This is a genomic window from Virgibacillus sp. W0181, assembly GCF_051846915.1.
Lineage (GTDB): Bacteria > Bacillota > Bacilli > Bacillales > Amphibacillaceae > JBPYCR01.
In genome coordinates this window covers 57672-114833 of sequence record NZ_JBPYCR010000008.1, presented here as the reverse complement: position 1 = coordinate 114833, position 57162 = coordinate 57672, and the positions used below count along the sequence as shown (strand labels likewise).

The following is a 57162-nucleotide window of genomic DNA, read 5'->3' as shown; positions in this document are numbered from 1 at the left end:
CAAAAAATGAAAAAAATTTTAAAGAAGGTGAAAAAACAGAAATAGTACTCACTTTTGAACACTAAAAAAACCACAGAAATGCTTGTCATAAAAGCATTCCTGTGGTTTTTACTGTCAAAGATGAGATTATACATGACTTGATAGACGTTTAACATTATTGTGTTTAGTTATTTTCTTATGTATAGCAGCGAATTATTATTATCTTCCTTGAGGCCCAAACTTCCGAACGTTCATATAAAAACCCCAGGCTTATGCTGGGGCTGATTCTTTCAATTATATGAACTTTATACTGCCGAATAGTAATAGCTACATTTTCGTCATCTTTTGGAAGTGGTTTTTATTTTGGTGGGCTTATGACACCACATGCCACTCGCTCACCTGCATCGCCAGCTGGTTGAGATACGTAATCATCTGCTTTAGAATGAATCACCAATGCGGTGCCTTCATCACTAAATAAAGAGTTTTCCGCTCCCTTTTCCAATGTAACGCGTTCATTGACAACATCCTCAGCGACTGCCCCGCCTTCTTTAACGGTTATATTTGGCATATCACCGGCATGTGGCCCATTTTCATGATCAAACCCATGCTTCTTGTCTGTTGGGTTAAAGTGTCCTCCAGCTGATTTAAAATCCGGCGCCTCGCAGACACCTTTTTCATGAATGTGAAATCCATGCATACCAGGGGTTAAATGATCTGCACGTAATGAAATCTTCACACCTTCACTCTCCTGCTCCAATACTGCCGTCCCGACTGTAGCACCTTCTGTATTCTTCAATTCAACCGTTACTTCTTGTTCACCTTCCCCTTCACTTTCTACATTATTATCTACCTCGACTGCTTCTTCGTCTTCCATTTCTTTTTCGGGGGAAGTGTTATCGTCATTGGCACATGCACTTAAAATGATTATAAAAAATAGAGATAAAAAGAGTATACTAATTTTTTTCAATATATTTCTCTCCTTTCATTGTGTATATTTCCTACCTTCACCATTTACACTTTTCGCCAATTCTAAACATTATTGTCGAATATTTGCAGGTCTTTTTCATTTATTGGTGTACTTGCACTAGCAGTACAAGCATGAGGAAACCGACTACCTTTTTAACACATAAAAAATTTAGGCTGAGATCTCTATTGACAATTTTATATTCAGTCACATATACTGTGTATACAAACATACACACCATATCACCGAAAGGAGATTACTTCTATGAAACAGTGGAAAGAAGCGATTTGGTTGGCGACATTGGAATTAAAAACTTCTCCCTTAAATTATTTGTTTGCTTTATGTATAACCGGGTTACTTGGCCTGTTTTTTATTACAAGTTTTTCATCTTATATTGAGAATAATTACGTAGGTTTTGATTTATTTTTTATGTTATTATTTAGCATCCTTTCTTCCTGGTTTCGGGGTAAAGATTATCAATATCAAAAAGTAAGTGGCTCTATTTGGGCATCCCCAACGTATATTATGCAAACAACGTTGCCGATCCCGCTAGATACGCTCGCGAAAAGCCGATTAATATTTCATTTTTTGCTATCATTCCCTTTACAAGTGCTGATATTGAGCTCGGCATACATGCTGACACCTGCGTTACAATCATTTTTATCAGCATTTGAGTACATTGCTTTTGCAATCATTTGGCTTTCTTTCGGTGTTTATGCCGGGTATATAATGCCGGCTGGAGATGCAGGAGATAAATTGAAGAATCGGGACATCGTTATTGGCTTTGTCGGTATCTTAGTCGGATTAACCGTTCTTTTTACCTTTTTCCATCTTTTACTCGGGTATGGGGTTGTCTATTGGACAATGAAAATGGCACAGAATTCGCCTTTCCTTTCTATTATTATTTCGACTTTAATAGCTGGCATTGGATTTAATTATTGGACAAAAACGCTAAAAAAACGGACGAAAAGAATGGATTATTTATAACAAGATACATTTTTTATTCTTTCGAAAAGGAAGTGGAAGCTAATGGATAATTGGAAGCAGGCTTTTTGGCTGGCGAAATATGAATTCAGACATTCACCGTTAACGCTATTCGTCTTAATCGGCATACTGTTAACCGCACTCCTTTTAGTGGTGCCGACCATACCGGATTATATCCGAAATGCGGAGATGGGTATAGATTTGTTTTTCATTTTGTTTTTTATGGTCGCTTCGCAGTGGGCAAGACCGAAAATATTTAGAGAACAGAAACTTGGCAATGGGCGGTATGCATCTTATTTTCTTATCGCGTTAAATCAGTTGCCAGTTCCAAAAGAAGTTGTTGTAAAGTATCGATATTTAACATACATCATTATTTCCGTTCCGATTCAAATCTTGTTTCTTACCATCTTATATATTTTGACACCTGCATTACAAACAGAGCTGAGCATTGGAACATATGCCGTTTTTTCTATCATATGGATATGTTTCGGTGTTTATTTAGGCTGTCAGCAATTGGTTGCTGAAGCAGGGGCAAACCTTTTTTTCAACATTATTATAACTTTATTTTTGCTTGGGCCTATTATAATTACTTTATTTATTATCCTGTTTTACAAATGGTATTCAAACGGGTTCGTCAATTGGACAATGTTTATTGCTGAAGATTACCCGCTTCTATCTATAATTGTCTCTTTGCTGCTCACCGCTTTTGGAGCTATGTTTTGGATGAAGCGAATGAAAAGGAAGATGGGAAAAACCGATTATTTATAAGGCCCCCCTTCATCTTAGTAAACCCTTGATTGATTAAAAATTCGATAGACGTCATTATTGATAAATCGTTTATGAAGGAGGCGAACGAAGCGTGCAATTGCCCATTCAGCTATCCAAAGATTCACGGGAGCCGATCTACCATCAAATTGAACAGCAAATAAAAACATTGATTGCCAGCGGTCAACTGCAGGCAGGAACGCCTTTACCATCCATTCGCGTTCTCTCCAAAGACTTAGAAATCAGTGTGATTACGACCCGACGAGTCTATCAAAATCTTGAAAACAATGGATTTATTAAAACGGTTCAAGGCAAGGGAACATTTGTCTCGAAAGTGGAAGATGCATTAAAAAAGGAAGTTAAAATAACATCTGTTCAACAAGCATTTGAACAAGCTATTGATATCGCGCTGCATTACAACTATACCGACAAACAAATGAAAGCAATTTTCCACGACGTGTTAAGTCACAAAAGGAGTAAGTAACTTAACAGACATCTGGCAAATCAAAACTGGAAATCACCAAAACGCGGATACGCTCGCTTTATTCTTATTTTGCCAGCTTAAAGAAAGGGGAAGACAACAATGCAAACCTTGGTAGAGTTACGAAATATACAGAAAAAAATGGATGATTTTGAACTTGGACCGATCGACTTCACCATCGAACCCGGCACGATTACTGCGCTCGTGGGAAACAACGGGTCAGGAAAAAGCACATTGCTAAAATTAATGATGCACCTCGTAAAGCCTGATAAAGGAACTATTGAATTGTTCCATAAGCGAGTTGGCGGAGAGGATGAAAGTTGGAAAAAGCATGTCGCTTACCAAGCCCAGACTCCTATTGGATATAACGCTTTTAACGGGGAGGCATTGCGAGATCTCGTTTCCCGATGGTACCCAAATTGGGACGATGCTTTATTCATGTCGATCACGAACCAACTGGATGTGTCTCTAAAAAAACGATTCGGTAAAATGTCTCAAGGTGCTCAGCAAAAACTTACACTCGCTTTAACGATCGCCAGTAATACGAACTTGTTAATTTTAGATGAGCCAACCTCTTTCCTTGATATCCCGTCGAAGAGATTGTTGTTTAATCTCCTTGTCAGCTGGATGGAACAAGATACTGAGCGATCGATTATCTTGGCAAGCCATCAGTCTGAAGACATAAAGAAGCTTGCTGACTATATTACGGTTGTTAATAAAGGAAAGATGCACGATACATTTGAAAAAGAAACATTAACCGAAAATTACCAGCGTTATTGGTTCAAGGAGGAACTGCCATTTGCCACCGTCCCCGGAGAGATCAATCGAGAGGATAACACGATCGTTACGAATAGGCCAAGCGAGGCAGAGGTGTTTTTTAATAAAAATAATTTTTCGTGGATGAACAGAGCAGCTGTTGATCTAGATGACGTGATTACGATGATTTTGACGCATGAGGCTAAACGTTGAAAGATGTTTAAGAATCTGTTTTTTTCTGCCACTTTTGTTTCATATACGAAAGACGGTGCTGTTTATTCAATATTCGATAGTAAAGAAGGAGCATAACCAATGGAAACAATGTTAACTGTAAAAGGTTTAGTGAAATATTTTCAAAGTAAAAAAGTGCTTGACGATATATCATTTAATGTAAAAAGAGGAGAAATCATGGCTATTTTAGGACCAAATGGTGCGGGTAAGTCGACAACAATCCGTAACATTATGGGCATCATGCACCCTGACGAAGGTACGGTTACTTTTCAACATAGCAATAAAATTCCAAGGGAAAAGATTGGCTATTTACCGGAGGAACGTGGTCTTTATAAAAACGTTAAAGTAATGGATATATTATTATACTTAGCAGATTTAAAAAATTATCCGGTCAAAAAAGCAAAAGAACGCGCACTAAGTTATTTGGAGAAGTTTGATCTAGCTGGCAAGGAAAATGTAGCTGTTGAAGAGCTTTCAAAAGGAATGGGACAAAAAGTACAGTTTATTGCTTCCATCATCCATGAGCCAGATTTACTCATTTTAGATGAACCTTTTTCAGGCCTTGATCCTGTTAGTCAAGAGATTTTTAAAAAAGAGATACGAAGTCTTGCCGACAATGGGACTGCCATACTATTATCCTCCCACCAAATGAATCTAGTTGAAGAAATGTGTGACCGATTATTTATGATCAATCGTGGCGAAAGGGTTATTTACGGGGCGATGGATGAAGTAAAAAAAGCTTATGCGAATTTCAAATGCACGATATACGGAGAAAATAGCCATACATTGCTTGAACAACTACCTGAAGTCGAAAAAGTGAAACAATCCGAAGATACATCTGTACTATACTTAACAAAAGGCGTTTCCATTGCTCGCTGGTTAAAGCATATACCCGAAGAGCTTAACATTCATGAGCTATCCATTGACCGGGTATCTCTTCATGAAATTTTTATAGATATTGCTACAGATCAAGTCAAAGTAGGTGAACAATGATGCGTAATACCCTTAAAGTTGCTAAATGGGAAGTCAAGCGTAACATGAAAAATAAATCATTTATTATCGGTCTCTTTATTACACCTATTATTTTCCTGCTTTTTTTCTTTGTCCCTAGTTTCTTTAGTGATGACGCTGAATCTGAACCGGTTGACGTTTTTGTCAATGATGAAATTCATGTCTTCGAAGACCTGTCCTCCATTGTGCTTGAAAACGACTTTATAAACTGGACGCTTCATGAAGCTGATATGGATGAAGATGCAATGATTGAACAATTGCGTACAACTGAAAACACTGCTTTTATTTCTTTAACTGACTCTGCTTTAAACAGTGGAAGTATCCCAGTATATACAAGTGAAGAAATCGGTGAAAACTTTATGAATCAAGTCACACTTCTCGAAGAACCACTTCGGCAATTGCAGTTAAAACAACAAGGTTTTACCGATACAGAGCTCGAAAAAATTATGAAAAAAGTTACATTTGAGTCAATCACCCTAGAAGATACGAGTGGTCCACAGAACCCTCCTTCTTCAGAGTTAGCGGGAGACGATGATCCAATGGAACGCCTTATTCCAGGTGCATTTGCCGGTATTATTCTATTTTCCATCGTCATTTCAGGAATGATGATTTTTCAAAGTGCGTCACAGGAAAAGAAAGATAAGCTTGCTGAAATCATTTTATCATCGCTAACACCTAATGAATTAATGCAAGGAAAAATCATCGGTTATTTTGTGTTGGGAATTGTACAGGTTTTCGTATGGCTAGGGATTGCTGTCCCTGTCGCTGCCTGGAAATTTGAGATTCCGATTCTTGATTATTTATTTGTACCTGAATTAATCATTTTATTAGTAATCTCTATGCTTGGCTATTTACTTTTTGCATCCCTTTTCGTAGGGATCGGAGCAACAATAGAAGATGTTTCCACATCAGGAAATTTCCAAGGTATAGTATTGATGCTACCGTTTTTACCATTCTTGTTTGTCGGCCCGATTTTAAGTGATCCGAATGGACTGATCGCCAAAATAACCTCTTATATTCCGATTACATCACCGGCTGTACTCATCGTGCGTCTCTCTATTCTAGATGAATGGCCATGGCTAGAAATAGCAATAGCAGGATCAGTTTTAATTATCAGTGTCTGGTTGTTTATGAAACTTGCAGGAAAGATATTTAAGACAGGTATTTTGTTGTATGGAAAGAACGCAACACCAAGAGAAATATGGAAATGGTTGTGGACGTAAGTATTTACGAGTTCCTAAACTAGGAGCTCTTTTTTTATTTAATTATCGATTCTCCAATGCATCTATAAAAAATAAAAATAAAACTTAGAGGTATTTATCTATTCATTTTCACTTAACTAAGCCTTAAGACGTATAAAAAATAACTCTTTAGCTCATTACCTTACTATGTGATTAAGGGTAAAGTTTAAATAGATACATAAAAATACTATTGACAAAATGGCGCAATACATCTATGGTTAATTACATTAGTAACTAACCAAACAACATTTTGTGCTTTAAAAAGGAGTGTTTGAATTCATGCTAGATTTTTTATTAAGAAGAAAGTTGATTGTAGGACTATTTGTTGCTTTTATATTTATTTTTGGGTTTTATGGCTTTACAAAGCTTGATAAGGAGCTTTTTCCGCCTATTTCCTTTGACCAAGCGATTGTGATGATTGAAACAGAGGAAATGCCTGCTGCGGATGTGGAACAATTAATTACTAAACCGATTGAGCAATCAATGGATGGAGTGAAAGGCGTCGAAAGCTATCATTCTTCTTCAACGATCGGCAACAGTACGTTTTACATCGACATGGAAAAAGGCAAGGGCGCTAACATAACGAAAGAGGTAGAAACGGCAATCCAAGACTTGCGAAATGATCTTCATGGAATAGAGGACATTTTTGTTTCCCAAGTGTCCACTGATCAGCCGTATGAATTTGTTATGGATATTTCTGGTGACAGCATGGAAGAAGTGACAGCGCTGGCGACACAGGTCATTCAACCCCGATTAGAAGCATTGCCTGAAGTAAGAGAAGCTTTTTTAGCCGGTTTAGAAGAAAAGGAAATTATCATTGAATTAAACGCTGATAAATTGGAAGACTTCGGTATTCAACAAGAAGAAGTTATGCACGCCATCGGCCAGGAGAATACGAATGAAACAATTGGTGAGTTAACGGATAAAAAGAATCAAACTACTATTCGTTGGGATACAACGTTTGCGGATGTAGAAGATATAAAAAACATTACCATTCTAAGCAGTGATGGAATAAATAAATTATCAGATCTAGCAACAGTAAAAGAAAAAATTAGCGAACAAAATCAAATTGCATGGAAAAATGGAGAATCCGATTTTATCCTTTTACAAATTGGGCGGGTGAATGATGTAACCCAAATCGAAATGGCCGATGCGGTCCGAGATGAAGTAAAAGAAATAAAAGAAGAAGGCTTGCCCGGTAACATAAAAATAGAAGAGATTGCGGCACAGGCCGATTATGTTGACAATGCGATTGACGGTGTAGCAGATAATATCATTATTGGAGCTATAATTGCTATCGTTGTATTAATGTTATTTTTACGAAATATAAGAGCCATATTTATCGTCAGCCTTTCGATTCCTGCTTCAATCTTGCTTACCGTACTCGTCATGAGCCTATTGGATTATAGTTTAAATTTGGCCAGTTTAATTGGGCTTGGACTAGGTATTGGAATGATGGTTGATGCTTCCATTGTTGTGCTTGAATCGATTTATAAGAAAAAGGAGCAAGGGCTAAATAACAAAGAGGCAGTCATTACCGGGACAAAGGAAGTAGCAACGGCCGTTATTGCTTCCATGCTAACAACGATTGTCGTCTTTTTACCTATTGGCATCCTTGATGACGACATCGGAAAAATGGTATTTATTTTAGCAATCGTCATTACCATTACGCTTCTCAGTTCAGTGCTTGTTTCATTCACTTGGATTCCAGTGTTGTCTGAAAACTTTTTGAAAGTAAAGAAACACAAAGGAAAAAAGAAAAAAGGAATCATCCATCGCTATGGCAGCACACTTACATGGTTAGCAAAGAAAAAGCGACGTCGATTTGGTATTATCGGCCTGTTTATCGTCCTGTTTATAAGTTCTTTCCTCCTCCTAGCTAAGGTGCCAATGACGATTATGCCTGATATTCTCAATCGTTACGCGGAAGTTATCGTGGAATTTGAGCCGGGGACAACTCCATCAGAACGTGCAGCAGTCGCTGAAAAAGTAAATGAACAATTGGAAACGATTCAAGATGTTGATCGTAACGTCATTATTGATAATGTGGAATTACTCGTATCGCTAATTAACATGACACCGGAAGAGGAAAAAACGAGAGAACAAAAGGACATTAACGATGAAGTTATGCGTAAGATCCGTGATTTACAAGACGATTATCCGATAGCCAATGTCATGTCTTCCGTCGATGGCTCAACGGACTTCCCGGTTCAAGTGACGATTAGCGGCGAAAGTTTTCAACAACTAGATAACATTGCAAATAATTTTTCAAAGCAAATAGAACAAGTGGATGGCATTGTCTCCACAAAAGTGGAAGGTAATAAAGTCATTGATGAATTTGTTTTTGAAATCAACGAACAGAAATTAAAAGAAGATGAATTATCACTGAGCTATATTCATCAGCAAATCAAACCTTTATTTACAAACATGCCAGTAGGTGAGCTTATAACGGATGGGAACACAACTCCTATTTTCATAAAAAATGATATTGCGATTAAGAAGAAAAAGGACTTACTGAAACAAAAAATATCAACACCGACCGGAAAAGAAACATTAGATACTTATGTTGATCTCGTTAAAAAAGCGGCACCAACACAGATTGACCGCCAAGACGGCGAACGTTATATGCAGATTACAGCCGATTTTGAAGGAAGAGACATGGGAGCAATCAACCGCGATATACAAAAAGTCATACAGGATTTTGATGTGGAAAGCGGATATCAACTTGCTGTAAGTGGTGATTTGGAACAGCAGCAAGAAGTAGCACAAGACATGATCGTCATCTTTCTAGTCTCCCTATTTCTCGTATTCGTCGTCATGGCGATCCAGTTTAATAGTTTAAAACACCCATTGATTATTTTATCCATTATCCCGTTAACGGTTACCGGCGTCATCATCGGCCTATTTATAACACAAAAAGAACTAAACGTTATGTCAGGAATTGGTATCGTGATGCTCGTAGGAATTGTCTTAAATAACGGTATTTTGCTTATTGATCGAATCAAGCAATTCAGAAATCAAGGAGTCGCACTGAATGACTCTGTTATAGAAGCTGGAAAAGACCGTATCCGTCCAATATTTATGACAACTTTAACAACTGTTGGCGGAATGATCCCATTAACTTTTGCAACAGGCGCTTCAAGCGGATATCAGTCTCCACTTGCAGTTGTCATTATATCTGGTTTGTTATTTGCAACGTTGATAACATTATTCTTAATTCCTGCAGTTTATTTGTTATTTGAAGATATTGGCAGAGGGTTTAAGCGGATGTTTCGGAGGAAGAAACGAGTGGCTGTTGGGAAGCAGGAGAAAATTTCTTAATGAGGAGTGCGTGGAGGAACTTGCGTGACCTTCGCATGTCATTTTGTCGGTCTTCAGGCACGCGGGGCGCTCTTGCGTAACCGTAAACATGTATTTCTCGACTTTTCGGGCACGCTGGATACTCTTGTGTTACCGTAAACATGCTTTTCTTGACTTTTCGGACACGCTGGACGATCTTGCGTTGCCGCACACATGCTTTTCTTGACTTTTCGGACACGTTGGACGATCTTGCGTTGCCGCACACATGCATTATTCACGATTTGGGGAACGCGGGATATGTTATAAATGCTACATGCGAACTGCTTTCTGTCAATTTGACTTTAGGCAGTTCACATGTATACCAACTTTTTATAACAATTAATTTATTAATTTCATCATCTGTTCATTCCGCTTGGTCTTTTCCGCTTCAGATGCCAGATCATACTTTTTAAGCAAGTGGAACAGTTCATTCAAGCTTTGTTGATCCTGCTCACCATTTAAAAATTTTTTGCATTCTTGATAGATATCATCCGGAAGGTGGTCTTGTTGATCTGCAAGCTTTTGCTTAACATCCTCAACAGAATGATCAATATTACAAGAACTCACTTTCATCCCCCCAATCATTTATTTTTAGTTTAACATACAAATATGAATGTGATTGTACCAAACTTGGATACTGACCGTTACAAAGCCCAGCACCTTTATTTCTAATGGTACCGGGCTTTTTAAATCCCCAACTTACAAATCATCAAATCCGTTCAAGTCACTCGTTTTCGTATATTGTCTTGATTTTTGTTCAAAGAAATCGGTTTTTGTTCCATCAAAATTATCAACGTAGGCGCGGATCCATTTCATTGGATTTTCCACATGCTCTGGGTAAATTTCATTTAAGCCCATCATACGAAGCATTTTATTCGCCCGGTATTTGACGTAGCCAGCCATTTCTTCTAGATCAATTCCTTCTACTTCTGCCAACACATAGGATGACCACTCAATTTCGAGATCAACCGATGTCTGAAAGCTGTCATATACCCAATCAATTAGTTCAGAAGAGTTGTATTCTGGATTTTCCGCCAATGTGGCACGAAATAACTCAGAAATAAAGCGTCCATGTTCAAGCTCATCCCGGTTAATATAGCTAACCATTGTTGAGGTACCGACCATTTTATTATGGCGAGCAAGATTATAGAAAAATGCAAATCCAGAATAGAAGAACATTCCTTCCAACAGGGCAGTATATACCATTGTTTTTAAAATGTTTTCAATCGTCGGTTCTTCAACAAATGCATTGTATTGCTCGGTGATATATTGATTTCGTTTCAATAAAATCGGATCGGTTCTACCAAGATTAAATGATTCATTTTGTTCACCTAACGAAACAACGGAGGACAACACATAGGAATAACTTTCATTGTGCACTGCTTCCTGCTGCGCGATGACTGCCATAATCGACTGAACGGAAGCATCTGTTGCATATAAGGATAGCAATAACGCCGTTCGGGTCTGCGGTGCATCAAGTGTTGATAGCAAGCCAATAATTTTCAGATATGCATCCTGCTCTTCTTGTGTCAGGTTCGGAAATTGCTTCACATCGCTTGCCATACTCACTTCATCAGCTTGCCAGTAATTTCCAATTAACCGTTTATACATTTTGTACCAATGCGGATATGCAATATCGTTCCAATTTAAAATACCGCTCGACTTCCCTCCGAATAAGGCCGTCGATTTATTTGGATTACGTGGTTCTAGTGTTTTCGCTCTCTCAAGCAAGACTTTTGACATCGTGCAAAACTCCTTCCAGCCAATGATCAATCTTTTGTTCCTGATAACCTCGTGGCGATTGTTCAACTTTAAGCGGTTCCCACTTGCTATGGTAAAAAGCCGCTAATTTTTCCGCTGCTTTACAAAACAAGGTATCACCACCAAATTGGGTATCACCTGTTCCAAAAACAGCAACATTTTCCGGTTTGTAGCCGACTTCCCGAACGAAGTCTTTTACTTCATCCGGGGTGGCTCCTTCCTCCCACGTAAACGTGCCAAGGAAAAGATAATCATATCGGGAAACTTCCACATGCGGATCCATTCCAATCTCGTGCTTGTCAACATGAAGTCCGTCATTCATTAATTTGTCCCCAATAAACTCCGCTACTTCTTCTGTGTTTCCACTATAAGACAAATACGCGATTAAAACATTCAACTTTCACACCACTCACATTCTTCGATATCACTTGATGTCGAACGTACATAATACGTTGTTTTCAGACCTTCACGCCATGCTTGCAAATGCAAATCAAGAAGGACAGATGCCCGGATCGTATTTGGAACATAAAAATTAAACGAAATACTTTGATCAACATGCTTTTGTCTAGCTGCATTCTGTCTTACCGACCATCTTTGGTCGACGATATACGCCGAACGACGATAGATGTTATACGTACGATGATCGAGATCTGGTGCTGTCGTCGGGATTTTGAAGTCTTTCTTTTCTTCATTGTAAAACGCTTGGAATATCGGATCGATACTCGCTGTCGAGCCGGCAATCATGGACGTTGATGAATTTGGAGCAACAGCCATTAAATAGCCGTTACGCATTCCATTTTCCGCGACCTCTTCTTTCAACGCCGTCCACGTTTCATCTGTATAGCCTTTATTTTCAAAGTAGGTGCCTGTTTGCCATTTACTTCCTTCGAATGCCGGGTAACTTCCCTTTTCCTTACTTAGTTCCATACTGTTTTTAATCGTTAAATATGCAATTTTTTCGTACAACTCATCCGCATAGTTTACTGCTTCATCCGATTCCCATTCAATGTTCTTACGTGCCAACAAATGATGCCAACCGAACGTACCCAAACCAACGGCTCTATATTTCTGATTCGTTAATTGTGTTTGCTTTATTGGCAGCGTGTTAATTTCAATCACATTATCCAACATGCGCACTTGAATTTTTATTAGCCGCTCCAAAACATTATCAGGCACTGCCTTCCCAAGATTTATCGAACTTAAGTTGCAGACAACAAAGTCACCGGTTTTATATTTTTTGACGATCGTATTATCGTTTTCGACATATTCTTCAATAAATTGTGTCGGTGATTGGTTCTGCGTAATTTCCGTACATAAATTGGAGCAATAAATCATACCTGTATGTTCGTTATTATTTGTTCGGTTTACTTCATCCCGGTAAAACATAAACGGTGTTCCTGATTCAAGCTGTGACTTCAAGATACGCTTCATAATAGCAATGGCAGAGACTTTCTTTTTGGAAAGCAACTCTGACTGAACACATTCTTCATACTTGTTGCGCCATGTTCCTGAACCTTTTTTCTCATCATAGAAGTCTTCCAGTGAATATCCCATTACTTCACGAACTTCATGCGGATCAAATAAATACCAATCACCACGCTTATCAACTTGTTCCATGAAGTAATCCGGCAAACTCACACCAAGGAACACATCGTGTGCGCGCATCCGCTCATCCCCGTTGTTCAGCTTAAGATCAAGGAAGGATTCAATATCCATATGCCAAATGTCAAGGTAGACAGCGATTGCCCCTTTTCGTGTGCCGAGTTGGTCCACATTAACCGCTGTATTGTTTAACTGCCTGATCCAAGGTACAACGCCGCTTGACATGCCTTTGTAGCCTTTAATCGCACTTCCTCTTGCTCTAATCTTCCCCATATATACGCCAATGCCGCCACCATTTTTTGATAGTTTTGCGATGTCAGTATTGCTGTCGTAAATAGACTGTAAGCTATCATCAACAGTATCAATAAAACAACTGGACAATTGTCCATGGGTTTTACCGGCATTTGTCATCGTTGGAGTAGCAACGGTCATATATAAATTGCTTAGTGCCCAATATGCTTCCGTCACGAGCTCGGTCCGTTTTTCTTTTGACTCATCTTGCATTAAGTACATTGCAATCATCATCCAACGTTCCTGCGGCAATTCAAACGTATTTTTATCATGATCAGTTGCTAGATAGCGTGTTGCAAACGTATATAACCCGAGGTAATCAAATAAATAGTCACGTTCCGCCTTAATTTCATGAGCAAATAAATCGATTTCTTCTTTTGTATATTTCTTTAAAATACGATTGGAATAAACGCCTTTATTAGTCAATGTCTCGATTAGTTTGTAAAAATCGCCATATTTCTCTGAAGGTTCATAGCCTCTGTTTTTCGCCGCGTCTTCATAGAGCCCGTGCAAATAGATGCGACTAGCAACATATGTCCAGGCAGGATTGGATTCATCGATATTTTCCAGTGCATTTTTCACAAGAGTTTCTACTACTTTTTCGTTAGATGCATTTTCCGGTATGGTACGATGAGCCTTGTCAATATATTGATCTGTATCAAGTCCCAATCCTTTTACCGCTTTTTCAATTAGTGCATCAATTTCGGTCGCCTGATTTTCTTCTACTTTTATAACCATGATAAAACCTCCTGGATTAAACTATTTTGATGTATCTCCATTTTTATTAAAATGCTTTAAAAAACGATAGAATAGGTGTCTATCAACCTTCCATCGATTTCCTTTCTCTTTTTCCCTCTATAAATATATGTATAACCAATGGCGAAGTTTGACGACGTTTGCTATAATATAAGCTGTTATTTATTGATTATTTCGATGTCCGCCTGGTAGGAAAATCGGAGTAAAATTCCGAAATGCATATTTTGACTTATTATGTAGAAAACACCCTCCATTACCACATGTAGTGTTTTCGCCCTATCAATCTATCAAGATATTGTATATACAGCCTAGCATAGTTAGTAAACATTGGCAACAAAATTCATATTGAAAATGAATGAAAAAAACACCTGACTCTTCCAAAAGCTTTTACCCCAACGTTAAAGCTTATCAGAAAATCAGATGCTCCTATTTGTATCGAATCTTGTCATCGATTAATATTGAAATTCTTCTAACCGCAAAAAGAAATCCTTTAAAAATTCATAAAATAACTTTTCGGTCGGCAACAACTGCCGCTCGGAAGGGATAATGACTCCGACCGTTCTGCTAATGCTTGGTTCAACGACAGCTTTTTTCACTGTTGCCCGCGGCAGACAATCGACCAATGTAATTTCCGGCACAAGTGAAATACCTAACCCCGCCGAAACCAATCCTTTAATAGCATCAATATCTTCTCCTTCAAAAGAAACAGTCGGCTGAAACCCGAGCTGCTGGCAACCATTTATAATAATGTCTCGTAATACAAAACCTTCTGGAAAGAGCACAAAAGAATCATGCCGCAAGTCATTTAAATAAAGTGCTGGAGCCGTAGCCTTTGGATGGTTCATCGGTAGCAAAGCAACAATATCTTCCGTAAACAAAATGGTTCCTTGCAATTTCTTCTCGTTTGCAGGTACGGGCCCAAGCAGTGCCATATTAACGCTTCCCTTTACCACGGCTTCCTTTAATTCGCTGTAAGACCCCTGATGCAGTTCGAACTTCACGTCTGGGTATTGTTCACGAAATGCTGAAATTGCTGTCGGCAATATGTATGTAGCCATACTCGTCGGAAAACCAATATGAATTGTCCCTCTTTCAGGATCGGTATATTCTTCCACTACTTGTGTCGCATCATCAATAACATGAATTGCTTGCTCCATATGATCGAGAAAAATCCGTCCAATCGGCGTCAGTTTGACCGTCCTTCCTTCCCGAATGAACAAATCGACGCCAAGCTCTGCTTCCAAATTAAATATTTGCCTGCTGACCGCTGACTGTGCAACATGTAAGGCATGTGCAGCATCTGTCACGTGTTCTCTTTTCGCCACTTCAATAAAATATTTGATCTGCCTTAACTCCACTTTCATCACCTCATTCCTCTCATTATCTCATATCGGCATCAATAATATCTATTATTTGTATTGCATAGATTGTTTTTCTTATGTAAAATTTACATTACACTGGTCGTTCACTTGAATGAATAAACATTCTATTTAACAGCCATTCTATGTGAATAAGCGAACGTACATAATTTGAAAGGAGGCTGCAGCCATTGCCGACAAAGACGAAGAAAAATCATACTGAACAAGAAAAGGTAGAAAAATATTTAGATTATATCCTCACCATCGTAAAGCGGCGTAACCCTCATGAAAAGGAATTTCTTCAGGCAGTTAAGATGTTTTTACACTCTCTCACTTCTGTATTTATAAAGAACCCAAAATATATGGAACACAACATATTGGAACGAATGGTCGAACCAGAGAGAGTGATCACGTTTCAAGTGCCTTGGGTTGATGACCACGGTAAGATGCAAGTTAACCGAGGATACCGTGTCCAATTCAACAGCGCCATCGGACCTTACAAAGGCGGATTGCGTTTCCACCCGTCCGTCAGTACGAGCATTGTTAAATTTCTCGGATTTGAACAGATTTTCAAAAACTCCCTAACCGGGCAGCCGATCGGCGGAGGTAAAGGCGGCGCTGACTTTAACCCTAAAGGAAAATCAAACAATGAAATCATGCGGTTTTGTCAAAGTTTTATGACCGAACTAGCAAAATATATTGGCCCAGATATTGATATTCCTGCCGGTGATATTGGTGTGGGAAAACGAGAATTAGGCTATTTGTTTGGACAATACAAACGAATCAGCGGTCAATACCATGCTGGTGTGTTAACCGGAAAAGGACTGTCCTACGGTGGAAGCTTGGGAAGAACGGAAGCAACCGGGTACGGAACAATCTATTTTGTGGACGAAATGCTCAAAGATGCCGACCTTTCATTGGAGGACAGCACTGTTGTTGTATCCGGATCGGGGAACGTATCCATTTATGCAATGGAAAAAGCAATCAGCTTAGGGGCGAACGTCGTTGCGTGCAGTGATTCCGATGGGTATATTTATGATGAAAATGGCATAAATGTTGAAACCGTAAAAAAAGTAAAGGAACAAAACAGTGATCGAATCCATGCTTACTTAAAAGAACATCAGGACGCAAAGTACTTTTCAGACTGCTCCGGCATTTGGTCAATTCCATGTGATGTGGCACTTCCATGTGCAACTCAAAACGAAATTGATCGTGTGGAGGCGAACCAACTTCTTGTCAATGGTGTAAAGGCTGTTGCAGAAGGAGCAAATATGCCATGTACGTCCGAGGCGATTCGTGTTTTTCAAACCCATGATATTTTATTTGCCCCGGCAAAAGCGGTAAATGCCGGCGGAGTAGCCGCATCAGCGCTGGAAATGGCACAAAACAGTTCACGCATATCTTGGTCCTTTGAAGAAGTTGATACAATGCTTCAAGAAATAATGAAGAACATTTACACAAACTGTGTTCAAGCAGCTGAAAACTACAACCATTCCGGAAATTTAGTCATTGGCGCAGACATCGCCGGCTTTACAAAAGTAGCAGACACAATGATCGAGCACGGGGCTTAATTAAGAAAAGCGCAAGCGCCCTGGTCAGCCCCGACAAGCTTAAGCAAGAAATCGTAGTGGCGATTTTTGCCACGAAGAGTTATTGCTTAAGACCTCGAGGGGATGGGCGCTTAAGCTAGACAGCTATGCGCCACATTTTATCCTTTTCTATCTTGAAAATAAAAACCCCGTACTCCAGTCACAATCACCTTCATTACAATGACCTTAAATCTTTCTTTTACAAAACTTGCAAGTGACGATTTGCAAGTTTTTTTGGATTACTTGTTGTCACTCCACAAACTGAATTTTTAAAAACCTTTATGCATTAAACCACTTTCAAATTCTGTTAAAAACTCTATCTTTTGTAAGCCTTTCGCTAATCTTGAAAAATCCATATTCCAGCAATGAAATGATATACTAAATAAAAAGGAGCGTGTAAATATCGTGCAGACATTGTTGAATTTACTTACTTCATCTTCTCACACCGTCGTTTATACAGGGGCAGGGATGTCCACGGAAAGCGGGTTACCTGATTTTCGTTCCAAAGACCGTGGACTATGGAAAAAATTCAATCCGAACGAACTCGCTAACGTTCAGGCATTGCTCCACAATAAACAAGAATTTGCGGATTTCTACCGTTACCGTCTATCCGAAATTAATAAATATAAGCCACATGAAGGCCATATGATATTAGGTAGCTGGGAAAAAAATGGCCTTGTTAAAGGAATTATTACACAAAACGTCGATGGCTTTCACCATGATGCAGGAAATGAAAATGTCATGGAACTTCATGGATCGTTTCGTTCGCTTCATTGCCACGATTGTGGGAATCAAACTGGTCGTGAATCTTTTTTAGATGGCAATTATACATGTGCATGTGGCGGAACTATTCGACCAGGCATTGTCCTATTCGGAGAATCCTTACCACAGGATGTATTTAGTAAAGCAGAGGAACAAACGTTAAAGGCTGATTTGTTTATCGTACTTGGATCTTCACTTTCCGTCTCTCCAGCAAACATGTTCCCACTGCTAGCAAAAGAAAACGGAGCAAAACTCGTCATTGTTAACCGTGAGCCAACAGAACTCGATGCGTATGCAGACCACTTAATTGGTGATCAAAATATAAGAGAACTTTTACAAACCATTAATGGACATCTTTAATTTGACCCGAATTGAAAAATACAAAAATTTCAAAACGTTTATTGGAGATACAGTTCAATTCCTGATATGATTTACTTAAGAATAATAGCGTTTTAAGAAACGTGCAAGCGCTCTCGCAGGCTAAAAGCGCAACATCCTGGGACTGCGCGCGAATGCTCATCCCACCGAAGACATTTGCACTAGCACCTGTTGAACGTAGAAGTTAGCCAGCTATGCACACAATTTTATACTTTATAACCTATTCAAAAAAACAGTTGTTCATTCTAAAATAAATGCAATTGATGATTTTTTCTATAAACACCTTGAAAAAGAACGGATTGGAGGAAGATTAACTTTGGGGAAGACAAAACATACCGGCCCAATTAAATTAGCTAAAAGGCCGGATCCTAGTCTTTGGGCAAGTAAAATCCCATTTGGACTTGGGAAAATTAAGCCGCATCATATTCGCGATACGATGAAAGTCGCTTGGGAAAATCGCGATAATTTACCATACGCCACCCGCATCATTACAAAAGGCGTATGCGACGGATGTGCACTCGGTGTGCAAGGGTTAAAAGACCAGACATTAACTGGCCCTCATATATGTACAACCAGATTGAATGTGCTGCGTTTAAACACGATGCCGGCAATGAGTGAAGATTTCATCCACGCCGATATTGATGAATTACGAAAAATGAGCAGTGCAGAACTGCGCACACTGGGACGTATTCCGTATCCTCTCATCCGCAAGCCCGGTGAAAATAGATTCAGCCGGATTTCCTGGGACGATGCTCTGGATAAAATAGCCGCTAAAATGAAGGCGCTTGATCCGAAGCAATACGCTTTTTACTTGACCGCCCGGGGAATAACGAATGAGTCTTATTATGTTGCCGGCAAAGTTGCGCGTTTTCTAGGTACGAACAATATTGACAATGCATCACGCATTTGCCATTCCCCGTCCAAAACAGCGCTTTCCCGTTCCGTTGGAATTGGAGCATCCAGTTGTAATTACAAAGACTGGATTGGTACAGATGTGCTTGTATTTTGGGGATCAGTTGCCGCGAACAACCAGCCGGTTTCTACAAAATATATGTATGCCGCTAAACGAAAAGGAACAAAAATTATTATTATTAACCCATATCATGAGCCTGCGATGGATAACTATTGGATCCCTTCCGTTGCCGAATCGGCTTTGTTTGGAACGAAAATTGCCGATGATGTATACCAAGTAAATATTGGCGGGGACATCGCCTTCATGCATGGAATTATGAAGCATTGGTTTGTTATGGAAGAAGCACAATATGGATCAGCCATTGATCATGCATTTGTTCAAGAACATGTGAATGGATATGAAGATTTAAAAGCCCAAGTTGCTAAATACAATTGGGAACAGCTCGAAAAGTCTTCTGGATTGAATAGAGAACGCATGATAGAATTAGCGGAACTGCTCGCCAAATCGAAGTCTGCCGTTTTTGTCTGGTCGATGGGACTTACGATGCACCGCTTTGCAACAGATAATATCTCACAAGTTGCTAATCTCGCTTTGCTTCGTGGGTTTTTAGGCAGGGAACACTGTGGCCTTATGCCGATTCGTGGCCATTCAGGTGTCCAAGGGTCCGGCGAAATGGGAGCTGATCCATTTTCACTTCCAGGTGGTGCAATGAACGAAAAGAACCGTAAGCGTGTTGAAGAAACGTGGGGATTTGATATACCCGAATGGCAAGGCGACATTGTCGGTGTCACGCTGGAAAACAGTTTACTGCCGGATAACCATGAACGAAAATTGGAGCTTTATTATATGTCAGGAGGCAATTTCCTAGAAACGATGCCCGATCCTGACTTTGTTAAAAAATGCCTTGAAAACGTCGATATCCGGGTCCATCAGGATATTATATTCAATACATCCACTTTTGCAGATGCAAAAGAAGCAGTCATTGTTTTACCGGCAATGACGAGATATGAACAACCTGGAGGAGGTACATCGACTTCGACGGAACGGATGGTTTATTTTTCACCGGAAATAAAAGGGCCGCGGATTGAGGAAGCCCGTTCCGAATGGGAAATTTATCTTGATCTAGCTAAACGGATTAAGCCGGAGGAGAGCCATCTCATCGACTTCAAAGATGCTTATGCTATACGGGACGAAATCGCTGCCGCTGCCCCCAATTATGATGGCATCCAGCATTTAAAACAGAGCGGGGACGTCTTTCAATGGGGCGGTGCCTGGCTCTGTGAAGGGGGAAAATGTCCGACCCCGGACGGTAAAGGAAACTTAATTCCCGCCGAACTACCTGAGCTTCGCAAGCCAGAAGGACACTTTTATGTAACGACGAGACGAGGTAAACAATTCAACTCGATGATCTATGATAAAAAAGATCCATTCAATAACGCCGATCGTTATGACGTATTAATGAACAAGGACGATGGTGCAGCGCATAATATACAAGAAGGAGATGCCATTGTCGTCTACAATCAATACGGAACATTTAACGGCCGAGCGAAATTTGTACCGGTGAAATCAGGCAATATTGAACTCCATTTCCCGGAAGGCAATGCCATTATCCCTATGGGTGTTTATGAACAATTTGCCGGTATCCCGGAATATCAAGCAGCAGTTATCGTCGAGAAAGCCGAAACCTATTATGCGCAAAAAGATAAAAAGTATGTCGAAAAACGTATTGAAGAGCTGGAAATGGAAACGAGCTAAAAGGATGGTTAATCATGACAGAGCACGTGCATGTTGACTGGAAAACCATTCAAATAAATGATGGAAAACTCACTTCTTTCAACGATCAAGTTGCAACCGAGTATCCACTCACTATATTTCTAAATGGGAATGAGTTTGCCACGATCGTTTGTACACCGATTCATTTACGAGATCTTATTGTCGGATTTCTTGCGTCTGAGGGGATGATCCGCCAAGCTGACGAAATAAAGGATCTTACCATCGATCATGATCGCGGTTTTGCGTATGTAATGCTTAATAAATCACTTGACGATTACGAGCATGATCACTCGAAACGATTTATTGGTTCCTGCTGCGGAAAAAGCCGGCAGTTTTATTTCAAAAGTGATGTAAAGACAGCGAAAACCATCACAACGAAAACGAGCATAACTGCCGGCCAATGCCTAGCTTTAATACAGTCAATGCAGGATAATTCCGGGCATTTCCAAGAAACGGGCGGGGTGCACAATGCCGCCTTATGTACCCGTGATCGTTTAATCACGATTCGCACCGATATCGGCAGGCATAATGCGCTAGATAAAGTGTATGGACACATTTTGGAAAATCGGGTTCCACTGCGCGATAAAGTTATCGTTTTCAGCGGGCGGATTTCATCAGAAGCATTATTAAAAGTAGCGAAAATCGGCGTTGGAATTGTCATTTCAAAATCAGCACCAACAGACCTTGCTTTAAAATTAGCGGATGATCTTGGCATTACCGCTGTTGGTTTTGTACGAAATGATAAAATGAACATTTATACACACCCGCACCGTATAGAGGAGACAAATTAATACAACGTTTTACGTATACCCCTTCTTTCCCGCTTTTAGGACTGACGAAGGGGTATTTTCATCTTTATAAAAGCTCGTCATAAAGATATATCCGAATATAATTTGAAATATATACATTGCTGACGACACGCCGATCATTGCCTGATTAAAATACGGACTGGGAATCGTTAAAAACGATAACGGTCCGAAATAGACAATAAATGGGTAATATGCCAAAAGGAACGCTGGCAGCGCCAACACTAATAACTTGCCAATGTTCATCCGCCACTTCCCCGTTTTTCTTCGTTCATAAAATAGATGAATGATACCGAGCATACACCCAACAAGTGGGTAAATTATTATTATGAAAGTCATTTTTAGCGAATAACGAAATGTTTCACTTGCATATTGATCCAATCTGTAGTCTGCAAGAATGATAATAATTAGGATTGTGAATAAGAGAATGGCGTACAATCCATAACCTTTTATGTTTTTAAATGTGATATTACCACCCCATCCGTTATTTTTAAATTGACAAGAAAAGCGGAAGCGTCCTGGTAATCCCCGACAAGCTTAAGCAAGAACTCGTAGTGGCGGTTTTTGCCACGGAGAGTTATCGCTTAAGACCTCGAGGGGATGGGCGCTTAAGCTAGACAGATATGCGCAAAAATTTATGCTTTCTTACCTTTTAAAAAAAGTATAGGTATTCGAAAAACAAATTGAAAGAATGATAGGAATGAAGCGACTGCAACAGTGAATGGGCAATCCCCTTATCCAATCAATTCCTCCTTCCATTAATTTTAGCATAGGCGCTTATATATTTAAACCGAATCTTCCGAACATTTTACACGATCTTTTCCATCACTGTATGAAAATCATGACTATTTTCCACAAATTGTTCATGCCATAGCATAAATATGAGAACCGTCCATATCTTCCTTGAGTAATCGCCTTTACTTACTGCATGCAGTTCCAACAATTGCAGAACATAACCTTTGTCAATGATATCATCGGTATTGCTGTCGTCTATTAATTGTTTCGCCCATGGGTACAATTCTTCTTTTAACCAGTGTTTAATCGGTACTGGAAAGCCTAGTTTTTCTCGGTATAATACCGTATCCGGCACTATTCCTTGAAAAGCTTCTCTTAAAATTGCTTTTGTCGATTTGGCGGTTATTTTTTCAGATACGGGGATCTTGCTTGCCACATCAAACACGTCTTTATCCATGAAAGGCAGGCGTAGTTCAATTGCATTGGCTTTTGACATTTTCTCTGCCTTCAGTAAAATATCTCCCGGCAACCATGTATTAAGATCAATTGATTGCATCTGCGTAACCAAATCTTTATTTTGGACACGTTTGTAAATCTCTCTAGTCATTGTTTGATACGGATACTTTTCACAATATCCAAGCAACACTTTCTTTTTTTCTTCCTCTTCAAAAATTTTCGCATTGCCGATATATCGTTCTTTTAACGGTGTCGTTCCCCGTTCCAAAAAACTTTTCCCTTTCACTCCTTCCGGTAATACAATTGCCAATTGAGCTAGTGCTCTATGCATCGGATCGGGAACATAATTAAATAACTTCAAGGATCTAGGTTCTCTATAAATCTGATATCCACCAAATAATTCATCTGCCCCTTCGCCGGAGAAAACGGTATTCACATATTTTTTCGCCTCACGCGCTGCTATAAACAACGGAATTGCAGCAGGATCTGCTAAAGGATCTCCCAATGCCGACACCACTTGCGGCAATACGTGGACAAATTCATCCGGCGTGATAATACGAGATATATTTTCCAACCCAAGCTGCTCTGCTGTTTCTCTTGCTTTCTCTACTTCCGAATAACTTTCTTCGGCAAACCCGACGGAAAAGGTCTTTATGTGTGGACATATCTCTTTTGCCACTGTGGCAATAATAGCCGAATCAATTCCTCCGGATAAGAACGTCCCCACTGTTCCTCCAGCCGGCATTTGCCGACGAATCGATTCAACGATAACTTCTCTCGTACGCTGGGCCATCTGCTTTTTATGTGCCGTAACCGGACGGAACCGCGGTTCAAAATATTGGTGAGTGCATACAGGCTCCCACATACTCTTGACAAAGTAATGACCAGGCCTTAATTTGTATACACCTTCTGTTAATGTAAATGGTTCTGGTACATATTGATAAGAAAAATAATGCTGTAAGGCCTCTTTATCTATATCGTTATCATAACTGTTGAATAATACGCTCTTTTTATCGGTGGCAACAATCATTTCCGCTTCACTGTCCAAATAGTATAACGGCTTAATGCCGAATGGGTCTCTTGCCCCGTACAGCTTGTTTTCTATGCAGTCCCATATAACAATGGAAAAAAATCCATTCAATTCGGAAAATGTGGCTGTCCCTTTTGCAAGGAATAGAGCAGCAACAATTGCTAACGTATCATTTCTCTTTATTGTAGAGTCTTTATTTTCAATTTGCCTTTGTAAGGTATCCGCATTAAATATTTTTCCTGCAAACATCATACAATAACGTCCTTGCCCGAATATATATGGTTGAGCACTGTATTCATGAACGATACCTTTATACCCAAACGCTGCATTTTTATGATAAAAAAACATTTCTTCATCATGGAAATTACTTGTCGTTAGAGCCTTTGTCCTCTTTACTATTTCATCCTGATGCTCCGTACCGAAACATAAATTGTCATGTAGTAGAACAGTTAAAAAGTCACTCATCCTTTCACACCTTTCGCATTTTCATAAATTGTGAACCCACCCAACTTAAATGGGTTGAGCCCGCACATCATTCAATGACCTCAAAGCTTCCCAACATGGAATCAAACCGTACACCATGACCCTCTTGCGCTACAACAAAGATTTTTTGTGTAATGACAAAAACTTTGCCGTTTTGATTTGCCACGTAGTAACGATGGACTGGCGTATCCCAATGTCTAGCTGTGATGCCATTTTCGTCTGTATAAGGTTCGCCTAGCGATGTCAGCATTGTTCCTTCTATTGGTGTCGTTACTTCTTCTTCTTTATATAGCTCCATTTTTTCGTCTGCTATTTCTTTTTTTATCGCTGCTACTGTTTCTTCCACTGTACGTTCTTCCTGTCTAATTTCCATGGAGACTTCGGGAGCTTCATCACCAAGAGGGGCTTTAGGTACAATGGCGTCACTCTTTTCGCCTTTCTCGAATTTATACCTGGATGTATCAACGTAAATGATGTAACGCAAATCATCGTTAGTTTTCAACTCTGTATGAATAACTTCTTTCATCCCTTCAAGTTCTATTTCCATCTCTTTTTCCTTCACGAAATTTTCCTTTTCTATTTGAAAGTCTTCTTCATTATCTGTTTCCGGCTCCATATCTTTTTCATCTTCTATTTCCGGTTTCATGTCTTTATCTTCTACAAATATATCTCTAACTGTGTGCATAATCGACTGACCCGGTGAAGTTACTGATCCAAACCATACTACTGCTATAACAACCGCCATAAATGTTGCAGCGGCAATCCTCCATGTCTTTCGTTTTACTTGAATGTTTTGTTCCGAAAACAATTTATTTTCAATTCGGTTCCATGTAACATCTTTTCGTTCGGTAGCGGGGTCCGTTTCCTTTTTAAAAATTTTCTTCATTTCCCGATCCAACTTATTCTTTTGCATTGTTCCCACCTCCAATGACTGCCTTAAACTTGAGTCGGGCCTTATAAAGTCGTGATTTTACCGTATTAACATTCAACTCCAACAATGTCGCTATATCCTGTTCGGTAAATCCATTCATATATTTAAGTACTAAAACCGTTCGGTGTGTTTCGCTAAGTTTGCTTAATACACCTTGAACATCTTCATGAAGTTTCTCCTTATTGTTCGTTGCTTTTTCATTGAAGTAATCCAGTAATTCCTCACTTTCCATTGCCATCGCCTGCTTATTTTGTTTTTTCATATAACGCCGGCTTTCATTAAGTAAAATTTTATAAAACCAAGGCTTGAAAGGCTGATCTATTTTAAAGGTACCGATATTACGGTAAACTTTTATGAATGTCTCCTGGACGATATCGGCTGCGTGGTTCTGATTTCGTGTTATCGCATATGCCGTTCTAAGCGCATAGTCGGCATAGGCGTTGTAAAGCTTGCGGAATGCTTGTTGATCTCCCTTTTTTATTTTCTTTAGCCATTTTCTTTCCGAGTCGAACAACATGCCCAGCCTCCTTTGAACAACGATCTATATAATATACCTTATAAAACGTTAAAAAGTTTTCATAATCAATAAAAAAGTGAAAGCCATGTGATTTCACCAGCTTTCACTTCATTACAGTTATTATTTAGTTTTTATTGTTACAATTCGGGGGTTCCTTAATGTCTTCTGTTACACGATCTTCTTCTACATTTACTTCGTATGTTTTACCGCCATAGGCAAATTTAAAAATACCGTTGTTAAAATCGGTGCCAATTTCTTTATAAAATACGCCTTCATAATAAGCCGTTTTCGACTTTGTAAACTGGAGTAAGTACCCTTTATCATCCTTTTGCAGGAAACCGCGCACCCCTTTTTCATAGGTTGTTTCGCTTTCGCTCTTTAGTGTTCGGTCAACAGCGACAATATGAATATCAATAAACAGTAACTCCCGCAACAACACATTAACAAATGAACCTTTTGTAATCTCCTCCCAACGATTTTGTGGAGCTTCACCAATAATCACTTGTGTAACATTGTATTTATGAGCCACTGCTTTAATCGTTTTAACGGAAGAACGGGCTTCATTATCTTTAAGGATAAATTTGTCAACTCCAAGTTCTTCGGAAAGCTCTTTCCACTGCTCAATGTATGACAGCTTTTCCGCATCGAATTCATCGTACGGGCGCTTATCGACAGTCAAGACATATAATGGACAATTGAGCATATTCGCCAGTTTATGCCCGCGCCGGATGAGTCGTTCTCCGTTTGGCCCGTAATAAACACAAACAAGTATGCTTTCATCCATACGAACTTTTTTCTTTTCCACTGCCTGTCACCTCGTTATTATTTATGAACACCGTTCTAATTATTTAAAGTGCATGAACACCTTATTTACTATATACTTAATGATGTGTTACATTTTCTAAACATGATATCAATCGATGCTTCCCATCATTATACTTACTATTCGCGTATGAAACAACTGTCTCTTTTGCAGATTTATTTATAACGAATTGTACAGTAAATCTTTTCAGCTACTAAAAACCAAAAATCTGTTGAATACTATAGGAGGTTTCCCATTGCTGACGGTAATTCTGGCAATCCTTTTTCCATTTTTAGCAGCCTTGCTTATTTTACTATTACATAAAAAAACTTCAACTATTCATCTCGGATGGTTTGTAATGACTGTTCCGTTTGCCTTATTTGTCTTGCTTGCCTTCTACATTCCGGCCATCGCTAACGGGAAAACGTATAGCCACACAGTTCAGTGGATTCCCGCTTATCACATTAATTTCATTACAAACCTTGACGGGTTAAGCATGATTTTCGGACTTTTAATTACAGCTATCGGTACGCTTGTTATTTTATATTCCATTTACTATTTGTCCACGGATGAAGCGTTAAAGCCTTTTTATATTTATTTGCTTCTATTTATGGGCAGTATGCTCGGTGTCGTTTTTTCAGATCATATAATGATTCTGTACGTCTTCTGGGAATTGACGAGCATCTCTTCATTTTTACTCATCGCCTATTGGTATCATCGAAAAGGCTCTCGTTACGGGGCAAGGAAATCACTCTTAATTACTGTTTTTGGCGGATTCGCTATGCTTGCCGGATTTATTATGTTGTACCATATTACAGGTACTTTTAGTATTCGCGAAATGATATCCATGTACAGTCAATCGAAAACACATGACTTGTTTTTGCCCGCGTCTATACTAGTTTTGCTCGGAGCTTTTACGAAATCGGCGCAGTTTCCTTTTCATATATGGCTCCCAGATGCGATGGAGGCACCTACGCCTGTAAGTGCATATTTGCATTCTGCCACGATGGTGAAAGCAGGTATTTACCTTGTTGCCCGATTTACACCGATATTCGGGGGGGAGACCTTTTGGTTTTGGGCTGTTGTCACCGTTGGTTTCATCACGTTATTATGGGGTGCTTTTTGTGCGGTCAGGCAAACAGACTTGAAAGCTTTACTCGCTTATTCAACCGTTAGTCAGCTCGGGTTGGTTATGACTTTACTTGGAATAAGTTCACTTGCTTTCCTTACTGATACATCTGTTGAAACAACTTTATATACGCAGGCTGCGTTTGCCGCGCTATTCCATTTAGTGAATCATGCTACTTTTAAAGGCGCACTGTTCATGGTTATCGGGATACTCGATTTCCGCGTTGGCACTAGGGATATTCGTAGGTTGGGCGGATTAATGGCTGTGATGCCTGCCTCTTTTACAATCGCCTTAATCGGTAGTTTTTCTATGGCTGGTCTTCCACCATTTAACGGCTTTTTAAGCAAGGAGATGTTTTTTACCTCTCTTCTCCATGTACAGCAGCTATCCATCTTTTCACTGGATACATTTGGTTTTCTTTTTCCGGTGATTGGATGGGTCGCAAGTGTATTTACATTTGTTTATTGTCTTATAATTGTTTTTAAAACCTTTTTCGGAACATATCGGAAGGACGCCCGAATTGATGTGAAGGAAGCCTCGCCAGGGATGCTCATTGCACCAGCTGTTTTAAGTCTCTTCATTATTTTAATATTCTTTTTTCCAAATGTGCTTGGAAAGTATTTGCTACGTCCGGGGTTGTTCAGTATATTTCCGGCCGATATGGCGTACTCCATTGAGCCGATTAGTGCTTGGCATGGGGTTAATGGCCCCTTATTTATGACGATAGGTATATTGATCGTCGGGTCTGGTTTATATGTCTTTTATCGGTACTGGCGGATAATTTATACACTATTTCCACAGAAATGGTCACTTGATTCGTTGTATCATCATTCTTTAACGTGGATGGAGAATATCTCGAATTCATTGACTGCTGTTTATATGACCGGTTATTTGCGTCATTATTTGTTGTATATTTTCATCTTTTTCAGCCTTTCTATCAGTACAGCCCTAATCTTTTTGGGTGCATGGCCCGATCAATCTGCGCCGAATGCTCCAATTGGATCCTTACACTGGATGTTAAGTATGATGATGATAGTCGCGGCTGTGGCCATCCTATTTGCAAAAACACGGCTGACTGCTGTTTTATTAAATGGGTTTATCGGCTTTTCGATTGCGATGTTTTTTGTTTTGTTTCGGGCGCCGGATCTTGCGCTCACTCAGATTGTCGTTGAAACCGTAACAACAGCACTTTTCTTACTCTGTTTTTCCTTTTTGCCTGCTTGGAAAAAAGAAGCAATCAAACGGGGAAAAAGCGTCACACACTTACTTGTGGCCATTTCTGTCGGAGTAGTTTTTACCGTTACCGCACTTGCCGTTCATCACGGTCAGCTATTCACTTCTATCTCCGATTATTTTGAACATGCGGATAAACTGGCTGGCGGGAAAAATATTGTTAATACCATTTTAGGTGACTTTCGTGCATTCGATACAATGCTGGAAGTGATTGTAATTTTCGTAGCAGGCCTTGGTGTATATACGTTGATTAAACTTACATCCAAAGGAGGTCCAAGCAATGAAGACCAATGATGTTATTTTGCAGTCCGTTACAAAAGTCGTTGTCTTTATTATTTTAACGCTTGCCCTCTATTTGTTTTTCTCTGGCCACCACGCTCCGGGCGGCGGATTTATTGGTGGGCTTGTTCTCGCGTCTGCTTTTGTTCTGTTATATTTGGCTTTTGATATTGAAACGATTGAAAAAAGTATTCCACTCGATTTTAAGCTTGTTGCCGCCTTTGGAGCAATGATTGCTGTAGCAACCGGGTTCGGGGCGCTCTTATTTGGGGATACCTTTTTAAGTCAAACATTTGGTCATTTTGACTTCCCTTTTTTCGGTACGGTAGAATTAACGACCATTACCCTTTTTGAAGCAGGTGTTGCACTCACTGTTGTCGGGGTTGTTGTAACTATTATAATAAGTATCAGTAAGGACGTGTAAGAAATGGAAACATTAATGATCGTTGTTGCAGGGGTATTCGTAACGGCAGCCACCTATTTAATGCTATCCGGAAATGTTATTCGAATTATTCTTGGTACGGCCATGTTCACACATGCTGCTCACTTACTATTAATAACAATGGGAGGATTGGGCGCAAGTCAAGTGCCAATTATCGATAAAAGCGGCGTCGACTATGCTGACGCCCTTCCACAGGCACTCATTTTAACATCCATTGTCATTACTTTCGGCGTGACCGCTTTTTTCCTCGTTTTAGCTTATCGGACGTTTAAGGAAACGGGGACAGACCATATTGACAGGATGCGGGGAATTTACGATGAATAATTTAATTGCAATCCCTATGGTGCTTCCTCTTTTCATCGGCATTATTCTCGTCTTTTTACGCCCCTATGTACGTATACAGCGGGTTTTGAGCATTTTTGTCCTGATCGCCACTAGCATTGTAAGTATCATAATATTAATAACCATTCGGATGGAAGGGATCATCAGACTCGATTTTGGTGATTGGAGTGCCCCATTTGGAATTCTGTTCGTTGCTGACGCTTTCGCCATGCTTCTTGTATTAACTACATCCATCATTAGTGTGATTTGTTTATTGTATGCCGTTTACTCTATTGGAGAAGCACGGGAAAAAATGTACTTTTACCCTTTTGTTTTATTTCTAATTGCCGGGGTGAACGGAGCGTTTTTAACAGGAGATTTATTTAATTTGTTCGTCTGCTTTGAAGTGATGCTGCTGTCATCTTATGTGCTAATCACACTTGGGGCGACGAAACAGCAATTAAAAGTTTCGGTAAAATATATCGCGATTAATATTTTATCATCTTGGATATTTTTAGTTGCCATCGCTTACACGTACGGAACACTAGGTACACTGAATCTTGCCCATTTATCAGAAAGAATCGCCGAATCTGGACAAACTCCGTTACTAACGGTCATCAGTATCTTGTTTCTCATTGTGTTCAGCATTAAATCGGGATTATTGCTTTATCAATGGCTCCCAGGAGCTTACAGTGCGCCGCCCACAGCGATTGCTGCATTATTTGGTGCGCTTCTAACGAAAGTAGGGATCTACGCACTTATTCGTATGTTTACCTTATTGTTTTACCATGAGCCGCAAATTACACATACGTTGATCGGCATTATGGCCGCAATCACATTAATCGGTGGCAGTATTGGTGCCATCGCGTATACAGATATTCGCCACATCGTTGCCTATAACGTAGTCGTTGCTGTCGGGTTTATACTTGTCGGACTTGCGATCGGGACGCCAACAGCAATGGAGGGATCAATTTTTTACGTTGTGCATGATATTATTGTTAAAGGTTTGCTCTTTTTGTTGGCCGGTACGATGATCGCACTGACCGGCTCAGCAAAAATTGAAGATATGAGTGGGTTGATCCGAAACTATCCGATGCTCGGTTGGCTTTTTTTCCTCACCGTTCTTTCTTTAGCTGGCATTCCTCCATTAAGCGGGTTTTTGGGGAAGCTACTAATTGGACTCAGTGCGATCGAATCGGGGCAATATCTTTTGTTAGCTATTAGTTTTTTATCAGGGATGGCCGTATTGTACTCTCTGCTTCGTATATTTATGAGTTCTTTTTGGGGAGAGACTATTATAAGTACCGAAGAGGAAAAGCCTTTATCACGTGGGCTGCTTGTTCCTTGCAGTTTACTTGCAGCACTTACCATCATGCTTGGCCTTGGGTCAGAGGGGATCGCTGTGTATGTCATGGACGCAGCAAATACTTTAACAGATCCCCAAATTTATATTGACGCTGTTTTGTATAAGTAAAAGTAAGAAAAGCGCAAGCGCCCTGGTCAATCCCGACAAGCTTAAGCAAGAAATCGTAGTGGCGGTTTTTGCCACGAAGAGTTATTGCTTAAGACCTCGAGGGGCTGGGCGCTGGCAGGCTTAGAACGCCACGTCCTGTGGCGCCGCCTGGGACTGCGCATAAATGCTCGTCCCACCGAAAAAATTTGCACTAGAACATCCTGGGACTGTAGCTCCGCTTTCGTCCCACCGAAAACATTTGTACGTCGAAGCTAGACAGCTATGCACAAAATTTTATACTTTCTAACCTTTTAAAAATAACAGTTTTTGATTACTAGAATCGTTTTGAAAATAATTAACGCTTATGAAATAAAACGATGATTCGTATGCTACTGTAAAAGCAAGAAGAGGTGATGAAATGCCGGCACAATTTATACTAAACTTATTTATCGCTTTACTATGGGTCTTATTTCAGGACGAAGACGTATTTCGCTTCGAAACGTTTCTAATCGGCTTTATCGTTGGGATTGGGATAGTCTTTCTAATGCGCCGTTTTTTTGGTGGGCGCTTTTATTTGCACCGATTATATTCGATTGTAAAACTGTTCTTTATTTTCAATTGGGAGTTAATTTTATCGAGTGTTGTCGTGATTAGACAGATTTTAAGCCCAAGAATCGATCTCGAACCAGGAATTTTCAAATATAAAACCGTTTTAAGAGGAGAATGGGAAGTGCCAACACTCGCCCTTCTGCTTACACTAACTCCTGGTTCGGTTGTTATGGAAGTAACACCCGAAGGAAATGTTTTTTATATTCATGCAATGGATATTAAGCGATATCGAGGCGACTTGGAGCGCTCACTTGAAAAATTTGAAAAAGCCATAATGGAGGTGACGAGACAATGATTGAAACGATGCTACTACTTTCACTTATTTTATTCGGTATTGCCATCCTGATAACGTTCACTCGTATGATAATCGGTCCGACGCTTCCTGATCGGGTAATTGCCATGGATGTTATTGGCGTAAATTTAATTTCAGCCATCGCCATTGTTTCGATTTTATTTCAAACGAAAGCATTTTTAGAAGTGATTCTTATACTTGGTATTTTAGCGTTTATAAGTACGATTTCTTTTTCCAAATTTATCGAAAGAGGTGTTATTATTGAACGGCGACGTTAGCTTAGAATTCGTTGGGGTATTGCTTATCTTAATTGGTAGTATCATTAGTGTTATTAGTGCTATCGGGATTATTCGCTTTCCCGATATTTATACACGGGCGCATGCTGCGACAAAAACGACGACATTGGCTGTTTTGATTACGCTCGTTGGTGCCTTTCTCTACTTTTGGTTTGCCGAATCCTATATGAGCGTTCGATTATTGCTTGGGATTATTTTTGTTTTTATTACTGCACCCGTAAGCGGACATCTCATTTTGCGGGCTGCATATCGTTCAAAGGTAAAAATGTCTGAGTCGACGATTGAAGATGAACTGAAAGATGTATTGCATCCCGAAAAATAAAACTTATCGACAAGTCATGGAAACTAATTATGGTAGAATGACTTCCACATAGTGGCTGTACAAAACGTTTTTTACTGAAATATTTGGACATTTACTATAACGTGTGGGTTTTTTTACCAAAGCGCGTTCCCATAATAACACCTGCGATAATGAAAATCGATCCGATTAACTGGATAGGTTCGACAATTTGTTGCAAAACGATATAGCCAATAATCATTGCTGCAAATGGTTCCATATTCAGAAATATCGATGAGGTGGAAGCGCCCACTTGACGCACTGCACCGTTCCATAGCATCGTACAGAATCCATTCGTTAAAACGGCCGTTACGATTAATAAGGCCCAGTATTTCATATCGATTTGAAACGTTTGTGCGACGTATTCCGCCCGTAGGAAAGGCAACACCAAAACAAGCCCAAATACACTTGTATATACTGTAATAACCATTGGCTTCAGGTGTCTTGATAAATATTCCACAATCACTAGGTAAATCGAATATGTGAGTATCGTTACACCGATAAGTAATTCTCCTTTTCCTGCTTGAAGCATAAATCCATTCCCTTTAGATACAACAAGAGTAACCCCAAATATTCCCATAATAATTCCAACCCAGAAATATATTCTGCGTCTTTCTTTTAAATAAAAGTATGTAATAAATGATGTAATAAGCGGGCCAAGTGCATAAATTAATGCAGCGGTAATTGGATCGGTATGTTCTAGCCCCGTGTATAAGCTTAGATGACTAATCGTAATTCCAATAAACCCTGCGCCTGCAAGAACGAATAATAGTTTCAACGGTATTTTTTCACTTTTTATAAATCGCCAGCCAATTACCAAAAGAAATGCATTAATAAACACGAGACGAAAAAACGTCAGAGCAACCGGATGAAATGATTCTACCAGCACAGTCCCAAAAACAAACATACTTGCATAACAAGTAACACAAAACAGCAATATTCCATATACTTTCATTGAGTTATGCGAGTTATTCGCTGGTTCTATCACTTGCTCCGCCACTTTTGCCAATCCATGACCCCCCATAGGCTTCACAACGCTAACTACATATATATTCGTCATGAGCCAATAATCTAAATATTAAGAATGGAGCTTGCATTTTTTAGCCACTCTTTTTTTCAAAGAGTGGCTTTGATTGTCTAGCTTAAGCGCCCAGAAACTAGGCGACTTCCCGTAGCGCCTTACGATAAAGAAGACTTGCCGATGGCTTTAGACAGAGGCTTAGTCGACCTTATGCCCTTGGGTGAAAGTCATCATCGATTCGCACCGCTCATCGTGATTCCTTTATCTCAGTTGCTTCGATCCAGTCGCTACGTTTCTAAGCAGGGCGCTTGCGCTTTTCTTGTTTACCCAACATTCTTTTTCTTCATTTGTTGACTGCGCAGTTGTCCACAAGCTGCATCAATATCTGCACCTTGCTCCCAACGCACACCACAGTTAATTCCTTGCTCTTTTAATGTTTCATAAAAGCCTTGAATTGCCGATGTTTCACTGCGCTGATAATGGCTGTGTTCATCAACGGCATTATAAGGTATTAAATTGACATAAGCGAGATGACGATGATTGTATAATAGTTTCGATAGTTCCCTCGCCTCTTCCTTATGGTCATTCACATCATGCAGCATAATGTACTCGTACGTAATTCGCCGGTTTGTCTTTTCCAAATAATAATCGACTGCTTTCATCAACTTTTCAATCGGAAATGCGCGATTGATTTTCATGATTTTGGTTCGTAATTCATTATTTGGTGCGTGAATAGATATTGCTAAATTTACTTGGATGCCGGTATCGGCGAATTCATATATTTTATGTGCGAGCCCGCTCGTTGATACGGTGATATGTCTAGCTCCTATGTTCAAACCACCGTCGTCATTCATAATATAAAGAAAATCCATTAAATTAGTAAAGTTATCGAATGGTTCTCCAATTCCCATAACTACAATATGACTAACACGTTCACTTTCCCCTCGATTGTCAAGATGAGCTTGCACCTTCATGATTTGTTCAACAATTTCACTACTTGATAAATCCCGACTCTTCTTCATCAGACCGCTCGCGCAAAAAGAACAGCCGATATTGCAGCCAACCTGAGTAGTAACACAGACAGACAAGCCGTAGTGAAAACGCATGAGTACCGTTTCAATTAAGTTGCCGTCCTGTAATTTAAATAAAAATTTAATCGTTCCATCCTGCGATTCACGTTTAATTTCCTGTTCCAGCGTATGCATTACAAAATGTTCTTCCAATAACGCAATACAATCCTTGTTTACATTCTTCATTTCGGAAAAGCTGGATACTCTTTTCTTATAAAGCCAATTCCATACTTGTTGGGCCCGAAACTTCTTTTCACCATGTTCTACGAGCCAAGTCGTCAATTGCTTATATGTCAGTCCAAAAATGGAAGGTTTGTTCATTTGAATGTCCTCTTTTCTAATAGTTGCATTACTATCCTATTTTATAGAAGAGCACGTTTCGTAGCAAGTGGTTTGAATTGGAAACTTGAACTTGGAATATCTCATTAGCAGTTTTTTATAATCATCAGGAATATTTATTTTATCAAATGAAGTTCTCTGCTTCCGCCCGATAAAACTTCGTACCCTTCTTTTGTAATAACAATATTCTCCTCCAGCACAAACGCACCGAGTTCATTAATAATCCCTGGTTCGAGATTAATAATCATGCCTTCTTCGAGCACCGTATCATCGTAGATTGTAACAGATGGCGGTTCCGTACTCATTAGTCCCATACCGTGCCCCAATCTTCCGCACTCAAAATTAGCTGACATTCCGACCTTGTCCATTTCTTGTGCACATATGGTGGCAATATCAGATACACGAATGCCCGGACGTAGGTGTTCTATTGTCCGCATTGTCACTTTATGAACTTTTTGCTGTAAGGAAAAATACTTCTCGTTTGCTTTTCCTACAAAACCTGTACGACTAAAGTCAGACCAGTAACCATTATATTTTGCACCAAGATCCAGACAAATAAAATCGCCATTGGAAATAATTCTGTCTGTCGCTGTTTTACTCATGCGATCATAATTTCCTGAACCGGATGTCATAATGACAAATCCAGGGTGTTCCGCTCCCCCTTCCAACATATACATTTGGACCATACGGGAAATTTCCAGCTCCGACATACCCGGCTTTATGTCGGCAAATGTCTGGTCATGCGCATAGCTTGTCGCAACGCATGCACGCTTAATGCAGGCTATTTCTTTTTTCGATTTGATCATCCGTTGGCTCCATATAAGTTCAGATGCATCTGCGAATACCGCTTCACTCAGTTCCTTTTTCAGTGATTCATACGTATTTAGGGTAAATCCAATTCGTTGCTCGTAGCCTTTTTCAAAGCCAACTTTTCCTTTTGTCATATGCAAATCACCCATGATTTCAACTATTTCCGCTGCAGTTGGGCCATCTAAGCTTTCAAAATAGCGGACTTCACACCTTTTGGCAATTACTTTTGCATCTGGATATTGGAAGATATGTACATACAAAATGGGTAGCCCGGATTGGGGTATAAATAAAAATACCGGTCGCGTCATTGTTGTCCAAGGAGCATGTGTATGAAAGTTAGAATAATAGGTAATATTTGCTTCAGCCGAAAGAACAAGTCCGCAATATTCTGCGTTGTTTAGGTTTTGCTGGCAGTTGGAAATTCTTTCTCGAATGTCATCCTCTGTAAAACGGATTTCAGTCATTCCACACCATTCCTTTCGATGTGTAGTCTTATTTTTCAAACAAGATACCTAAACTTTAGGATGTAAATGTAATATATCACATTCTACAAAATAACCAATCTACTTTTGCGATTCTTTTCTGTTATACTGTGGGGGAATGAATATCGGAGTGACAGTTCATGCATTTTATTCGTAAAAATATTTACCTTCTATTTTTCATCGTTATATTTCTAAATTTCACGATTTGGGATTACTTTAAGACAAAACCGATACCATGGCTTGAAAATATCGGACAATCTACTTTTATCGTTATATTTTACATGTTTATCCGATGGGGCTTAAGCGAGTCAAAGCGTGAAAATATGAAACGGAAATAGTGTTATTCCAAGAGGTACTGCAGACGTTAAGCTTTTTCACGTACTTAGTTTGGTATTTGCAGTCTCGCAATCTATCTGGATTTTCTACAAGGGATAATCGATTAATCGGAGGTACGGGTCACACATGAAAACAACAATTTATAAAAGTGAAGATGGCAGAGAAAAAATTAGAGGTCACTATAACAATTATGTTGCTGAATTACCATTTGCAACCGAAAAGAAGTACGTCGATACGAGCTTTGGTAAAACGCATATGCTCGTTGCTGGTCCCGTAGAGGGGAAGCCTTTATTTATATTTCAAGGCGGAAATAGTATTAATCCGATGACACTTTCCTGGTTTTCTTCGTTAGTGGACACGTATCGAATTTATGCTCCGGATACAATTGGTCATCCAGGGTTTAGTGATGAAACGAGAATATCCGCAAGCGATGAAACTTTTGCCACCTGGACAGCGGAATTAATGGAGCAGGTCAATGTAAAAAAGTGTGCATTTATTGGCCCATCCTATGGGGCTGGAATTATTCTTAGATTAGCTGCATTCATGCCTGAGAAAGTTGATTGTTCCGTTCTCGTTTGCCCTGCTGGAATTCGTCTAGGATCGAAGCTCTCCATGATAAAGAGCATTTTACTTCCTCTAATTATGTTTCAAGTAACCTCATCTGAAAAGTACCTTCAGAAAATTACAGACAACATGTCAGTAAACTGCATGAAACATTTAGACAAACAGATTATAGGGGATATTTTCAAATATGTTAAACTTGAGCAAGATATGCCAAAACTTACGGAGAAAAAGGAACTGACCAATTATAATGCACCAACTCTAGTGATAGCAGGAGAAAAGGATGTTTTTTTCCCAGAAAGCAAACTAAAACCGACAGCAATGGAAATAATATCAAATCTCGTCGATTTCAAAACATATAATATGGGGCATTTCCCATCAATGGAGCATTTGCTACAAATCAACAAAGATATTCGACAGTTTTTAGCAACTCACTATTAAACACTTTAAGTAGAAAGTCAGCAATGAATACTAAAGAGTACAGATTTATGAAAACATAATAAGGAAATAAATGATTAGTTCCAACAACATCGGAAAAAGCTTAATGATAGCTATTCTTGGAAGGTTCGTTGCATCGGCTCCATCCAGACTTCGACCCTTCTATTTTTAGCTCGATTTTCTTCATTTGTATTAGGAACAATTGGCTGGTATTCCCCATACCCTTTCGCGCTGAACGTGCTTGGATCAAGCGTTCCAGCATCCAATATCAAGTCCATGAATCGTATGGCCCGCATTGCGCTTAGTTCCCAATTTGATTCAAACGTTGCATTATGCATAGGTCGATCGTCTGCATGACCGCTTACAACGATCTTAAGTGGCGGGTCAGTATGTAGCATCTTGGCCACTTGTTTGGCAATCGATTTTCCCTCGGCTTTCACCTGTGCACTTCCAGAGTCGAAAGTAACGTCCGTTTTAATCGAAATGAGCAATCCTTCACCGGTCAAAGTTGTATCAAGTACACCTGTTAAGCTGTTTTCAGCGATATACGCTTCAACCTGTCGTTGTATTTTTTCGAGCTGATTTGGTTCTTCTTTCACCTCTTTCTCTTTTTCCTTTTTATCTCCTTGTTCTTTTTCGTCTTTATTTGGAGCAATGGGACCTTCTTGCGGACTTGGACTTTGGCCATCCTGAATAATCCCCTGCCCGCCAGAAAATTCATTCTCAAAAACCCGGGACAGTTCCTTAAACTTTTGTGTATCTAATTCACTTAGTGCAAACAAAATAATAAACAGGGCCAATAATAACGTCAGCATATCCGCATATGGAAGCAGCCACGATTCATTTATCTCTGATTCTTCACGCTGTTTCTTCCGTCTCATTTGTTCCCTCCTCTTCCATCTTCATTATTTCCTTTGAAGATAAGTAAGAGCTTAATTTATCTTTAATAATAAGCGGAGATTCACCTGTTGTCAGAGAGAGTAGACCTTCTACCATAATTTCCTTCATTTGCACTTCATTTTTCGACTTCTCCTTCAGTTTGTTAGCAAAAGGGTGCCATAAAACATAACCGGTAAATATACCAAACAGCGTAGCAATAAAAGCTGCAGAAATAGCACTTCCTAATAGATCCATATTTTCCATATTTCCAAGCGCAGCAACAAGTCCAATCACAGCCCCCAACACTCCTAATGTCGGGGCATAAGTACCTGCTTGGGAAAATACAGCGACACCTTTTTCATGTCTAGCTTCCATGGCGTCTATCTTCTCTAACATTACCTCGCGTATAAAATCAGGAGTTTGCCCGTCGATTGCCAATTGCAATCCCGAATGAAGGAAAAGGTCATCTACATTGTCAACTTCCCCTTCCAACGCTAAAAGACCTTCTCTTCGTGTCAAATCAGCCCATTTGGAAAATTGATCAATAATTTGTTTAATATCCGAGTTCTTCTCCTCCGTAAAAATAATAATAAATAAACGCGGAACATTTTTGATCGTCTTCATTGGAAATGCGATTAATACGGATGCAGCCGTTCCAAAGAAGATAATTAATAATGCGGCAGGGTTAATTAAAGCGATAAGACTTACTCCTTTTAATACGATTCCTATACCAATGGCGATAATACCTAGAAAAAGTCCTATGACTGTTGTTTTATCCACTTTTGACTACCCCCACTTCTCGTTCTTATATCTCTACCCTATTTATCGTCTAATTTCATTAAAAATTAATGATGTTCGGATAATTCGGTACAAACTCGCATAAATACATTTTTATTTATACTTTAAACACGCACAAAAGATAAGCTTCCAGAGTCGAGTGAATGGTGGTTTGCAATCCAGTTATCTTAATCCTGCTTGTTGCATGCGAGCCGATCGTTAGACGAAACGACAGGATCATCGTATGCTTTTATATGTACACTATTACAGTGCCTTAACGACTGGTGTTCATCAGTGAGTAATAGCGGTGTTTAAAAGTCCCGTTTACAATCATATTGATCTTCTTCGTTCGCTTGAATATCTTTGTGCTTATAATCCTTCCTATTTGAACGCACATTAATAGACAACCACATACAAACAATTATTTTATAACTGTTAAAAAGGAGTGCATGAGTATGAAGCGTAAAAATGTAAAAACATTTAATAGTATCCCATTATCGGTGTTAGATCTTGCACCTGTAAATGAAGGAAGTACCCCTGCTGAATCGTTTCCAAAAAGTGTCGATCTGGCGCAGCATGTAGAAAAATTAGGTTTCAACCGATATTGGCTAGCGGAGCATCATAATATGCCGGGGATTGCCAGTTCAGCAACATCTGTTTTAATTGGTCATATCGCTGGGGCGACAAACGAAATGCGGGTTGGGGCGGGTGGAATTATGCTCCCGAACCATGCGACCCTTGTTATTGCTGAACAGTTTGGTACGCTTGAGTCCTTATATCCCGGAAGAATTGACCTTGGACTTGGAAGAGCACCGGGTACTGACCAAGCAACAGCCTTTGCCCTAAGAAGAACATTAAATCAAAATCCTGAAGATTTCCCAATGCAAGTAAAAGAATTGGAAAATTACTTTGCTGATGAGCCATCCGGCTATGTCCGTGCTGTTCCCGGAGAGGGCTTGCAAGTCCCTATATGGTTACTCGGTTCTAGTGGATTTAGTGCTCAGCTTGCTGCTCAAAAAGGACTGCCGTTTTCTTTTGCTAGCCACTTTGCACCTGATTACATGATGGAAGCACTCAAGCTATATCATGATCAGTTTCAGCCTTCACATGTACTGGACGAGCCGTATGTGATGCTTGGAGTCAACATTATTACTGCAGATACGCAGGAGCATGCAGAATGGTTGGCAACCTCCCAACAGCAGCAATTTTTAAGTTTGCGCCGAGGAGAACCAACAAAATTAAAACCACCAATTGACAATATCGATGATGTTTGGTCCGGTTTCGAACGGGCAGCTGTTGAACAAACACTCAGTTCACAAACGACGATGGTCGGTGATAAAGGTCTTGTGAAGGAAAAGCTTGATGCATTATTGGAGGCAACAAAAGCAGATGAATTAATAATTAACTCACAAATATACAATCACAACGAACGGGTAAGATCGTATGAAATCATAGGGGAATTAATGGAGTAATTTTGAAAGACAAAATAACACGAAAAAGAAGATAGGACAGAAGTATTTTATCTAATAAAAAAACGAACAATTAAATATAGAGTACAAACTTCGGCTCCGGAATTATACTTTGCTTTCAACAGGTGGCTGGTGAGCCACCTCGGAACTGATGCTTTTCCGGGCTCTCACTGGTGCCTCCCCTCTTTCAGAAGCCTGCGTATATATCCGGAGCTAATCTGATACACTGTTCGGATTACCACCTTATCAACTTCGTTATGACCTAGCCTGACTAATTTTAAACTTCTTAGTTAGACTCAGGTGTTAGTGGACCTGCCAATTCTTCCAAATAAAACAGCTTTCCAGGAAGTGTTGGCATGAAGCTGGATGGGATCCACATATCTGGTCCATATTGAAGAGTAACAGCAAACGATAAGCCTTGCCATTGCATTCCCCTTCCAAGTGTTCCATCACAGCCCCCTATAATCCGATCTGACTGCAAAAACAGTCCAGGACCAACCGTATTTGCCCTGCACGGGATAAGAGTCGTTCTACTTTTAAAACTTGTAATAGCATTTTGCTCAATCGTTAAAGGGTGCAATTGAGCAGCTATTCGATGTGTTTGTTTTTTCCAGTCTTCAACACGATCAAACTCTTCAGCAAAATGCGGCTCCCAAAATGCGATATGCATGACTCTTCCAATTCCAAAGACTGTTATTAATTCTGCACCTTCTGTCTTTAAGTTGGCAATTTTCTCCGCATAAGTCGGCAAATTTTCCTTTGTGGCAAAATTCCTTTGTTCTTTTGGAACCGTTAAGTCACCTAAAGGCCCATAAAAGGCCTGTTCCATCGCACGTTCAAAAGATCCATCACTAGTCGATGGAAGTGTATTACCTTCCGCGTCACTCCACTCATCCATATTAAACCCGTAAACATGGGCACAATCAGTATTCCATTCCTTTAAAAAGTAGACAACCCATTTGTACATCCCCATTGGGCCGACAGGTAAAATAAGTGCCAGTTTTTTACCTGCCTCTTTCGTCCGATAAATATTTTGTGCTATTTCATGACCCATCATCATGCTGAAATCGTTTTCATTTTCACTCGGTACAAGCTGGAAGTCATCATTCCAAAATGACTGCCTTTTCACCTTATCTTCAGGTGATTGCGCACAGCATTGATCAATTTTTTCCAAATTCCACCCTTTTGGATAAAAACCTTCTAATAAAGAACCTTTCACTGTACTGAAAAAATTCATTTTTAACCCTCCACTATAATTTTTCTATGTATCTACTAAAGGTGCTTAAGGTAATAACCGATTTGTTGTTAGCCGTGGCCATGCTTTGCACTGTGTGAACCCTTCAGCATAGGCAGCACCACTTTGTAATCCACGAAATTTGGATACGGTACGAACAAAGTCAAGAAAATCAATCCCATCATGCTCCTGTAGCCACTTAATTTGGCTCTTGTGGCAGTTATTCATATTGATTTTCGTTTCTATGAAGTCTGAAATATCGACATATTCGGTGGGCAGAAAATTAACACCTGCTAATGTATCCATATAATAAATAGGTACGACATGATCAAATGCTACATTATTAGTTTCATAGTACGGAACAGTGGCAGCAAAACTGGCATCAAAAACAGCCTTCGAAACTTCCATATGATCTTTCATATAATCATCAGGCGGATGTGTAATAATGAACTCGGGTTTTGTTTGACGAATAATATCTGTCAAACGATAAACCAAGTCATCGTTATCCGCTTTTACCGTGAGATCGGGAATATCCAAATCGAGCACCTCCGCACCAATGAGCGAGCCTGCTTTTATGGCTTCTTGCTTACGTACTTCTTTAAGCTCCTCCGACGGGATAATCTTATGCCCTTTATCACCGTTGGCAACGTGAACCATAAATACGTGATGACCATTAGCTGCGAGTTTCGCCAATGTACCGCCACAGCCAATTTCAAGGTCATCCGGATGACATCCAACTGCAAGTACGTTCATGCATGAACCTCCTTTTAGCTTTTGGATAAATTCACCTATCCAATCCAATTCTTATTCACTCAGCAACCATAACCGCTACTTTATTTCGCTTACAGCCTTCCAACAGTTTCGGATTTGGCAATTGATCTGTGATAATTCGCTGTACTTGATTTAATTTGGCAAAAGAAGCAAGTCCATTCACGTCAAACTTCGTATGATCTAGTAATATATTTACCTCGCCGGCTTGTTGTATGGCCGTTCGTTTAACTTCCGTTTCATGCATATTTGAGTTACTTAAACCATGTTCAACCGTAAGTCCCGTCGCACCGACAAATACACGATCATAGGCCATGTTGGAGAGCGTGTCTACAGCAATCGGCCCAACGAGGGAAAATGTAGTATCCAATAAATTTCCTCCAATGACGATTGTGGAAATCCCTCGTTCCTGAAGCTCACTAGCTACATTAAGTCCATTTGTAACTACGGTGTTTACATATTCACGCTTTAAATGGCGCGCAACTTGTACAGTAGTTGTTCCGGCGTCAATAAAAATCGACTCTCCAGGCAAAACAAGGTCAGCTGCTTGCTTTCCTATTCTTTCTTTTTCTTCTCTCATTACTCCCACACGTTCACGTAAGGCAATATCACTTTCAATAAGAATAGCACCACCAAATATGCGGCGAAGATGCCCATTTTGTTCAAGCTTCTCCAAATCTCTCCGTAACGTCATTTCTGTCACGGTGAATTTTTTCTTTAAAAAAGAAATTTTTATTTCTTTATGGGCAACTAACATATCCAATATTTGTCGTTGCCTCTCATTTAAATAATTCATCACATGAAAGGCTCCTTCTCTATGACTGTTGTTTAGTTTCTTTGATCATTTGGACCAATCCATACGTTGTCGACGGTTGCTCGTCTCCATCCAACAAGCGGTAAAACGACTTTTCTTTGTTTCCATCCTACATCGATTCTCTTTTTTGTTTCCTCCCAAGATACAATTCCACTTGTCGCATCTGCCTTTTCAACATTAAATCCACCAACTCCAACAGCACCTTGTAATGTCTTTTCGGGTGACAAATGATGAAGCACACAAGTGATAAATCCCGCAATGGTACAATCACCTGCACCTGTTGTTCCTTGAACATCCACTTCAAAACTCGGCATTAACAGTTCCCTGTTGGTCCACGATCCTCTTTTATCCTCGGGCAGAAAATGCAACCAATCCATTTTTTCTTTGGAGGACGATCGCATGTACAATCCGTGCTCCCCAAGTTTTAAAATTACTGTTTTCGCTCCCATATCGATCAATTCTTCAGCTACCGAACTTAATAAATTCCCATCTACATAATCAAGCATGATAGCTGAACCGTATTTGTTTTGCAATTCTAAAAATTCTTCGGGCTTAATCATAAACAATATTTCTTCAAAACTCGGCAGGAAAATGTCGACATACGGAAGGGTATTGCTTAAAACAGTTTTCCAATCCGCTTTACCTGCTTCTGCCTCTTCATCAGGCATTGCCATATCTAGCGAGGTCATTATCCCATTGCTTTTAACCTTTTGTAAAATCTCGGAAAGTATTTGGCCATCATCCGCATACATATTATACATTAATGGTGGATAACCAAAGTGAAAAAATGCAACATCGGAAAGTTCTTCAAATGATAAGTCTTGCAATGTAAACGTGTCATTCGTTCCACTGCAATGGAGCAAAATACGATCCGAACCTTTTGTACTTAAAACGATTGTATATGAACTCGCTTCCCCTTTGGCAACTATCATATGGTCAACTAAATGGTCGCCATTTTCCAAACATTTATCCATGATTGCTTGACCAAATAAATCATCACCAATCTTTCCCATCAACTTTACGTTTGCCCCAAGTCGGTGTAAAGCAATTCCTGTGTTAGCAACTGCTCCACCCGTTGTTATGATTGCAGGACCAACATCATTCAAACGTCCGGGTGCCATCCATTCTGAATCATCAATCCGGCAATTTGTAATCTCAGGAATAACATCTAGGCAAATATGACCGGCAACTGCGACCTTATACTTCCAAGCCGACATTGACATCACTCCTGTTACTACGGTTCAAAGCGACGGTTTTACTCGTCCGTTGCGACTCCAATGCAGCAGTAAATATATGATGCGTGCTTACTGCTTCTTGCGGTGTGGCACAATAAAATGACTGACTCATCTCTTGTCCATTTACCAGCTCATCGCAAAAAGCTGCCCACATTTGCAATATAGAATCGGAAAACCCAAATTCGAAAATACTACCCGTTATTGTTGGATATGCTGATTTGTAAGGAAGATCTTCATATTTCCAGCCTTGATTTTCACCAGGCCTAAAACTTAGGGTTGCCATTTGCTTTGGATATTTCGTGTTATATTCGGCCGAGAACTCCGTCCCTATAATACGTATAAACCACGTATTTGCGTGTCCAGGAGCAATTCGTTTCATCGACATAATTAATGGAAACTTATCTGCATCAGCAACTGCATCACATGTTAATATGGCATTATCCCATGTTTCACAAGGAACAAGTTTACCGTCTGTATTAGGACGATCATGAATGATGTTCCCTAAGTGGCCTCTTATATTTTGTGGCTTCCATCCGAATCTTAGTGGCAGATGTAGGACGTGCATGCCGAGATCTCCCATACATCCATATTCTCCATTTGTTTTTATTTCTCTTTTCCAATTAATCGGCTTATTTGGATCTAGATCACTGCTGTGCCAAAACCCTGTTTCGACTTCAATAATAGACCCAAATCGATTTTGGTTAACCCATTCAGAAATCTGATATGCACCTGGATAAAAAGGAAATTCGGAAGAACAGCGAACAATTACATTCGGATTCTTATTTAATGCTTCTATAATGTTTTGATTTGCATTGAAGTCAATTCCAAATGGCTTTTCACCTAGGAGGTGTTTACCTGCTTCAATGATATCTATATATATTTGTTCATGTAAATGATGTGGTACCGCACAATATATTGCTTCAACGGAGGGGTCTTTCAAAAGTTCTTTATGATTAGTAAACTTCTTTTCGACAGAAGAAATCTCGTTCACGAACCAGTCAAGCATTGCCGGGTTGGAATCACATACCGCCACAATCTCAGGTTGAAAATCCAAATCAAGTAAATGGCACCAGCGGGCGGATGCACTAGCAAATTCTCTCCCCATTAGACCACAACCAATTATACCAAACCGTATCTTACGTTTCTCTGTCATAGTGTCTCTCCTCAGTGTTCAGGATAGATAAAGCTTTCTCGGCATCCAACCCCGAATGAACCATTTTCATTAATGCTTCTGTCATTTTTTTGGGAGCGACATGCTGGATAACGTTGCGGCCATAAACAATCCCTGAAGCTCCCTGTTTCATTAATATCTCTGTTCTTTTTAGAATTTCCTCATCACTTGACCGACCGCCGCCACGAACGAGAATTGGAACTCCAGAGGCCACTTCGATTACACGATGGTATTCCTCTACATTGTCACATGGATCCGCCTTAATTACATCAGCACCCAATTCCACTGCCTGTCGCACGAGCGCCATTATTTTATGAATATCTCCATCCACCATATAGCCGCCTTTTACATCATTCGGCAGCATAACAAGTGGTTCGACCATTAATACCATGCCATATTTTTCACACTCTGTTTTTAATCGGGCTACATTTTTTACGCACTGATAATGCAGTTCAGGTTGGTTAGGCAAAAGAAGAAGATTAACACAGACTGCAACGGCATCCAATTTAACTGCTTGTTCTACCGGATTATTAACTAGCTCGCTAAAAAGAAATCTTGGCAATTCCTTACCATAAATATTGGCAGCATCTGTTCGCAATACAAGCGCTGGTTTATTTTTGTCCTCAATTTTTTGCAACTGGACTGCCTGACCTGGGCTTAACTGAATACAATCCGGATTTGCCTCCACCACCGTTTTAACCGCATGTTGTATATTCTCTATACTATTTAGAAATTCATATTCGTTAAAAAACCCATGATCAATTGCTACATCGAAACATTTACCGGTTGCGCTAAACATTCTGTTCATTCTTGCAGTTGAAGCCATTTTTGATTTCCTCCCTGTCAACTTTACATATGCTTATAAGTTTTTTATCGTTTCAAAGCGTTGTACCTCTCCTGTTTCCAATGATTTTTGTATGGCCAACATCAATTGAAGTACTTCCCGATTTTCTTCAGGTGGCATAATTTCAGGTTTTTTATCGTTTTGCACACAATCAATAAAATATGTCAGTTCATTTAAGTAAGGGTCGGTTTCTTCAACCTTGACCGGAATTATCTCCTTCTCGTGTTTATCAAAAATAACGAACCTGCTTTCCGACTCATCCAAGTTTTCCAAGTTTATACCAGCCGAAAAATGGAAATCGGTGGTCGTCTTTTCTCCTGAAGCACGAAATGACATCGTAAACGGAAACCCTTCCGGCATTTCAAATGAGCTTTCAACCACTGACTTTGTTCCATTTTCGAATATCAAGTTTGTCAACACATGATTCCATGCCCCGTATTCGTTTTGTTTACCTATCGCATAAACGCTTTTGATAGGGGCATATAAGTAGTACATAAAATCAATATCATGTAGATGCAAATCAAATAAACCGCCACCACTTTTATTCACGTCTTTGAACCATTCACCCCAATTTGGGTGTTGAGCTAAGCGATTCGCATAGATTATGACATCTTTTCCTAGCTCCCCCTTATCAACCATCTCTTTTATCTTCATATATTCCGGCCAGAACCTTAATGTTTGGCCCACCATAAAAGTGACTCCTGCCTTTTCCGTTGCTGCAATCATTCGATCAAAACTTTCCAGCGTTAATGTAACAGGCTTTTCACACAGCACATGTTTGCCTGCCTCTGCTCCCATAATGACTAACTTTTCATGAGTAAACGTAGGGGTACAGATATCAATAACTTGTATATCTTTTCTTGACATTAACATTTCTGCATCGGCCACATATTCACAACTGTAGTCCTTCGCTACTTTTATTCCCTTTTCCTCATTTACAGCCGTAATCGCAACGAGTTCTACATTATTCATCTGTCTATAAGCATCCGCATGTGTTTGAGCCATAAATCCCGTTCCAATAATTGCAACTTTAATCATGCTCATCACTCTCCTATTTTGATAATATGCGATCCATAGCGGCCGAAGTGTTGTGTATAATTTGATCATTATAATGCTTATAAGTTGGCATCATTTCAGCCGTACAGTAGTTGTCATATCCAATTTTTTTCAGGGCGTTCATCACTTCAGGGTAATTGACATCCCCTGCTAACAAATCCACAAATGCGTTAAATCCTCCTGGATCCTTGCGATAATCTTTGAAATGAACTCTTTTAATCCGCTCACCTAATATTTGAATCCACTGTTCCGGATAACCAGTTAGAAGAACATTACCGACATCAAAGTATACTCCTACATAAGGTGAATTGATTTGATCAACAAAGTCCCTCATTTCTAAAGGAGACAACAAAAATTTATTCCACACATTTTCAATGGCAATGGTAATTTGCTCGCTTTTTGCTTCTGCTTCTAAGTCACTTATCGCTTCCAATGCTCTTTCATATACTTTTTCATAAGAGCAAACTTCGGAATTGGGAACAAAATCAACACCGACATACCCAGGAACAACGAGTATCGTATCCGTACCTAACAATGAAGCCATTTCCATTTGTTTTCGGATAATATCCTTCGCCTTTTGTCGCTCCTTTATATAGTTACTTGTGAGTGAGTGTTCCCAAGGCAACCAAGAAGCCAAGCTCGCCATTTCAATGCCAATCTCCGCTGCCTGTTCTTTTACTTGCAATATTTCTTTATCCGTACTTTCCAAGCTAAGCTCTCCTGTATCGGCAAGGCAAAATTCGATTCCATCAAACCTGGCATTTTTGGCAATTACCATTGCGTCATAAACAGGTGTTCCGTCTTGAAATGACCAATAATTAATTCCTTTTTTCACTCTAAATACCTCCCAAATTGAGGTGTTACTTTTCGCGTATTTTATCTAAGTTACTAAGAACAACAGCGACAACAATGATTGCCCCGGTAATGGCCGTCTGTAAATAAGAACTCACCGATAAAATCGTCATCGCATTAGCAATTAATCCGGTCATGATAACGCCGAGAAACGCTCCACCGATTGTCCCCCTGCCGCCTTCGAATGTAACGCCACCAATAATGGCAGCCATTAATGCAGACAGTTCATATCCGGTCCCCGCAGTGGCAACGATTGAATCAAGTCGCGCAACAAGAACAATAGACGCAATACCCGCCAAAAGACCACCGATTCCGTACGTTATAATTTTAAATCTATCGACGTTGATTCCAGATAAATAAGCATTTTCTTCATTGCCACCTATCGCCACCATCCGTCTACCGTATTTTGTATAATTTAACAAAATAAAGATAATAATCACTGTTGCAAACAAAAATACGAGAGTCATAGGGAAGATACCTAAAAATTTTGTTCTACCAATAAACTCAAATTTACCTTTAAAGTTCATAAATTCACCGTCTGATACAATTAATGCAATCCCAAAGTATACACTGCTCATTGCGAGCGTTATAATCAATGGCATACTTTTACTTTTACTAACAATGATTCCGTTTAATAGCCCGCATAAGGTACCGACAATAATTCCCACCACAACTGCAATTGCAACTGAGCCATCAGCCATAATGATTTTGGAAATAACGACACCACAAAGGGCCATAATCATTCCTATCGATAAATCAATTCCTCCAGATATCAACAGAAGTGCCATTCCCATGGTTAATATACCTAAAACAGATATTTGCTGAAAAATGGTGATAAAGTTATTAATTGAAAAAAAATTACTGTTTATACTTCCGACAATAATAGATACAAGTATTATGATTAATAGTAAAATCGTTTTTTGATTTTTAAAAAGTTCTTTTGAATTCCTCCAACTTAATTGATGTTCGCTCATTGGACATTCTCCTCTAACGCACTCTTAATTATTGCTTCTTCCGTAATTTGATCTTTAGTCAATTCTTTTGATACGTCACCTTTCCGTATGACTAAAACGCGATCACTCATGGAGACGAGCTCAGGCATATCAGAGGAAATCAAGATAATTGACTTGCCTTGCTTTGTTAAAGCAGACATCAATTTATAAAATTCCGTTTTCGAATTAACGTCAATCCCCCTTGTAGGCTCATCAAAAATAAATATATCGGCATCGGCAAATAACCATTTGCCTAGTACTACCTTTTGTTGGTTTCCGCCACTTAAAAACCTCACTTCTTTATACATGGATGATGTCTTAACATTTAAATCTTTTGCAATTGGTTCAACAAGAGGAACATGTTTTTTTACATTTAAGAAAAAACCGTTTATCCGTCTATCCAGGCCAACGACTGTCATGTTTTCTACTATGTTATGTTCAAGCATTAATCCCAATCTTTGACGATCTTCAGTAATATGTGCAATGCCAGCTTTAATACCGTCTTTTGGATTTTCAATTTTTAATTCTTTTCCTTTATAAACAATGTTTCCTTTATAACGCCAGTCTGCGCCTGAAATTGCTCGAACAATTTCCGTTCTGCCAGCGCCAACCATACCGGCAATACCTAATATTTCGCCTTCACGTAAATTAAAATTAATGGTCGGGGAGTTTTGTTGCAGTTGCAGGTTATTTACTTCCAAAACAATATCACCAATTTCACTAGCTTCTTTGTTATAAAATAATTCAACCGGCCTACCGACCATATCCCTTGTAATTTGATCCATGTCAAACGGCTCACTCCCGTTTGACATCGTATTAACAACAGCTCCATCACGAAGAACTGTAATTCGATCCGCAATTTGGACAACTTCTTTCAGAAAATGAGATATGTAAATGATACTAATCCCTTTTTCCGTTATTCTTTTTACTAGCTTTAAAACACGATTGGCATCTTCAACATTAAACATTGATGTTGGTTCATCCATAATAAGTAGTTTCGGCTCCATAACGAGCGTCTTTAATATTTTTACAAATTGTTGCTCGGCGACACTTAAATTTTCAATCGTTCTGTAAGGATTAAGTTCAATTCCTAAAAAATCCATTTCTGCTTTCGTTCTTTTTACCATTGTTTTTCGGTCGATGAACCCCAAACGTGACGTCATTTCATGGCCTATAAAGATATTTTCGATAATATTCATTGTCGGCACGAGTAAGTTCTCCTGATAAATAATATTAATACCCAGTTCCTGTGCAAGTTGTGGGGACAACGCTGGATGAGAAGTCTCATCGACCACTATTTCTCCGCTATCAGGTTTGTAGGCTCCGGATAATATTTTCATCAACGTTGATTTCCCAGCTCCATTTTCTCCTACCAAACAATGAATCTCCCCCGGTTCTACATCAAACGTAATATCGGATAATGCACGGATTCCAGAGAAACTTTTTACGATATTTTTCATTTCAATAAAGAGTTTCTTTGGCTTGCCATTGTCATAAGCCATCTTAATCAGTCCCACTTTATACTTTTTTTATGTGACGTATCTTTTCATCACAAAAAGACACGTCACATTTCACACTTTACTCCAAGCCACCAATATAATTAACAGCCTTTTCATCCGCTTCCCAGCTAATCGCTGAATCTAATGTATCTTTTGTTACAGGGATAACCGGTAGAGCCATAAATTCTTCCGGCGTTTTACCATTTAGATGCTGATACAGGTTTTTAAAAGTAATTAATCCTTGCAAAGAAACCGGTGCTGACATTGTTGCTGTAATTTCGCCTCCATTAATCATATCAAGTCCATCTGGGCCACCGCCTGTCGAAACGATTGCCACTTCTTCATCCAGACCAGCTTCTACCAATGCATTCATTGCTCCTTTACCCATTTGCTCATTATTAGCAAAAATTACGTCAAATTCCTTCCCAGAATTAATAAAACTTTGAACTTCATTCATTGTTTTTTCCGTTGCCCAATCTCCATGAACCGTATCTACAATCGTTACTTTATCTCCTATTTCTTCCATGGCGCGATCAATACCTTCCTGATATGTCTCATAAACTCCGCCACCTTTTGCACCTGCTGCAAACAAGACTTTAGCTCCAGGATATGTTTCCGCTATATAATGAAATGCTTCTTCCCCAATAATGTCGTATTCAGCTGCAACCGTTGCAACGATATCTCCTGCATCATCCGATAGCTTCATATTTTCCACCGCAACAGGGATACCCGCATCATTTGCCATGCGCACTAATGTTGCTCCTTGTTCAGGTGATATCGGAAATATGGAAATACCATCAACATCTTTTTGAATTAATTCTTCCATTAATGTCACCGATTTTTCCAGATCGTTTTCTGCATCCAAAACGATGGTTTCAACTCCCATTTCTTCTCCGGCATACTCAAAAGCTTCTGCACCGTATTTGTTCCAAACGTCTTTCATATCATATGCAATATTTCCAAATACTAGATTTTCATTGCCGGGTTCCCCTGATTCTTCAGTTTCTGCCGATTTTTCAGTATTTTCTTCTGTCCCTGACGAATCTGCTTCTGCTTCTGCTTCTCCTCCTGTTTCGTCGTTACTACCGCAAGCAATAAGGCCGATTACTAATAACATGGCAAAACATATCCCAAAAAATTTTAATAGTGTGGTCTTTTTCATCATTGACCCTCCCGTATTCTTCATATTGTTTTTTCATTTTATTTGCTTAATAACTTTCGAACAGTTTGATATGAATAATCGACCGCTTCATGAACCTCTTCTAATTTTTGAGAGCCATCCATCGTAAATTCCACCTCAACACTAATTGGAGCTTTACAACCTTTATCTTTTAACATACTGAAAATTCTCTCCATATCGAGATAACCTTTTCCTATTGCCGGGAAGTTCAACTCATTATTTGATCCAAGCTTATCTTTTAAATGAATGTGCTTTACAGAGTCGATAGATTGTTCTAGATCGTCATAAGGCATGACATCACCGTAAAAAATAACATTGGCTGTATCATAAGCCGTTCCAAAATGTGATGAATTCACTTTTTCACCTAAAGCTTTTACAGCATTTCCAGTTGCATAGTTATTCCCGTGGGTTTCTACCACAAGCGTAAGCCCATTTTCTTCACACTTTTTTGATAGCGCTTTCAAAGTATTGACAACAACTTTCTCATCATCTATTTCTGTATCATCATCATGGGTTTCTCCGGTTGCTGTTACAATAAACTTACAGCCAAGTCGTTTTGCAAGATCAATGTTTTTCGAAAAGTTTTCTATTCCTTCTTCCGTCATAAGGTTACTATGACCGGCCAAAGCGATACATTCAATTCCATTTTCCTTTAATTTTTCTTTTACTTCTTTGAGCTCCTCATCCGACATTTCCGGCAAAACATGCTCTGTATATCCGCGGACGGCAGCCAATTCAATATAAGAGTATCCCGACCTTGCCGCACCTTCTATCGCTTCGTCAATTGTAAAACCGTGATAAGTGTTACTGTTAAGGCATAAGATATTCTCCATTTTAACCCCTCCTTAAAAAATCTTTCACAAAAATATATGCAATCCAAAATCAAAGTTATTTCGGTTCCTATTTGTCTTTATTTTTTATGTATACACCACCTTTAGAATTTTTTGAATTTAATGTTTGTTTGTAACATAATAATGCAATACATGTTATTTGTCAATGCTATTTAGAAAAGTATATTCTTTGTTTTGTAGTTAAATAATCTTAACTATCACTTTCATAATCAGCACGAGACGCATAATCATTTCAATGTTTGATTGAAACATATGCTTTAATATTAAATGCTTTTAATTAGCATTTATAAAAAATGATTACATTAAATTCTTCGACAAAAATTAAGAGCTGTTATCAACAACCTTTGATACCAGCCCCTTCGCTACACATAAGTTTTTAAGCCATTAACTTAAGTTTGTACAGATTTATAATTTTTCCACAAACTTCTCCACCTCTTCCAATGTTGGCAGAGCTGTCATTGCACCTTTTTTTGATGTGACTAATCCACCCGACACAGTAGCAAATTTTGCAATTTGCACGATGTCTTCAATAGATATTTCATTAACATTCTCATAGGTCTTATTAATCAAGTACAGTACCCCCGCCATAAAACCATCTCCAGCACCTGTAGTATCAACTGCTTGTACCTTCATGGCAGGGATAAATTTGCACATATTTTCTTTACACGCATACACACCTTCTGAGCCGCACGTTATAAAAATAATTGGAATATTGTAATCTTGGAGTTTTTCTATACCTTTATTTATTTTTTCTTCACTTGTCACAAATTTCAACTCTTCGTCAGACAACTTTAAAATATCAACCTTTCTAAACATAGACAAAATTGTTTCTCTAGCAGTCTCATCTGATTCCCACAAGACTGTTCGTAAATTGGGATCATATGATATAATCATTTTATATTTTTCAGCTAATTCAACAGCATAATAAGTCGCTTTTTTAGCCGGTTGATCGATCATTGAAATAGAACCGAAGTGTAACAGTTTATGACTTGTGAAATCTTCCACATCAATTTCTTTATTCTCCAAATAACGATCAGCACTTGGGTTAATAAAAAACTCAAAACTTCTTTCCCCATCCGGATGATTTGTGACAAGCGTAAACCCTGTTTTGGCACGTAATGTTGATTGAATTAGATCAATTCGCACACCGTATTCTTTAAGCGTTAATGTCAAAAATGCTCCTAAACTATCTTGACCCACTTTTCCTAAAAAAGTTGATCTGCCTCCTAATCTTGCAACACCTACAGCTACATTGGCCGGAGCGCCACCAGGGCTTTTTTGGTATACCAAATTAAATTCATCTGTCGGAATAAAATCAATTAAAGCTTCTCCCATTGAAATGACACCACTTCTGCCCATCTTTTTCCCTCCTTCGAATCTAAGTTCTCCCTTTATTAAAATTTTCTTACTTTTTAGTGTACACGAATATAATTTAAAAACAATATGCTCATCTTTTCACAAAAAGGGAAAGTCAAATTATTCCCTTGGAAACAAATTATACTCAATCTACACTATAGGGACCTTATATGAATTCCGATTAGCATTCACTGTTTGTTCATAATTGAGGTCAATTTTGTGATCTAAATCACAAGCGATATATATTGAATACCCTATACTATAAGTGAGGTTAAGAAAGACCTCTACCAAACACAATAAGGCCCTTATTAAATTAAAAAATAAATATCCAGAGAGGTGAGCAAGCATGTTTAAAAAAATTACATTTCGCGCAACTGTTGGAATAAGTGCTGCCGTCCTGTTGCTCTCTGCCTGTGGTACAACCCAACTGGAACAAACCGAACCAAATGAATTGCAATCTGATCAAAAAGTACATGCAGAAACAGAAGTTATAAAACCTCACCAAGACTTAAATCAAGATCCAATTCCACTTAAAATAGAACGTGATGGAAAAGATGTTTATATAGAAATGACGACACAAATAACTGATATTGAAATTGAACCAGGTTATAAGTACAAAGCGTGGACCTTTAACGGGGAAGCTCCTGGACCGCTCATTGTTGTAGAAGAAGGAGATAATCTACACTTTACGCTCGACAATATGGATCCGGCGATTCCACACAGTATCGATTTACACGCCGTTCATACGAACCCTGACATTGGATTTGCTGATGTTGCACCAAATGAGGATGGAACGTTTTCTTTTCCAACATCTACACCAGGCGTATTTATGTATCATTGTGCAACCGATCCAGTATTATCTCATATAGCTAACGGAATGCACGGCGTTATCATCGTAAAACCGAAAGACGGATTCCCTACTGATAATGAAATTGATCAAGAATATGTCGTTATTCAAAACGAATGGTATAAATACAATGATTTGGATAATATGACAAATGGAGTTCCTAGCCAAGTCGTCTTCTCTGCTAAAGCCTTGCATGAAGGACAACCAAATACAAACGGAACGGTCACTGCGTTGAAGGATGAGCCATTGAAAGCAAAAGCCGGTGATAAAATACGGCTTTATATAAATAATGTCGGTCCGAACGAAGTAAGCTCTTTCCACGTCGTTGGTACGATTATGGAGGACGTTTATCTCGATGGAAATCCAGCGAACCACTTTGAAGGAATGCAGACCGTCATGTTGCCAGCAAGTGGTGGAGCAGTTGTAGAATTCACACTAAATGAAGAAGGCACCTATCCATTTGTTACGCATCAATTCAATCATGCGACAAAAGGGGCAGTTGGAACCATAGAAGTTACAGCTGAATAACGTACCATTTAACACCTCCATCTGTTAATAATTAAGGTTAGTTTCAGAAAAAACGCTCATAACTTGAGCGTTTTTTGGTGTAATAAGTTACTATTCTTGTTATCCTATTTAATCGTTTTCGAGGTACTATTTAGTAAAAGATATACTTTCTATGATCAGCCTGGGCACCCTTTATTATACTATGCACTTATAACCCTTCTATGTTAATTCCACGAGACTACTGTTTATAGGCATTTTTAAAACTTTTCATCTTTCTTCATCTAAGTAGATAGGTTCCTCTTTATATCACGATGTATTTCAGATTGTAAGATGCACTCCTACATTTAAAAAGCCATTGCACAAAAGAACGAGTATATGTGTTTATTTTATTAAACACACATCCGTTTCCGAGCGTTTATACATGCGTTGTCAATGAAATTATGGTATCTTTCATAAAAGAACAACAATTCAATTATGCGAGAAAGAAATAGAGAGAAGGTAATTATTTGAGTAAGCCAGCAAGCATCCTATCCAAACAAAGGCCGGAAAGCAAAACAATCTATTCTATTTTACTTATCATAGGTCTTTGTCACTTGTTAAACGACTCCATACAAGCTGTTATCCCAGCAATGTTCCCTATATTAGAAAAATCACTGGGATTAAGTTTTACACAGCTTGGGCTCATTGCT

General features: G+C 39.2%; 51 protein-coding genes (1 of these 51 cut by a window edge). 22 read left to right on the top strand and 29 right to left on the bottom strand.

The annotated features are described in order from the left end of the window. Nucleotides 1-337: 337 nt before the first annotated feature. Nucleotides 338-946, bottom strand: coding sequence for a superoxide dismutase family protein (locus ACLIBG_RS05535; RefSeq protein WP_439311758.1), 609 nt, complete (start codon nucleotides 944-946; stop codon nucleotides 338-340). A gap of 261 nt (nucleotides 947-1207) precedes the next feature. Between ACLIBG_RS05535 and ACLIBG_RS05530 the strand changes: the two genes are divergently transcribed. The 7 genes from ACLIBG_RS05530 to ACLIBG_RS05500 all read left to right on the top strand — a co-directional run bounded on the left by ACLIBG_RS05530 (nucleotide 1208) and on the right by ACLIBG_RS05500 (nucleotide 9733). Continuing rightward, on the top strand, nucleotides 1208-1930 hold the full coding sequence (locus ACLIBG_RS05530; RefSeq protein WP_439311757.1) for a hypothetical protein: 723 nt from the start codon (nucleotides 1208-1210) through the stop codon (nucleotides 1928-1930). A gap of 42 nt (nucleotides 1931-1972) precedes the next feature. Continuing rightward, nucleotides 1973-2695, top strand: a complete 723-nt coding sequence (locus ACLIBG_RS05525) for a hypothetical protein (RefSeq protein WP_439311756.1) — start codon at nucleotides 1973-1975, stop codon at nucleotides 2693-2695. A 91-nt stretch (nucleotides 2696-2786) separates the two neighbouring features. Further along, nucleotides 2787-3176, top strand: coding sequence for a GntR family transcriptional regulator (locus ACLIBG_RS05520; protein ID WP_439311755.1), 390 nt, complete (start codon nucleotides 2787-2789; stop codon nucleotides 3174-3176). Nucleotides 3177-3275: 99 nt separating this feature from the next. Further along, nucleotides 3276-4142, top strand: a complete 867-nt coding sequence (locus ACLIBG_RS05515) for an ATP-binding cassette domain-containing protein (protein ID WP_439311754.1) — start codon at nucleotides 3276-3278, stop codon at nucleotides 4140-4142. A 99-nt stretch (nucleotides 4143-4241) separates the two neighbouring features. Beyond that, nucleotides 4242-5153, top strand: coding sequence for an ABC transporter ATP-binding protein (locus ACLIBG_RS05510; RefSeq protein ID WP_439311753.1), 912 nt, complete (start codon nucleotides 4242-4244; stop codon nucleotides 5151-5153). Beyond that, the gene (locus ACLIBG_RS05505; protein ID WP_439311752.1) at nucleotides 5153-6394 is read left to right on the top strand and encodes an ABC transporter permease; all 1242 of its coding nucleotides are present in this window, start codon (nucleotides 5153-5155) and stop codon (nucleotides 6392-6394) included. The genes ACLIBG_RS05510 and ACLIBG_RS05505 overlap by 1 nt, the downstream gene beginning before the upstream one ends. Before the next feature lie 297 nt (nucleotides 6395-6691). Then, nucleotides 6692-9733: an efflux RND transporter permease subunit gene (locus tag ACLIBG_RS05500; RefSeq protein ID WP_439311751.1), complete on the top strand. Its 3042-nt coding sequence runs from the start codon at nucleotides 6692-6694 to the stop codon at nucleotides 9731-9733. 357 nt (nucleotides 9734-10090) lie between these two features. Here the strand turns inward: ACLIBG_RS05500 and ACLIBG_RS05495 are convergent, their stop codons facing one another. The 5 genes from ACLIBG_RS05495 to ACLIBG_RS05475 all read right to left on the bottom strand — a co-directional run bounded on the left by ACLIBG_RS05495 (nucleotide 10091) and on the right by ACLIBG_RS05475 (nucleotide 15519). Further along, entirely contained in the window at nucleotides 10091-10318 is a 228-nt protein-coding gene (locus tag ACLIBG_RS05495) for a hypothetical protein (RefSeq protein ID WP_439311750.1), read from the bottom strand. Between the two features lie 132 nt (nucleotides 10319-10450). Beyond that, a complete protein-coding gene (locus tag ACLIBG_RS05490) occupies nucleotides 10451-11494 on the bottom strand; it encodes a ribonucleotide-diphosphate reductase subunit beta (protein ID WP_439311749.1) in 1044 nt (347 codons plus the stop codon). Continuing rightward, the gene (locus ACLIBG_RS05485) at nucleotides 11475-11909 is read right to left on the bottom strand and encodes a flavodoxin (protein WP_439311748.1); all 435 of its coding nucleotides are present in this window, start codon (nucleotides 11907-11909) and stop codon (nucleotides 11475-11477) included. The genes ACLIBG_RS05490 and ACLIBG_RS05485 overlap by 20 nt, the downstream gene beginning before the upstream one ends. After that, entirely contained in the window at nucleotides 11906-14143 is a 2238-nt protein-coding gene (locus ACLIBG_RS05480; protein WP_439311747.1) for a ribonucleoside-diphosphate reductase subunit alpha, read from the bottom strand. The genes ACLIBG_RS05485 and ACLIBG_RS05480 overlap by 4 nt, the downstream gene beginning before the upstream one ends. A 470-nt stretch (nucleotides 14144-14613) precedes the next feature. Then, on the bottom strand, nucleotides 14614-15519 hold the full coding sequence (locus ACLIBG_RS05475; RefSeq protein ID WP_439311760.1) for a LysR family transcriptional regulator: 906 nt from the start codon (nucleotides 15517-15519) through the stop codon (nucleotides 14614-14616). A gap of 191 nt (nucleotides 15520-15710) precedes the next feature. Between ACLIBG_RS05475 and gdhA the strand changes: the two genes are divergently transcribed. The 4 genes from gdhA to fdhD all read left to right on the top strand — a co-directional run bounded on the left by gdhA (nucleotide 15711) and on the right by fdhD (nucleotide 21725). Then, the gene (gdhA, locus tag ACLIBG_RS05470; protein WP_439311746.1) at nucleotides 15711-17090 is read left to right on the top strand and encodes an NADP-specific glutamate dehydrogenase; all 1380 of its coding nucleotides are present in this window, start codon (nucleotides 15711-15713) and stop codon (nucleotides 17088-17090) included. Between the two features lie 423 nt (nucleotides 17091-17513). Then, the gene (locus tag ACLIBG_RS05465; protein ID WP_439311745.1) at nucleotides 17514-18230 is read left to right on the top strand and encodes an SIR2 family NAD-dependent protein deacylase; all 717 of its coding nucleotides are present in this window, start codon (nucleotides 17514-17516) and stop codon (nucleotides 18228-18230) included. 334 nt (nucleotides 18231-18564) lie between these two features. Further along, a complete protein-coding gene (locus ACLIBG_RS05460) occupies nucleotides 18565-20916 on the top strand; it encodes an FdhF/YdeP family oxidoreductase (protein ID WP_439311744.1) in 2352 nt (783 codons plus the stop codon). A gap of 14 nt (nucleotides 20917-20930) precedes the next feature. Beyond that, nucleotides 20931-21725: a formate dehydrogenase accessory sulfurtransferase FdhD gene (fdhD, locus tag ACLIBG_RS05455; protein WP_439311743.1), complete on the top strand. Its 795-nt coding sequence runs from the start codon at nucleotides 20931-20933 to the stop codon at nucleotides 21723-21725. 9 nt (nucleotides 21726-21734) lie between these two features. Here the strand turns inward: fdhD and ACLIBG_RS05450 are convergent, their stop codons facing one another. From ACLIBG_RS05450 to ACLIBG_RS05430, 5 genes are all read right to left on the bottom strand, one after another. After that, on the bottom strand, nucleotides 21735-21986 hold the full coding sequence (locus ACLIBG_RS05450; protein ID WP_439311742.1) for a hypothetical protein: 252 nt from the start codon (nucleotides 21984-21986) through the stop codon (nucleotides 21735-21737). Between the two features lie 562 nt (nucleotides 21987-22548). Then, nucleotides 22549-24426, bottom strand: coding sequence for an asparagine synthase (glutamine-hydrolyzing) (gene asnB, locus ACLIBG_RS05445; protein WP_439311741.1), 1878 nt, complete (start codon nucleotides 24424-24426; stop codon nucleotides 22549-22551). 67 nt (nucleotides 24427-24493) lie between these two features. Further along, nucleotides 24494-25357 (bottom strand): hypothetical protein, encoded by an 864-nt coding sequence (locus tag ACLIBG_RS05440; RefSeq protein ID WP_439311740.1) that lies wholly within the window; start codon nucleotides 25355-25357, stop codon nucleotides 24494-24496. Further along, entirely contained in the window at nucleotides 25344-25892 is a 549-nt protein-coding gene (locus ACLIBG_RS05435) for an RNA polymerase sigma factor (protein ID WP_439311739.1), read from the bottom strand. The genes ACLIBG_RS05440 and ACLIBG_RS05435 overlap by 14 nt, the downstream gene beginning before the upstream one ends. 124 nt (nucleotides 25893-26016) lie before the next feature. Beyond that, a complete protein-coding gene (locus ACLIBG_RS05430; protein ID WP_439311738.1) occupies nucleotides 26017-26697 on the bottom strand; it encodes a histidine kinase in 681 nt (226 codons plus the stop codon). 253 nt (nucleotides 26698-26950) lie between these two features. Between ACLIBG_RS05430 and ACLIBG_RS05425 the strand changes: the two genes are divergently transcribed. The 7 genes from ACLIBG_RS05425 to ACLIBG_RS05395 all read left to right on the top strand — a co-directional run bounded on the left by ACLIBG_RS05425 (nucleotide 26951) and on the right by ACLIBG_RS05395 (nucleotide 33070). After that, nucleotides 26951-29350, top strand: coding sequence for a Na+/H+ antiporter subunit A (locus ACLIBG_RS05425; RefSeq protein ID WP_439311737.1), 2400 nt, complete (start codon nucleotides 26951-26953; stop codon nucleotides 29348-29350). Next, complete coding sequence (locus tag ACLIBG_RS05420; RefSeq protein WP_439311736.1) at nucleotides 29337-29759, top strand: Na(+)/H(+) antiporter subunit B; 423 nt, start codon at nucleotides 29337-29339, stop codon at nucleotides 29757-29759. The genes ACLIBG_RS05425 and ACLIBG_RS05420 overlap by 14 nt, the downstream gene beginning before the upstream one ends. A gap of 3 nt (nucleotides 29760-29762) precedes the next feature. Continuing rightward, nucleotides 29763-30101, top strand: coding sequence for a Na(+)/H(+) antiporter subunit C (locus ACLIBG_RS05415; RefSeq protein ID WP_439311735.1), 339 nt, complete (start codon nucleotides 29763-29765; stop codon nucleotides 30099-30101). Beyond that, the gene (locus ACLIBG_RS05410; RefSeq protein ID WP_439311734.1) at nucleotides 30094-31572 is read left to right on the top strand and encodes a Na+/H+ antiporter subunit D; all 1479 of its coding nucleotides are present in this window, start codon (nucleotides 30094-30096) and stop codon (nucleotides 31570-31572) included. Before ACLIBG_RS05415 ends, ACLIBG_RS05410 begins: the two co-directional genes overlap by 8 nt. A gap of 397 nt (nucleotides 31573-31969) precedes the next feature. Further along, nucleotides 31970-32455, top strand: coding sequence for a Na+/H+ antiporter subunit E (locus ACLIBG_RS05405; protein WP_439311733.1), 486 nt, complete (start codon nucleotides 31970-31972; stop codon nucleotides 32453-32455). Then, nucleotides 32452-32730, top strand: a complete 279-nt coding sequence (locus ACLIBG_RS05400; RefSeq protein WP_439311732.1) for a Na(+)/H(+) antiporter subunit F1 — start codon at nucleotides 32452-32454, stop codon at nucleotides 32728-32730. The genes ACLIBG_RS05405 and ACLIBG_RS05400 overlap by 4 nt, the downstream gene beginning before the upstream one ends. Continuing rightward, nucleotides 32714-33070 carry a Na+/H+ antiporter subunit G gene (locus ACLIBG_RS05395; protein ID WP_439311731.1) on the top strand — a complete coding sequence of 119 codons (357 nt, stop codon included), beginning with the start codon at nucleotides 32714-32716 and terminating at the stop codon, nucleotides 33068-33070. The genes ACLIBG_RS05400 and ACLIBG_RS05395 overlap by 17 nt, the downstream gene beginning before the upstream one ends. Nucleotides 33071-33164: 94 nt before the next feature. On the opposite strand, the gene ACLIBG_RS05390 is transcribed toward ACLIBG_RS05395, so the two are convergent. The 3 genes from ACLIBG_RS05390 to ACLIBG_RS05380 all read right to left on the bottom strand — a co-directional run bounded on the left by ACLIBG_RS05390 (nucleotide 33165) and on the right by ACLIBG_RS05380 (nucleotide 36789). Continuing rightward, nucleotides 33165-34085, bottom strand: coding sequence for a DMT family transporter (locus ACLIBG_RS05390; RefSeq protein WP_439311759.1), 921 nt, complete (start codon nucleotides 34083-34085; stop codon nucleotides 33165-33167). Nucleotides 34086-34429: 344 nt separating this feature from the next. Further along, nucleotides 34430-35497: a 23S rRNA (adenine(2503)-C(2))-methyltransferase RlmN gene (gene rlmN / locus ACLIBG_RS05385; protein ID WP_439311730.1), complete on the bottom strand. Its 1068-nt coding sequence runs from the start codon at nucleotides 35495-35497 to the stop codon at nucleotides 34430-34432. A gap of 134 nt (nucleotides 35498-35631) precedes the next feature. Further along, complete coding sequence (locus ACLIBG_RS05380) at nucleotides 35632-36789, bottom strand: M24 family metallopeptidase (RefSeq protein WP_439311729.1); 1158 nt, start codon at nucleotides 36787-36789, stop codon at nucleotides 35632-35634. Nucleotides 36790-37269: 480 nt separating this feature from the next. On the opposite strand from ACLIBG_RS05380, the gene ACLIBG_RS05375 reads away from it, so the two are divergent. Beyond that, nucleotides 37270-38145, top strand: a complete 876-nt coding sequence (locus ACLIBG_RS05375) for an alpha/beta fold hydrolase (protein ID WP_439311728.1) — start codon at nucleotides 37270-37272, stop codon at nucleotides 38143-38145. Nucleotides 38146-38255: 110 nt separating this feature from the next. Here the strand turns inward: ACLIBG_RS05375 and motB are convergent, their stop codons facing one another. Both motB and motA read right to left on the bottom strand, forming a co-directional pair. Then, nucleotides 38256-39023, bottom strand: a complete 768-nt coding sequence (gene motB, locus ACLIBG_RS05370) for a flagellar motor protein MotB (RefSeq protein WP_439311727.1) — start codon at nucleotides 39021-39023, stop codon at nucleotides 38256-38258. Next, nucleotides 39001-39801: a flagellar motor stator protein MotA gene (gene motA / locus ACLIBG_RS05365; protein ID WP_439311726.1), complete on the bottom strand. Its 801-nt coding sequence runs from the start codon at nucleotides 39799-39801 to the stop codon at nucleotides 39001-39003. The genes motB and motA overlap by 23 nt, the downstream gene beginning before the upstream one ends. Before the next feature lie 452 nt (nucleotides 39802-40253). On the opposite strand from motA, the gene ACLIBG_RS05360 reads away from it, so the two are divergent. After that, nucleotides 40254-41270, top strand: coding sequence for an LLM class flavin-dependent oxidoreductase (locus ACLIBG_RS05360; protein ID WP_439311725.1), 1017 nt, complete (start codon nucleotides 40254-40256; stop codon nucleotides 41268-41270). Nucleotides 41271-41553: 283 nt separating this feature from the next. Here the strand turns inward: ACLIBG_RS05360 and ACLIBG_RS05355 are convergent, their stop codons facing one another. From ACLIBG_RS05355 to ACLIBG_RS05295, 13 genes are all read right to left on the bottom strand, one after another. Further along, nucleotides 41554-42504 carry a glucosamine-6-phosphate isomerase gene (locus ACLIBG_RS05355; protein ID WP_439311724.1) on the bottom strand — a complete coding sequence of 317 codons (951 nt, stop codon included), beginning with the start codon at nucleotides 42502-42504 and terminating at the stop codon, nucleotides 41554-41556. Between the two features lie 45 nt (nucleotides 42505-42549). Then, a complete protein-coding gene (locus ACLIBG_RS05350) occupies nucleotides 42550-43254 on the bottom strand; it encodes a PIG-L deacetylase family protein (RefSeq protein WP_439311723.1) in 705 nt (234 codons plus the stop codon). 55 nt (nucleotides 43255-43309) lie between these two features. Further along, on the bottom strand, nucleotides 43310-44065 hold the full coding sequence (locus ACLIBG_RS05345) for a DeoR/GlpR family DNA-binding transcription regulator (protein WP_439311722.1): 756 nt from the start codon (nucleotides 44063-44065) through the stop codon (nucleotides 43310-43312). A gap of 32 nt (nucleotides 44066-44097) precedes the next feature. Continuing rightward, entirely contained in the window at nucleotides 44098-45300 is a 1203-nt protein-coding gene (locus ACLIBG_RS05340; RefSeq protein ID WP_439311721.1) for a carbohydrate kinase family protein, read from the bottom strand. Then, nucleotides 45281-46471, bottom strand: a complete 1191-nt coding sequence (locus ACLIBG_RS05335) for a Gfo/Idh/MocA family protein (RefSeq protein WP_439311720.1) — start codon at nucleotides 46469-46471, stop codon at nucleotides 45281-45283. The genes ACLIBG_RS05340 and ACLIBG_RS05335 overlap by 20 nt, the downstream gene beginning before the upstream one ends. Next, nucleotides 46455-47315, bottom strand: coding sequence for a class I fructose-bisphosphate aldolase (locus ACLIBG_RS05330; RefSeq protein ID WP_439311719.1), 861 nt, complete (start codon nucleotides 47313-47315; stop codon nucleotides 46455-46457). The genes ACLIBG_RS05335 and ACLIBG_RS05330 overlap by 17 nt, the downstream gene beginning before the upstream one ends. A 33-nt stretch (nucleotides 47316-47348) precedes the next feature. Beyond that, nucleotides 47349-48371, bottom strand: a complete 1023-nt coding sequence (locus tag ACLIBG_RS05325; protein ID WP_439311718.1) for a Gfo/Idh/MocA family protein — start codon at nucleotides 48369-48371, stop codon at nucleotides 47349-47351. Between the two features lie 13 nt (nucleotides 48372-48384). Then, the gene (locus ACLIBG_RS05320; RefSeq protein ID WP_439311717.1) at nucleotides 48385-49224 is read right to left on the bottom strand and encodes a sugar phosphate isomerase/epimerase family protein; all 840 of its coding nucleotides are present in this window, start codon (nucleotides 49222-49224) and stop codon (nucleotides 48385-48387) included. A gap of 25 nt (nucleotides 49225-49249) precedes the next feature. Then, nucleotides 49250-50215 (bottom strand): ABC transporter permease, encoded by a 966-nt coding sequence (locus ACLIBG_RS05315; protein ID WP_439311716.1) that lies wholly within the window; start codon nucleotides 50213-50215, stop codon nucleotides 49250-49252. Beyond that, the gene (locus tag ACLIBG_RS05310) at nucleotides 50212-51735 is read right to left on the bottom strand and encodes a sugar ABC transporter ATP-binding protein (protein WP_439311715.1); all 1524 of its coding nucleotides are present in this window, start codon (nucleotides 51733-51735) and stop codon (nucleotides 50212-50214) included. The genes ACLIBG_RS05315 and ACLIBG_RS05310 overlap by 4 nt, the downstream gene beginning before the upstream one ends. Before the next feature lie 76 nt (nucleotides 51736-51811). Then, nucleotides 51812-52894 carry a sugar ABC transporter substrate-binding protein gene (locus ACLIBG_RS05305; protein ID WP_439311714.1) on the bottom strand — a complete coding sequence of 361 codons (1083 nt, stop codon included), beginning with the start codon at nucleotides 52892-52894 and terminating at the stop codon, nucleotides 51812-51814. 38 nt (nucleotides 52895-52932) lie between these two features. Then, nucleotides 52933-53745: a sugar phosphate isomerase/epimerase family protein gene (locus ACLIBG_RS05300; protein ID WP_439311713.1), complete on the bottom strand. Its 813-nt coding sequence runs from the start codon at nucleotides 53743-53745 to the stop codon at nucleotides 52933-52935. A 423-nt stretch (nucleotides 53746-54168) separates the two neighbouring features. Continuing rightward, complete coding sequence (locus ACLIBG_RS05295) at nucleotides 54169-55122, bottom strand: carbohydrate kinase family protein (RefSeq protein ID WP_439311712.1); 954 nt, start codon at nucleotides 55120-55122, stop codon at nucleotides 54169-54171. A 343-nt stretch (nucleotides 55123-55465) separates the two neighbouring features. Between ACLIBG_RS05295 and ACLIBG_RS05290 the strand changes: the two genes are divergently transcribed. After that, nucleotides 55466-56494, top strand: coding sequence for a multicopper oxidase domain-containing protein (locus ACLIBG_RS05290; protein WP_439311711.1), 1029 nt, complete (start codon nucleotides 55466-55468; stop codon nucleotides 56492-56494). A 485-nt stretch (nucleotides 56495-56979) separates the two neighbouring features. Then, on the top strand, nucleotides 56980-57162 hold the 5' portion of the coding sequence (locus ACLIBG_RS05285) for an MFS transporter (protein ID WP_439311710.1). Its footprint extends 1053 nt past the window's final position; only the first 183 of its 1236 coding nucleotides appear in the window; it begins with the start codon at nucleotides 56980-56982; its stop codon lies beyond the right edge, outside the window.

Excerpts from the sequence above, each read along its gene's own strand:
- ACLIBG_RS05530 (WP_439311757.1), top strand. The coding sequence starts at position 1,208 with ATGAAACAGTGGAAAGAAGCGATTTGGTTGGCGACATTGGAATTAAAA.
- ACLIBG_RS05525 (WP_439311756.1), top strand. The coding sequence starts at position 1,973 with ATGGATAATTGGAAGCAGGCTTTTTGGCTGGCGAAATATGAATTCAGA.
- ACLIBG_RS05515 (WP_439311754.1), top strand. The coding sequence starts at position 3,276 with ATGCAAACCTTGGTAGAGTTACGAAATATACAGAAAAAAATGGATGAT.
- ACLIBG_RS05510 (WP_439311753.1), top strand. The coding sequence starts at position 4,242 with ATGGAAACAATGTTAACTGTAAAAGGTTTAGTGAAATATTTTCAAAGT.
- ACLIBG_RS05505 (WP_439311752.1), top strand. The coding sequence starts at position 5,153 with ATGCGTAATACCCTTAAAGTTGCTAAATGGGAAGTCAAGCGTAACATG.
- ACLIBG_RS05500 (WP_439311751.1), top strand. The coding sequence starts at position 6,692 with ATGCTAGATTTTTTATTAAGAAGAAAGTTGATTGTAGGACTATTTGTT.
- ACLIBG_RS05490 (WP_439311749.1), bottom strand. The coding sequence starts at position 11,494 with ATGTCAAAAGTCTTGCTTGAGAGAGCGAAAACACTAGAACCACGTAAT.
- ACLIBG_RS05480 (WP_439311747.1), bottom strand. The coding sequence starts at position 14,143 with ATGGTTATAAAAGTAGAAGAAAATCAGGCGACCGAAATTGATGCACTA.
- fdhD (WP_439311743.1), top strand. The coding sequence starts at position 20,931 with ATGACAGAGCACGTGCATGTTGACTGGAAAACCATTCAAATAAATGAT.
- ACLIBG_RS05450 (WP_439311742.1), bottom strand. The coding sequence starts at position 21,986 with ATGAACATTGGCAAGTTATTAGTGTTGGCGCTGCCAGCGTTCCTTTTG.
- asnB (WP_439311741.1), bottom strand. The coding sequence starts at position 24,426 with ATGAGTGACTTTTTAACTGTTCTACTACATGACAATTTATGTTTCGGT.
- ACLIBG_RS05440 (WP_439311740.1), bottom strand. The coding sequence starts at position 25,357 with ATGCAAAAGAATAAGTTGGATCGGGAAATGAAGAAAATTTTTAAAAAG.
- ACLIBG_RS05435 (WP_439311739.1), bottom strand. The coding sequence starts at position 25,892 with ATGTTGTTCGACTCGGAAAGAAAATGGCTAAAGAAAATAAAAAAGGGA.
- ACLIBG_RS05420 (WP_439311736.1), top strand. The coding sequence starts at position 29,337 with ATGAAGACCAATGATGTTATTTTGCAGTCCGTTACAAAAGTCGTTGTC.
- ACLIBG_RS05415 (WP_439311735.1), top strand. The coding sequence starts at position 29,763 with ATGGAAACATTAATGATCGTTGTTGCAGGGGTATTCGTAACGGCAGCC.
- ACLIBG_RS05410 (WP_439311734.1), top strand. The coding sequence starts at position 30,094 with ATGAATAATTTAATTGCAATCCCTATGGTGCTTCCTCTTTTCATCGGC.
- ACLIBG_RS05405 (WP_439311733.1), top strand. The coding sequence starts at position 31,970 with ATGCCGGCACAATTTATACTAAACTTATTTATCGCTTTACTATGGGTC.
- ACLIBG_RS05400 (WP_439311732.1), top strand. The coding sequence starts at position 32,452 with ATGATTGAAACGATGCTACTACTTTCACTTATTTTATTCGGTATTGCC.
- rlmN (WP_439311730.1), bottom strand. The coding sequence starts at position 35,497 with ATGAACAAACCTTCCATTTTTGGACTGACATATAAGCAATTGACGACT.
- ACLIBG_RS05380 (WP_439311729.1), bottom strand. The coding sequence starts at position 36,789 with ATGACTGAAATCCGTTTTACAGAGGATGACATTCGAGAAAGAATTTCC.
- ACLIBG_RS05375 (WP_439311728.1), top strand. The coding sequence starts at position 37,270 with ATGAAAACAACAATTTATAAAAGTGAAGATGGCAGAGAAAAAATTAGA.
- motB (WP_439311727.1), bottom strand. The coding sequence starts at position 39,023 with ATGAGACGGAAGAAACAGCGTGAAGAATCAGAGATAAATGAATCGTGG.
- ACLIBG_RS05360 (WP_439311725.1), top strand. The coding sequence starts at position 40,254 with ATGAAGCGTAAAAATGTAAAAACATTTAATAGTATCCCATTATCGGTG.
- ACLIBG_RS05355 (WP_439311724.1), bottom strand. The coding sequence starts at position 42,504 with ATGAATTTTTTCAGTACAGTGAAAGGTTCTTTATTAGAAGGTTTTTAT.
- ACLIBG_RS05350 (WP_439311723.1), bottom strand. The coding sequence starts at position 43,254 with ATGAACGTACTTGCAGTTGGATGTCATCCGGATGACCTTGAAATTGGC.
- ACLIBG_RS05345 (WP_439311722.1), bottom strand. The coding sequence starts at position 44,065 with ATGAATTATTTAAATGAGAGGCAACGACAAATATTGGATATGTTAGTT.
- ACLIBG_RS05340 (WP_439311721.1), bottom strand. The coding sequence starts at position 45,300 with ATGTCGGCTTGGAAGTATAAGGTCGCAGTTGCCGGTCATATTTGCCTA.
- ACLIBG_RS05335 (WP_439311720.1), bottom strand. The coding sequence starts at position 46,471 with ATGACAGAGAAACGTAAGATACGGTTTGGTATAATTGGTTGTGGTCTA.
- ACLIBG_RS05330 (WP_439311719.1), bottom strand. The coding sequence starts at position 47,315 with ATGGCTTCAACTGCAAGAATGAACAGAATGTTTAGCGCAACCGGTAAA.
- ACLIBG_RS05325 (WP_439311718.1), bottom strand. The coding sequence starts at position 48,371 with ATGATTAAAGTTGCAATTATTGGAACGGGATTTATGGCTCAAACACAT.
- ACLIBG_RS05315 (WP_439311716.1), bottom strand. The coding sequence starts at position 50,215 with ATGAGCGAACATCAATTAAGTTGGAGGAATTCAAAAGAACTTTTTAAA.
- ACLIBG_RS05310 (WP_439311715.1), bottom strand. The coding sequence starts at position 51,735 with ATGGCTTATGACAATGGCAAGCCAAAGAAACTCTTTATTGAAATGAAA.
- ACLIBG_RS05305 (WP_439311714.1), bottom strand. The coding sequence starts at position 52,894 with ATGAAAAAGACCACACTATTAAAATTTTTTGGGATATGTTTTGCCATG.
- ACLIBG_RS05300 (WP_439311713.1), bottom strand. The coding sequence starts at position 53,745 with ATGGAGAATATCTTATGCCTTAACAGTAACACTTATCACGGTTTTACA.
- ACLIBG_RS05295 (WP_439311712.1), bottom strand. The coding sequence starts at position 55,122 with ATGGGCAGAAGTGGTGTCATTTCAATGGGAGAAGCTTTAATTGATTTT.
- ACLIBG_RS05290 (WP_439311711.1), top strand. The coding sequence starts at position 55,466 with ATGTTTAAAAAAATTACATTTCGCGCAACTGTTGGAATAAGTGCTGCC.